Here is a 56,829-nt window from a genome sequence, read left to right on the forward strand (position 1 = left end):
ACCGAGCTTACATGGACGTACTTGCAGCGGCCCCCGCAACCGGACCCACCCCGCCTACCCACAGGAAGCCAGCTTTTGATGTTGCTTCGGCTCTTGCCGTGGACGTGGCCTCTGCGGGTGCAGGGCGCAGCCCTGCCGAAAAACCCCTCCTGCGACGGTTCGTCGCACGGGCAACCCTGGACCCGGCTCTACACTAGCGGGGTGACCCGCCTGTCCCGCCCGCAGCGCCTCCTGCTCCAGCTCGCCGTCCTGGCGACGCTGCTGATGGTGCTTGCGCCGCTGGTCAGCCGCGCGCTGCAGGCGCAGCCGATGGAGCATGCCGCGATGGCAGGCATGGACCACGCCGCCATCGGCCATGACATGCACGACATGGCCATGGCCGGGCACGATCAGCACGGCGCCGCGCCGGCCGCGCCCAGCCGCCCGCCCGACCCCCACGCCATGCACGGCGAAGCCTGCGAATACTGCGTGCTGGCCATGCGCCTGCTGCCGTGGCTGGCGGTGCTGGTGCTGCTGTTGCCGCTGCTGTGGCGGCCGCGCCTGGTGTTCCCATGGTCGCAACAGGTGCTGCCGGCACTGCGTTGGCCGGCGCACGCCGCGCGCGGGCCACCGCGCTTCTCCTTCGTCCGCTGATATCCCTATCGAATCTGCCGCACGACGCCTGACCGGGCGCCGTGCGCGCGTGCGTACTTTGGAGCTGTTCCGATGAAAATGACTTCCCGCCCCGCGGGTGCCTGCGCGCGCCTGCCGGTTGCCCTTGGCCTGGCCGTGGCCGCGTCACTGGCCCACGCTGCGCCTGCCGAAGAGGCACGTACCCTCGACACGATGGTGGTCACCGCCGCCGCACCGTCGTCCCCGTTGCACTGGGTGACCGATCCGCGCCTGCCGCGGCAGCCGGTGCCGGCCAGCGACGGTGCCGATTACCTGAAGACCGTTCCCGGTTTTTCCGCCATCCGCAACGGCGGCACCAACGGCGACCCGGTGCTGCGCGGCATGTTCGGTTCGCGCCTGAACATCCTCAGCAACGATGGCAACCTGATCGGTGCCTGCCCGTCGCGCATGGACAATCCGCTGTCCTACATCGCGCCGGAAAGCTTCGACCGGCTGACCATCATCAAGGGCCCGCAGAGCGTGCGCTGGGGGGCGGGCGCGTCGGCCGGCACCGTGCGCTTCGAGCGCGATACACCGCGCTTCGAGGAACCGGGCCTGCGTGCCGATGCCAGTGCGCTGGTCGGTTCGCGCAACCGCAACGACCAGGTGCTGGACCTGACCCTGGGCAACCCGACCGGTTACGTGCGCGCCAGTGGCAACCGTTCCGAAGCCGATGACTACAAGGACGGCCACGGCGATGTGGTGCCATCGAAGTGGCGCAAGTGGAACGGTGACGTGGCCATCGGCTGGACGCCGGATGCCGACACGCTGCTGGAAATTTCCGCCGGTGCCGGCGACGCCATCGCACGCTACGCGGGCCGTGGCATGGACGGTGCCGCGTTCGAACGTACCAGCTACGCGGCGCGTTTCGAGAAGCGCAACCTGCCGGGGGCATGGGACACGCTGCAGGCCAACGTGTACTACAACAACGCCGACCATGTGATGGACAACTACACGCTGCGCACGCCGAACCCGAACAGCATGATGCCGATGCCGATGGCATCGAACGTGGATCGACGAACCCAGGGCGGTCGGGTCAGTTCCGAGTGGCGCTGGCAGGACGTGCAGCTGGTGGCGGGTGTGGATGGCGAAGACAGCCGCCATCGTGGGCGCATGGGCATGGGCCGCGACACCTACCGCCAGGCCGCCTGGGAAACCGATGCCAACTTCCGCCGCTATGGCGTGTTCACCGAGTTGACCCTCGGCGCCGGCACCGACCAGCGCTGGATCAGCGGCCTGCGCATCGACCGCGCCAGCGTCCGCGATGAGCGGCAGTCGGTGCGCGGGATGATGGGCAGCCGGCCGAACCCGACCGCTGGCCTGCAGCGCAAGGAATGGCTTGGCAGCGGCTTCCTGCGCTACGAGCAGGACCTGGCCGATGGCCTGACCTGGTACGCCGGCCTCGGCCACAGTGAACGCATGCCCGACTACTGGGAGCTGTTCTCGCCCAACCACGGCCCGGCCGGTGCGGTGAACGCGTTCACCGGCGTGCAGCCCGAGCGCACCACCCAGCTTGATGTGGGCATGCAATACAAGGGGCCCCGTGTGCAGGCGTGGGTGTCGGCGTACGCCGGGCAGATCCAGGACTACATCCTGTTCACCTACCACGGCAGCGGCATGATGGGCATGAGCCAGGCCCGCAACGTTGATGCACGTATCGCTGGTGCCGAGGCGGGCCTGGAAGTAAGCGTCGCCGAGCAGTGGAAGCTGGGCGGCACGCTGGCCTATGCCTGGGGCGAGAACCGCGACCAGCATCGCCCGTTGCCGCAGATGCCACCACTGGAAGCACGCCTGAGCGCGAACTGGGAAGGCCAGCGCTGGAGTGCCGGTGCGCTGCTGCGCGCGGTGACCCACCAGCATCGTGTCGCAAATGGCCAAGGCAATGTGGTCGCGCAGGACCTGGGGCCGAGTGCCGGCTTCGCCACCTTCGCGCTCAACGCTGCTTACCGCTTCAGTTCGCAGCTGCAGCTCAGCGCGGGCGTCGACAACCTGTTCGACCGTGCCTACAGCGAGCACCTGAACCTGGCCGGCAGCGCCGACTTCGGTTTTCCGGCTGACCCGGTGCGCATCAACGAGCCGGGCCGCAGCCTGTGGATGAAGGTGAACTACCGGTACTGATCCGCCGGGTGTAAAAAAACCGGGGCCGGATCCCCGCCAGGATCCGCCCCCGCCCGACGCCCTCTGCCGGGCAGCTTCGACTCTACGATGGCAACGCCTGCGGCGCACGGCTGGATACACCTCGACACATGCCGACACCGCTGCGGTCAGCCTTGCACGGAACGGGCTCACGGCGCTATCGCGACGCCGGTTCCACGCCAGTAAACGCTTGGCACATATCGCTTCTGTGGGCGCTTGCCTACACTCGGCGGCCGTGGATCACTCAGGACCGTTCATGTTGGCTCGCATCGCTTCGACCCTGGCCCTTGGCCTCAGCCTGGCCGTGCTGGCCGGGTGCGCGGGCAAACAGGAGGCCGCCGCCCGTCGGCAGGGAGAAGCGGTGCCGGTCACCGCGCAGGTCGTGCAGTCCACGCAGTGGAACGACACGCTGCAGGCACTGGGTACGGCCAAGGCGCGCGAATCGATCAGCGTCACGGCCAAGGTCAGCGAGATCGTCGAGAAGGTGCACTTCGAAAGCGGCCAGCATGTTGCCGCTGGTGCGCCGATCGTGACCCTGCGCGGGCAGGCCCAGGAGGCCGCGCTGGTGCAGGCGCAGGCCACCTTCCATGAGGCCGACCAGCTGTACAGGCGCCAGCGCGAGCTGGCCACGCAGCGGCTGGTGTCCAGCGCCACGCTGGATACGCAGAAATCGATCCGCGATGCCGCCGAGGCGCGTGTGGCGCAGATGCAGTCGGACATCGGTGACCGCCGCGTGCGTGCACCGTTCGCCGGTGTGCTCGGCATCCGCCAGGTCAGCCCGGGCACGTTGCTGACGCCGACCACGGTGATCGCCACGCTCGACGACATCGAACACATGCACATCGATTTCCAGGTGCCGGAAGTGGAACTGGCCGCGCTCGGCGTCGGTGACAAGGTCAGTGCCACCAGCGTGGCGTGGCCGGGCCGTACCTTCGAGGGCGTGGTCAGCACCATCGACGCACGCATCGATCCGGCCACCCGTGCGGTGACCGTACGTGCCGACTTCGCCAATGGTGACCATGCCCTGCGCCCGGGCATGCTGCTGGACGTGCGCCTGTTCCACCCTGAGCGCCCGGCGCTGGTGATTCCGGAAATCGCCGTGGTCCAGGTCGGTCGCGATACCTTCGTGTACCGCATCACCGCCGACGACAGCGTCGAGCGCGTGGATGTGGTCACCGGTGCGCGCCGTGCCGGCGTGGTCGAGATCAGGCAGGGGCTGGAAGCGGGCCAGCGCATCGTGGTCGATGGCACCGGCAAGCTGCGCCCGGGCCTGAAGGTCGCAGCCAAGGACGCGGCACCGGCCACGGGTGCCAAGCCGGCTGATGCACCGGCGCCGGTCGCGGCCGAGGGCCACGGCGGATGAAGCTGTCCGACATCTCCATCCAGCGGCCGGTGTTCGCCGTGGTGATGAGCCTGTTGCTGCTGGTGCTGGGCGTGATGTCCTTCACCCGCCTGACCCTGCGCGAACTGCCCGCCATCGATCCGCCGATCGTTTCGGTATCGGTGGATTACACCGGCGCTTCGGCCGCGGTCATCGAAAGCCGCATTACCCAGGTGCTGGAAGATGCGCTGGCCGGCATCGAAGGCATCGATACGATCAACGCGCGCAGCACCAACGGCCGCTCGCAGGTCAGCATCGAATTCACCTCCAACCGCGATATCGAAGCGGCGGCCAACGATGTGCGCGATGCGGTCAGCCGCGTCGCCGACCGCATGCCGGAAGAGGCGCGTCCGCCGGAGATCGCCAAGGTCGAGAGCGATGCCGACCCGATCATCTGGTTCAACATGGTCTCCTCGACCATGGACACGTTGGAGCTGAGCGACTACGCCGACCGCTACGTGGTCGATCGTTTCTCCAGCCTCGATGGCGTGGCCCAGGTCCGCATCGGCGGCCGCCAGCGCTATGCGATGCGGATCTGGCTGGACCGCGACCAGCTGGCGGCGCGCGGGCTGACCACCGGCGATGTGGAAACCGCGCTGCGCAACGAGAACGTGGAACTGCCGGCCGGCCGCATCGAGTCGACCGACCGCGATTTCACACTGCGCGTGGAGCGCAACTACATCAAGCCCGAAGACTTCGCGACCATCCCGCTGGGCAAGGGTCGCGATGGTTACGTGGTGCGCATGGGCGATGTGGCGAAGATCGAGCTGGCCTCGGCCGAGCGCCGCGCGTACTACCGCAGCAACGGCGAGCCGGGCATCGGCCTGGGCATCGTCAAGACCTCCACCGCCAACTCGCTGGACGTGGCGCGTACTGCGCGCGCTGAAGCCGAACGGGTCGCGCTGACCCTGCCCAAGGGCACGCAGATCTTCGTTGCCTTCGACAACACCACCTTCATCGAAGCCGCGGTGGACCGCGTCTACGCCACGCTGGTGGAGGCGATGATTCTGGTGCTGGCAGTGATCTGGCTGTTCCTCGGCAGCTTCCGCGCTGCGCTGATTCCGGCGGTGACGGTGCCGGTCTGCCTGGTCGCGGCATTCATCGCGCTGTATGCGTTCGACTTCTCGATCAACCTGCTGACCCTGCTTGCCCTGGTGCTGTGCATCGGCCTGGTGGTGGACGATGCGATCGTGGTGGTGGAAAACGTGCAGCGCCGCATCGACCTGGGCGAACCCCCGCTGGTCGCCTCCAAACGCGGTACCACGCAGGTCGCCTTTGCGGTGATCGCCACCACCGCGGTGCTGGTGGCGGTGTTCCTGCCGGTCGGGTTCCTGGAAGGCAATACCGGGCGCCTGTTCCGCGAACTGGCAGTGGCGCTGGCGGCGGCGGTGGCGTTGTCCGCCTTTGTGGCGCTGACGCTGACGCCGATGATGGCCTCCAAATTGCTCAAGCCGCATACCGGGCAGGCACCGCGTGGCCTGCATGGCTTCATCAACCGCAACCTGGAACGCCTGGCCGGGGCCTATGGGCGGGTGCTCGACCACCACGTGGACCGCACCTGGATCTACCTGCTGGTGATGGTGGCCGCACTGGCCGCCAGCTGGGGCCTGCTCAAGCTGCTGCCGTCGGAACTGGCGCCGGCCGAAGACCGCGGTTCGTTCCAGATCATGATCGACGGCCCGGAAGGCGCCGGCTACGACTACACCGTGCAGCAGGTGCAGCAGGTGGAATCGATGCTGGCACCGCATGTTGGCCCGGACAAACCGATCGTGCGCGCCAATCCACGCGTGCCCGGTGGTTGGGGTGCCAGCGAGGAAATGCACACCGGCCGCGTCAGCATCTTCCTGCAGCCGTGGCGCCAGCGCAGCGAAGGCACGCCGGAAGTGGCCAACGAACTGCAGAAGGAACTGGACACCATCCGCGGCGTGCGCGTGCGTACGCAGGTCGGCGGTGGCCTGGTGCGCAGCGGCGGGCAGCCGTTCCAGATCGTGCTGGGCGGCCCGGAATATGCCGAGATCGCGCAGTGGCGCGACCGTATCCTGCTGCGCATGGCCGACAACCCCGGCCTGGTCGGCCCGGACTCGGATTACAAGGAAACGCGGCCGCAGATGCGGGTCAACATCGACCGCCAGCGTGCGGCCGACCTCGGCGTGCCGGTCAACGCGATCGGTTCGGCACTGGAAACCATGATGGGCTCGCGCCGCGTCACCACCTTCGTCGACAACGGCGAAGAGTACGACGTGCTGGTGCAGGCCGGTCGCGATGGCCGTGCCAGCCCGGCCGACCTGGCCGCCATCCGCGTGCGCGCGACGTCCGGCGAACTGGTGCCGCTGTCCAACCTGGTCACGCTGAGTGAGGTGGCCGAGGCCGGCACCCTGAACCGCTTCAACCGCCTGCGCTCGATCACCATCAACGCGGGCCTGGCGCCGGGCTATCCGCTGGGTGAAGCCATTGCCTGGGCGCAGCAGGTCACGCGCGAGGAGCTGCCGCAGTACGCACAGGTGAACTGGAAGGGCGAATCGCGCGAATACCAGAGTGCCGGTGGCGCGGTGCTGCTGACCTTCGCCATGGCGCTGCTGGTGGTCTACCTGGTGCTGGCCGCGCAGTTCGAGAGCTTCATCCACCCGCTCACCATCATGCTGACCGTGCCGCTGGGCGTGCTCGGTGCGCTGGTCGGGTTGTGGATGAGTGGCGGTACCGTGAACCTGTTCAGCCAGATCGGCATCGTCATGCTGGTCGGCCTGGCCGCGAAGAACGGCATCCTCATTGTTGAATTCGCAAACCAGCTGCGTGACGACGGAAGAACCGTGCGCGAGGCGATCATCGAATCGGCGATGGTGCGCCTGCGCCCGATCCTGATGACCTCGATCGCCACCGTGGTCGGTGCGATTCCGCTGGTGGTGGCCGGTGGCCCCGGTTCGGCCAGCCGTGGCACCATCGGCATCGTGATCATCTTCGGTGTGACCCTCTCGACGTTCCTGTCGCTGTTCGTGGTGCCGGCGTTCTACGCGCGGCTGGCGCCCTACACCCGCTCGCCGGAAGCGGTGAAGCGCGAGTTGGAGAAGCAGGAGGCGGAGTCGCCCTCGGTGGGTGGTCATGCCTGATCCGACCACCGTGCTGCGAGGCGACGGCTTCCAACTGCGCCCCTGGCGCCCGGATGATCTGGAATCGCTGCTGCGCCATGCCAACGACGCCGAGGTATCGCGGGGCCTGCGCGATCGCTTCCCGTACCCGTACACGCGCGAGGATGGCGAGGCCTTCCTCGCCGGTCGCGTGCTGGCCCCTGGCACCCTGAACCTGGCCATCGAGATCGACGGCCAGGCCTGCGGCAGCGTCGGGGCCCAGCAGGGCAGTGCCGAGCGCGGGCACATGGCTGAACTGGGCTACTGGCTGGGCCAGGCCTACTGGGGCCAGGGCCTGATGACCCGGGTGGTCGGCCTGTTCGCACCCTGGGTGATGGACGAGCTGCGCCTGTTCAGGCTGCAGGCCGGGGTGGTCGATTTCAACCTCGGCTCGGCCCGGGTGCTGGAAAAGAACGGCTTCCAGGAAGAAGGCGTGGACCGCTGCGCGGTCTACAAGCGCGGGGTGCTGCACGACCTGCGCCGCTTCGCCCGGGTGCGCACGCAGCTGCCCTGAACACGCGGGCCAGCCGCAGTAGAGCCGAGGCCGTGCTCGGCCGCCGTCATCACCACGCCGAGCATGGGCTCGGCTCTACAACACAGCGCTACCGCAGCGGCCTTCGATCAGGGAGAATCGACCGGTCCCCTCCAGCCGACGGGACGTCCTCACAACCCGCCGACTGGAGAGAGCGCGCGTGGAAGCTACCGTACATTTCATCAACAGCATCATCTGGAGCAAGGCACTGATCTTCGTGTGCCTGGGCGCCGGCCTGTTCTTCAGCCTGCGCACGCGCTTCATGCAGATCCGCGGCTTCCTCGAGATGTGCCGCCTCACCGTCAAGGGTGAGAAATCCGACGCCGGTGTGTCGTCCTTCCAGGCCCTGGCCATGTCGATGGCCGGGCGCATGGGTATCGGCAACATCGCCGGCGTGGCCACCGCCATCGCCTTCGGCGGCCCCGGTGCGATCTTCTGGATGTGGGTGATGGGCTTCCTCGGCGCCTCCACCTCGTACGTGGAATGTACGCTGGCACAGATCTACAAGACCAAGGACGCCGAAGGCCGCTACCGTGGTGGCCCGGCGTACTACATCGAAAAGGCCATGGGCCTGAAGTGGTACGCGCTGGTCTTCGCTATTGCCACGATCATTGCCGCCGGTTTCCTGATGCCCGGCGTGCAGGCCAACGCCATCGCCGACAGCATCATCAACGCCTGCCGTGGCACCGCGCTGTGTGGTCCGCTGGATGGCCAGACGATGGGCATGGAGTCGGTGCAGGCGCTGAAGCTGGGCATCGGCATCGTGGTGGCGCTGCTGCTGGGCGTGGTGATCTTCGGCGGCGTCAAGCGCATCGCCAACTTCGCCGAAGTGGTGGTGCCGTTCATGGCGGCAGCCTTCATCCTGACCGCCATCGTCATCATGATCATCAACTACGACCGCGTGCCGGAAATGTTCGGCATCATCTTCAAGAGCGCTTTCGGTACCCATGCGGCATTCGGCGCGATGATGGGCCTGGCGGTGGAGTGGGGCATCAAGCGCGGCATCTACGCCAACGAAGCCGGCCAGGGCTCGGGCCCGCACGCGGCAGCCGCCTCGGAAGTCTCGCACCCGGCCAAGCAGGGCTACGTGCAGGCCTTCGCCATCTACTTCGACACCATGATGGTGTGCACCGCCACCGCGTTCCTGATCCTGGCCAGCGGCACCTACAACGTGTACTCGCCGGCAGGTGCTGGCGCCCCGCCGATCTTCCAGGGCCTGGCCGGCATTCCGGAAGGCGCGGGCTACGCCCAGGCGGGTGTGGAAGCCGTGCTGCCGGGCTGGGGCTCGGCGTTCGTGTCGATCGCGATCTTCTTCTTCGCCTTCACCACGATCATGGCCTATTACTACATGGCCGAAACCAACCTGACCTACGTCAACCACAACAAGAAGCGCCCGCTGACCGTGCTGGTGCTGCGCCTGGGCATCATCGGCATGGTGGTGTTCGGCGCGTTCCATAATGCAACCCTGGCCTGGGCGCTGGGTGACATCGGCGTGGGCCTGATGGCCTGGCTGAACATCATTGCCATCCTCATCATCCAGAAGCCGGCCATGCTGGCCCTGCGCGATTACGAGCGGCAGAAGAAGCTGGGCCTGGATCCGATTTTCGACCCCGATGCCCTGGGCATCAAGAACGCCGATTTCTGGCGTCAACGCAAGCTGGAGTTGTCCCGTAGTGAATGATCCCTGGAAGAATGCCCGCCGTCCGTCGTCGCGACCGCCACGGGCCACCCCGCTGCCGCCGCGTGAGGGCGGCACCCCGCCACCGCCGGGGCGGGGCAACGACGAACTGCGCCTGTACGGCTGGAACGCCGTGCAGGCCCTGTTCGCCAAGCGCCCGCAGGCACTGCGCAAGCTGTACCTGGTGGATGCGCTGATTCCGCGCATGCAGCCGGTGTTGAAGTGGTGCGTGGCCAACCGTGTGGGCTACCGCGTGGTGGAGGAGGGCGACCTCAACAAGCTGGCCGCTACCACGCACCACGAAGGCCTGGTGGCCGACGTGCTGCGCGCGCCCGTCGTGCCGCTGGCGCAGTGGCTGGCGGATCTGGGCGAAGGCCCGGCATTGGCGCTGTGGCTGGACGGTGTCGGCAATCCGCACAACTTCGGTGCGATCCTGCGCTCGGCCGCGCACTTCGGCGTCAAGGCGCTGCTGCTGCCGTCCGGCAGCACGCTGGCGTTGTCCGGTGCCGCCGCACGCGTGGCCGAGGGTGGTGCGGAGTCGGTGCCGCTGGTGCAGTTGCCGGAGACCGCCCAGGCGATGGCGCAGCTGCGCGCAGCCGGCTTCGGGCTGGCTGCGACCCTCGTTGATGGTGGCGACGACGTGTTCCGTGCGTCGCTGCCGTCGCGCCTGGTGTACGTGATGGGCGCTGAAGGCGAGGGCATGGACCGCGGGCTTGCCAGCGAATGCGACCTGCAGGTCTCGATTCCCGGCAGCGGCGCGGTGGAAAGCCTGAACGTGGCCTCGGCCACGGCCGTACTGCTGGCGCAGTGGGCGAGCCGCCGCCACGGATGATCCCGTCGTGCTGATGCTGTGTTTATCTCCTGACCCGGCCCTTGCGGCCGGGTTTTCTTTTGCGCGGCGCAAGAGCGCAAACGATGCACGCGCAGCAAATTGGGTCATCTGCGTCAGCTTGCGTTGCATCAAACACGTTTGATGGGTACGCAAGCAATTTTAGTATTTGTCTCATTGCTGAGCTGTTTCCTGCATCGCACGGTGGAGTTCCTTCCAACGTCGTACAGGAGTGGTTCCATGCATCGAATCCAACGCCGCACACGTCGCACTTGCCTGGTGCTGGCACTCGCTGCGCTTGCTGCACCATCGCTACAGGCCGCGGAACGCAGTCTGGATGGCGTCAATTTCACCGGACCGCTGATCACTCCCAATCCCGCCGGCCTGCCGCAGGGCAACTGGTACATCGAGCCCTATCTGGTGCGGGTCGACAGCCGCGACCACTACGACAACAACGGTGATCGTCGCCGCAGTGCCGGGCACAGTGGCGCCTGGGCCACGGTGGTGCCGATCATCTATGGCTTCAGTGACCGGGTGATGGGCCAGGTCAATCTCAGCGCCTCGCGCTCCGAATCCGGCAGTGCGCGCAGCAGCGGCTTCCGCGCCGGTGACACCACCGCACGCCTGCAGTACCTGCTGCAGGCGCCGAATGCCGATGGCACCCGTCCGGCCATCTCGGTCGCGCTGGTGCAGCGTTTCAGCACCGGCAGCCACGACCGTATCACCGGCAATCCGCTGGATGCACAGGGCGACGGCGTTCAGCGCACCACCGCGGCGCTGGGCGTGCAGCAGGTGGTGTGGCTGGGCAATGACCGCCCCGTGCGCTGGCGCGCCCAGCTCAGCGCCGGGCCGGCACCGTCGCGCACTGCCATTTCCGGCACCAGCGTGTACGGCACCGATGACAGCTTCCAGGGGCACATTTCGCGCGGCTCGGTACTGGGCCTGTCGGTAGGCGCCGAGTACAGCTTCAATTCGCGCTGGGTGGGGGTGATGGAAGTGGCCGCCAGCCGCGAGACCGGCCAGCGTCTGAGCGGCTTCGCACGCAACGGCAGTGGTGCGATCGAGCGGATTGAAGAGCACCGTCCGGCCAGCCGCAACGTCAGCCTGGCGCCGGCGGTGGAGTATCACTTCAGCCCGTCGCTGGGCCTGATCGCCGGCGTCGAATTCACCGTGGCCGGGCGCAATATCGGCCGCATCATCAGCCCCCAGGTCGCCCTGGGCATGTTCTTCTGAGGGGCTGCCGATGAACATCGAATCCATCGTCAACACCATCCTCGGCATCGTCTGGAGCCCGTACCTGGTGGTGCTGTGCCTGCTCGCTGGCCTGTACTTCAGCGTGCGTACCCGCTTCATCCAGCTGCGCGCGCTGCCAGAGATGCTGCGCCTGATGTTCCGGCACGAGCGCTCCGAAGCCGGTGTGTCACCGTTCCAGGCCCTGTCGCTGTCGTTGTCCAGCCGCGTCGGCGTCGGCAACATCGCCGGCGTTGCCATGGCCATCGCCTTTGGTGGCCCGGGCGCGATCTTCTGGATGTGGATCGTCGCCTTCCTTGGCGCGTCCAGCGCCTTCATCGAATCCACGCTGGCGCAGATCTACAAGGACCGCGATGCCAAGGGCCAGTATCGCGGTGGCCCGGCCTACTACATCGAAAAAGGCCTGGGCCAGCGCTGGTACGCGGTGCTGTTCGCACTGGTCACCGTGCTGGCCGGCGCGATGCTGGCCGGCACGCAGTCCAATGCGATCACCAGTGCGGTGAACGAAGCCTGGAACGTGCCGGTGATGACCACCACGGCGGTTCTGCTGGTGGTGCTGGGCGCGATCCTGATCGGCGGTGTGCGCCGCATCGCGCGGGTTGCCGAGTGGGTGGTGCCGTTGATGGCGGTGGCGTATCTGCTGGTGGCCGCGCTGGTGATGGTGCTCAACGCCGAGAAGGTGCCGGAGGTGATCATGCTGGTGCTGCGCAGCGCATTCGGTGTGGATGCAGCGTTCGGTGCAATGATCGGCACCGCCATCCAGTGGGGCGTGCGCCGTGGTGTGCTGTCCAACGAGGCCGGCATGGGCAGTGGTGCGCATCCGGCCGCTGCCGCCGAAGTCACTCATCCGGTCAAGCAGGGCCTGGTGCAGTCGTTCTCGGTCTACATCGACACGATGGTGGTGTGCAGCGCCACCGCGTTCCTGATCCTCTCCACCGGCCTGTACAACGTCTACGACCCGGCTGTGAACGGCATTCCGGATGAGGCGCGCCTGCTGCTGGGCAACCTGCCGGGCGTCGAGGCCGGGCCACGCTTCGTGCAGCACGCGGTGGAATCCGCGCTGCCTGGCTTCGGCCGTTCGTTCGTGGCGCTGGCGATCCTGCCGTTCGCGTTCACCACCATCCTGGCGCTGTACTACATGGCCGAGACCAATATCAGCTACCTGTGCCGTGATCGTCCCGCGCCGTGGGTGATGGGCGGGTTCCAGCTGCTGTTCCTGGCCGCGACCGGCTACTCAGCGGTGAACAGTGCAACGATCGCGTGGTCGCTGGGCGACATCGGCGTCGGCCTGATGAGCTGGTTGAACATCATCGCCATCCTGCTGCTGCAGAAGCCAGCGCTGGCGGCGCTGCGCGACTACGAACAGCATCGCCAGGCGGGCAAGGATCCGCTGTTCAACCCGAAGCTGCTGGGTGTGCGCAACACCAGCGTGTGGGAGGGCTGACAGAATCGCGGTCAGATCCCTCGCCAACGCGAGGGCTCTGACCGCACGCCATTACCCGGTGGGAGCGCCATTACCCGGTGGGTGCGAACCTTGGTTCGCACCGCCCTTCCCGCTGCTTTCGCCGAGCATGGCCCGGCGCTACCACATCACTCGTTCGGCGGCGTGGTCGCCTTGGCCTCGCTGCCGAAGCTGCCATCGGCTTCCGCGGCCAGGTACGCGAACACGGTGTACGCGGCCACGTTCTGCGCCAGCGCCTTCGGGTCGATCTTGTCCAGCGTGTCGTCGGCGGTGTGGTGCAGGTGGAAGTAGTCCGAGCCGTCCTGCGCCAGCCATGCCCACGCGCCACCCTTGGCGGCCAACGGGCCGACGTCCGGGCCCGGACCACCCTTGTCGTCCTGGTACTCGATGCCCAGCGGCTTCATCACCTCGGCAATCTGCTTCGTCGCTTCGCGCGAGCCTTCCGGGTTCGGCGAACCGGTATTGAAGGCATAGATGCGGCCGGCACCGAAGTCACTCTCGGCCGCCAGCTGGTGCAGGGCCACGTCCTTGGCATGCGCCTCGGCGTAGGCCTTGCCGCCGTAGAGACCCTGCTCCTCGTTGGCGAACGCGATCACACGGATGGTGCGCTTCGGCGCCTGCTTGAGCTGGCCGATCAGATGGCCCGCAGCCATGGTGATGCCCACGCCTGCGCCGTCATCCACCGCGCCGGTGCCCAGGTCCCATGAATCCAGGTGACCGCCGATCACCACCACTTCCTTCGGCAGGCTGCGGCCGGTGATCTCACCGATCACGTTGTACGAGGTGGCGGTGCCATCCCAACCGCAGTCCAGCGCCACCTTCACCGTGGTGCTGCCACGTGCCAGCAGGCGGGCCAGCTGATCGGCGTCGGGCACCGACAGCGCCGCCGACGGCACCGGGGTCAGGCCGTCGTCGAAACGGGTGATGCCGGTGTGCGGCACGCGGTGCGAGTCGGTACCGGCCGAGCGCATCAGGAAACCGACCGCGCCCTTGCGGATTGCTTCGGACGGGCCCTTGCTGCGGATCGCGCCACCACGGCCATAGTCGCGGCCATCACGGAACGGCAGCATCTGGTAATCGACGAAGGCGATCTTGCCCTTCAGCGAACCGGCCGGTGCGGCCTGCAGTGCGGCCAGGTCGGCGAAGCGGACCACTTCGGCTTCAACGGTGCCGCCCGGGCTGCCACCCAGCGCCGTGATCTGCAGCGGCTGCGGGTTCCTGCCGGTCACCGCGGCGTGTTCACTGCGGCGCTCCCACTTCGGGAACGTCACCGGTTCCTTCCATACCTTGTCGAAGCCGAGGGCCTTGAACTTGGCTTCGGCCCAGGCCACGGCGCGGGCGTCGGCCTCGCTGCCGGCGATGCGCGGGCCGATTTCGGTGGTGAGCGATTCAACCACTTTCCAGCCGGTGTCATCGGCCAGCGCCTGGTCGCGCAGCTGCGCAGCGGTGGACAGCGACGCCGGGGGCAGGGTGGTGGTGTGCGGCGCTGCGAAGGCCGGGGTGGCCAGCAGGGCGAGGGAGGATGCGATGGCAAGGACGCGGCGACGCATGGACAGCTCCGGGAAGGGACCAAGCCTTGGAGCTTAACAGTCGTTCAGCCCGGCGCATGGGCGGGAGGTCATGGCTGGCGCGAACGCTGTTTTCCGCCATGACCGGCAAAGCGAAAGCCCCGCCAGGGCGGGGCTTTCACATGCTTATGTAGAGTCGAGCCATGCTCGACTGCTTCATTTCGCCCAGTCGAGCATGGCTCGACTCTACAGATGGGTGGGGCGCCAGTCGGCGCCCAGCACCCTTATTTCTTCAGGCTGTCGCGGATCTCGCGCAGCAGCACCACTTCCTCGGCCGGTGCGGCCGGGGCGGCTTCCTGCTTGCGCGACAGGCGGTTGATCGTCTTGACCACCAGGAAGATGGCGAAGGCCACGATCACGAACTGGATCAGCGTATTGATGAAGTCGCCATAGCCGATCACCACGGCCGGGATTTCCTTGCCGTCGGCACCGATGCTGGCCGGTGACAACGTCCAGGCCAGCTGCGAGAAATCCACCTTGCCGATCAGCATGCCCAGCGGCGGCATGATGATCTTCTCGACCAGTGCGGTCACGATCTTGCCGAAGGCCGCGCCGATCACCACACCGACGGCGAGGTCGATGACGTTGCCGCGCATCGCGAATTCCTTGAACTCGGTGAGCATTCCCATTGTTGTTTTTCTCCGGTGGGGGAAGTGGACAGCGCGCAGGGTAGCGCAGGTGATGTCAGCCGGCGATCACGCCGTGGCGCTCGGCCACGTTTTCCAGGCGGGCACTGAAGCGGTCGCCGGGCTTCAGCGCAGCCACCCCGGACGGGGTGCCCATGAACACCAGGTCGCCGGCGCGCAGCTGCCACAGCTTGGACAGCTCGTGCAGGATCTCGGGCACATTCCAGATCATCTGGTCCAGCAGCGCCTGTTGGCGCACTTCGCCGTTGACCTCCAGCGACAGGTTCAGCGCGGCCAGGTCGCCGACTTCCTCGGCGTGGACGATTTCACTGATCGGCGCGGAAGCATCGAAGCCCTTGGCCGCATCCCACGGGTGGCCCTTGTCCTTGGCGGCGGCCTGCAGGTCGCGGCGGGTCAGGTCCAGTCCAACGGCATAGCCGTAGACCAGCGCCTCGGCGTCGGCCATGGCCAGCTCGCCCACGGGCGCGTCACGGCCGATCGCCACCACCAGCTCCACTTCGTGGTGCAGGTTGGCGGTTGCCGGGGGATAGGGAATGGCATCGTCGTGGCCGACCACGATCGCATCGGCCGGCTTGCTGAAGAACATCGGACGGCCGCGATCGTCGGCCGCCGGCACTGCTGCGCCCATTTCGCGGGCATGGTCGGCGAAGTTGCGGCCGACGCAGTAGATACGGTGCACGGGGAAGCTGCCGCCACCGGCTACCGGCACACGCGGCAGGGCTACGGCAGGGATCACATCGGAGACATCGGACATGCGGGCATCCAGGAAGGGCGTGCCCGCAGTCTAGAACGCATGGCGCCCGCCGTCAGCGGGCGCGGAGGCCGTGGATCAACGCGAGGCCGGCAGCACCGGCTTGCGCACCACGCGGTACTCGCCTTCGACCACGGTCGGATCGACCGGACGGGCAACGCCCGGCTTGCGCGAGGCCAGCAGCTTCCACGCCAGGCCGACCAGGATCATCGCCGCACCGACGAACACGCCGATGAACACCATCGCCGCCAGGATCGCCAGGCCGAGCAGGCCCACGGCAACGCGCACCAGCGGGTGACGCGGCTTGCGCGGCGCGAACAGGGTGCGGAACTGGTTGAAGGCGGATGCGCGATTGAACATGGCGGCTCGATAGGCTGGGATCAGCGAAACCAGAGTATCGGGACGTGCCACTGTCATTGAGTGAAAAACTCGTTAAATATAGCCTGTGCTTATTACGAATCAATGACTTGTGTTCATGTTGCAGCCAGTCACCTGAGTGGGCGTGCGACAATGCGCGTTTACTGTCCGAGCCTTCGCCATGACTGTCGCTGCTGCCCTGATCGCCCTTGATGCCATTGCCGATGGCGCGTTTGCCGAGGTCGAAGCGGTGGTTGATGGCGATGCCGAATCGCTGGTGCTGTACCGCGACGGCGCGCAGGTGCGCGCGTTCCTGAACATCTGCCCGCACGCCGGCCGTCGCCTGGACTGGGCCCCTGGCCAGTTCCTGAAGAGCCGCGAAGGCCACCTGGTGTGCGCCGCCCACGGCGCCTCGTTCGCGCTGGACAGCGGCGACTGCATCGCCGGCCCCTGCAAGGGCGACCGCCTGCGCGCCGTGCCGGTGGATGTGCGCGACGGGCAGGTTTATCTGGCTTGAGGCCGGGCCAGGGGGCGGATCCGTTTTCCGCAGGAAAGCGGCTCTGACCCCATCAGGCCAGAAGCAGTCGAGCATGGCTCGACTCTACAAAGGCATCCACGAGCATCCACGCATGGCGTGGATCTACTGTGTCGACCAAGGTCGACACCTACCAAAGCGGTGCACGACGCCAGCGGTGCACGACGCCGTTCCGACAGATCGCGGAAATCTGTCTAAGGCGGGGTGGGTCCGGTTGCGGGGGCGTGAGCCGCATGGGCCCGAGGCATGCCTCGGGCGGGTTGGGCAGGACGCCCAACCCCGGTCTTGCCGTGTGCGCAGGAAAGCGCACACGAACAAGCGGCGACCGAGCTTACATGGGTGAGGGCGCTTTGCTTGCGAAGCACTGCTTCGCAAGCGCCCGAACGCACAGCCGCCAGCGGCTGGGCCGGGCCCCGGAGGTGGACTTGCAGCGTCCCCCGCAACCGGACCCACCCCGCCATCCCACGGATAGCCCGCTGTTGCTGTTGCTTCGGCCGTTGCCGTTGCCTCTGCGGGTGCAGGGCGCAGCCCTGCCAACAAACCCAACCCTCAGAACATCAGGTTGATCATCAGCACCACCACGCAGGTGTAGATCAGCGACAGCGGGCCGCCGACCCGCCACATCTCGCGCGGGGTGTAGTTGGCCGGGCCGGTGATCATCGAAATCACCGGGTTGGAGGCCGTCATCAGATTGTTGGACGCCGACAGCGCCACGATCAGCGCGAACGCCGTCGGGTTGCCGCCCGCCGCCAGCGCAAGGTTCACCGCAATGGGCACCATCACGATGGTGGCGCCCACATGGCTGATCACCAGCGAGAACGCCGTGGTCAGCAGCGCCAGCGCCACCTCCAGTACCCATACCGGAATACCGGTGGGTAGCTTGTCGATGGTATGGCCGGCCACCCATGCCGCCGCGCCACTGGAATCCATCGCCCAGCCGAGTGGGATCAGCCCGGCCATCATGAACACCGTCTTCCAGTTGATCGAGGCATACGCCTCGTCCATGCGCAGCACGCCGGTCAGCAGCATGCCGGCCACGCCGGTCATCAGCGTCAGCGCCACCGGCAGCTTGCTGGTCAGCGCGATCAGGATGGTCAAGGCGAAGATCGCCATCGCGATCTTGAACTTGTGCGGGCGCTGCTCGCCGGTCGGGTAGTCGGTCACCACCACGAAGTCACGGCTGCGGGCGGCCTGCGCCAGGTCGGTCCAGATGCTGTGGAAGACCAGCATGTCGCCGGCGCGCAGCTGCACGTCGCGCACGTCCTCGCGGATCACCTGTTTGTCGCGGTTGATCGCCAGCAGGCTGATGCCGCGCTCCTTGCGCAGGCGCAGATCGGCCGCGCTCTTGCCGATCACGTTCGAGGTAGGCGGCACCACCGCTTCGGAAATACCGGCACGGCTGGGGTTGAACAGGTCGCCCAGGTGCTTCAGTCGCGAAGACATGCGCAGGAACTGGTTCTGCGCGAAATCGTTGATCTGCTCGCGCGGGCCCATCGCGCCGAGCACGCTGCCGACCCAGATGCGCATCTCCGCCGGTGGCGCCAGGCGGGTGTCATTGCCGGTTTTCAGGGCCAGCAGCAGCGGGGCATCGTGCAGGTTCTCGGCCTCGCCCAGCGTCATGCCCACCAGCGGGCTTTCGGCACTGACCACCAGCTCGAACACATCGCCTCCGATGCCATAGGTCTTGGCGAAGTAGCTCTCGGTGCGCGCGGGCGTGACCCCGTCGTTGACCAGGTTCTCTTCTTCGATCAGCTTGCGGTCGCCGTAGTAGCGGAAATACAGCAGCGAAGCGATCAGCAGCGCCACGCCGATCGGCAGCGGCGCGAACATGCGCAGCGGCTCGATGGTGGCCAGGCCGGAAGGCAGGTTGTTGTTGGCCGAGGCCAGCAGATCGTTCAGCAGGATCAGCGGTGAATTGCCGACCATGGTCAGCGCACCACCCATCACGATTGCTGCCGAAATGGGCAGTAGCAGGCGCTGCAGGGTCAACCCGGTGCGCGCGGCCAGTCGCGAGGCGACCGGCAGGTACAGCGCCATCACCGACGGGTTCTGCATGAAAGAGGAATTCAGGCCGGCAATGGCCGTGGTCATCATCAGCAGCCGCTGCTCGACACCATGGCCGCGCCGCAACAGCCAGGCGGCAAGCCGGTTCAGCGCCCCGGTGCGGTCCAGGCCCGCACCGAGGATGGTGGTGGCGATGATGCTCATCACCGCGTTACCGGAGAAGCCGCCGAAGATTTCCTCCGGCGCGATCAGCCCGGTGACACCGAGCACCACCAGGACCACCAGCGCGACCACGTCGGCGCGGATGCGCTCGAACAGGAACATCGCCATCGTGAAGCCGACCAGCCCGAGCACGAGCTTCATGTCGTTGGTCAGCGTCAGCGCGGTATCCATGTGGGGCGCGGTGTCCTCAGGCGATCGTCAGGTGCGGTCGTACAGCAGGTCCCAGACGCCGTGACCGAGCTTCTGGCCGCGGGTCTCGAAGTGGGTCTGCGGCCGCCAGTCCGGGCGCGGCACGCTGCCACGCGGGCCGGCGCGGTTGACCAGGCCAGCGGTGGCGTCGAGCACGTCCCACATCTGCTCGGCGTAGTCTTCCCAGTCGGTGGCGCAGTGCAGGCGGCCGCCCGGGCGCAGCTTGCGCACCAGCAGCTCGGCAAATGCAGGCTGCAGCAGGCGGCGCTTGTTGTGGCGCTTTTTGTGCCACGGGTCCGGGAAGTAGATGCGCACTTCATCCAGCGCGCCATCGGCGATCTCGTTCTGCAGCACTTCCACGGCATCGTGGTGGTACAGGCGCACGTGGTTGGCGTTGTCGTCGGCCAGCGCGTTCAGCAGGCGACCCACGCCGGGTGCGTGCACCTCGATGCCGATGTAGTCGCGCGACGGGTCGTGCTGGGCAGCGAAGCGCAGCGCGGCACCGTTGCCGAAGCCGATCTCCAGCACCTTGTACGCCGGGCGGCCGAAGGTGGCGTCCAGATCACGCGGCTGGCCGTTGTAGTCGATGCCGAAGCGCGGCCAGCGTTCGTCGAACGCGCGCTGCTGGGCAGGCGTGAAGCGGCCCTGGCGCAACACGAAGCTGCGCACCTCGCGGCGGCCCTCGCTCACGGTGAAGGGCTTGGGCGGAGCCTTGGAGCCGGCGCTGTCGAAGGGATTGGTCATCAGCCGATCAACCCATCCACCGGGGAGGAGGCGCTGGCGTAGCGCTTACGCGGGATGCGCCCGGCCAGGAAGGCCTCGCGGCCGGCCTCGACCGCCTTGCGCATGGCGCTGGCCATCAGCACCGGGCTGCGTGCACCGGCAATGGCGGTGTTCATCAGCACGCCGTCGCAGCCCAGCTCCATCGCGATCGCCGCATCCGACGCGGTGCCCACGCCGGCGTCGACGATGATCGGCACCTTGGCGTCTTCGATGATCTGCAGCAGGTTGTATTTGTTCTGGATACCCAGGCCCGAACCGATCGGTGCAGCCAGCGGCATCACCGCAGCGCAGCCGATCTCTTCCAGGCGCTTGGCCAGGATCGGGTCGTCGGAGGTGTAGACCATCACCTCGAAGCCGTCCTTGACCAGTTGTTCGGCGGCCTTGAGAGTCTGCACCACGTCCGGGTACAGCGACTTCTGGTCGCCCAGCACTTCCAGCTTGGTCAGGTTGTGGCCGTCCAGCAGTTCGCGCGCCAGCCGGCAGGTGCGCACCGCGTCTTCGGCGGTGTAGCAGCCGGCGGTGTTGGGCAGGATGGTGTAGCGCTCCGGCGGCAGCACGTCGAGCAGGTTCGGCTCGCCCGGGTTCTGCCCGATGTTGGTGCGGCGGATGGCCACGGTGACGATCTGGGCGCCTGCAGCCTCGGTGGCCAGGCGGGTTTCTTCCAGATCCTTGAACTTGCCGGTGCCGGTGAGCAGCCGCGAGCCATAGGTCTTGCCGGCGATCACCAGCGAATCGGGGGAGACATGAACGTTCATGGCGCGATTATCGCTTATCCGCCTGAAGATGGGATCACGCAATGGCGTGCTGGCCGTGGATGGGTAGGGGTAGTGCCGGCCGCTGGCCGGCAGATGTGAGGCGTCAGGCAGCGTCGGATTGCCGGCCAGTGGCCGGCACTACCCGGGATGGCCTCAGCCCCCGCCCAGCGCGTGCACGATCTCCACCACGTCGCCTTCGGCCAGGACATGCTCGCCATGGCGGCTGCGGCTGACGATCTCGCCGTTGACCTCCACCGCCACCCGGCGCTGCAGCAGCTGCTCGGCCTCAAGCAGGTCGTGGAGGGTCGCCGAGGCGGGCAGGGTGCGGGGTTCGCCGTTGAGCTGGATGTTCATCCCTGCATTGTCGCTGATAGCCCGTCGGGATCGGAACGTTTGCAAATTGAACCGGGCGCCAGCTCCGGCACAGCAGGTTTCGGCGTGATCAGGCGACAATCCATGCGGCGGCGCAGCGTGAGCAAACGGCGGCGCGGTGAAACCATTCACCGTGCGCCGGCGTACGTGCGCCGGATTCCTACCTATCTTCCCCACAGGAGTTTCTACATGCAGCTCAGCAAACACCCGATCCGCTCCCTGATGGCGGCTGCGATCGCGCTGGCCGCGCTTCCGGCCATGGCAGGCGAAAACCCGTACTCGAAGGCCGTGTTCTTCGGTGACAGCCTGACCGACGCCGGTTACTTCCGCCCGTTGCTGCCGCCGGCCACCCAGGGGGCCACCGGTCAGTTCACCACCAACCCGGGCTGGGTGTGGTCACAACAGGTGGCCAACTACTACGGCCTCAACAACGGCGCCAACGGCAATGGCCAGAACGGTGACAATTACGCCGCCGGCGGTGCCCGTGTCAGCGTGGACGTACCGAGCGCGCTGGGCGTCATCCCGTCGCTGAAGACGCAGGCTAACCGTTACCTGGCCGCGAACGGCGGCAAGGCCGATCGCAATGCCCTGTATACCGTATGGGGTGGCGCCAACGACCTGTTCGCCGCAGCTGGCGCTCCGGCGCAGGCCCAGGCCATCATCGGCGCAGCCGTTACCGATCAGATCGCCCTGGTCGGCGCGCTGAAGCAGGCGGGTGCACAGTACGTGCTGGTGCCGAACCTGCCGAACGTCGGCCTGACTCCGGCATTCCGTGGCCCGAATGCCGCCACCGCCACTGCGCTGTCCGCTGGTTACAACAAGGCCCTGTACGGTGGCCTGAAGCAGGCCGGCATCGAGTTCATTCCGCTGGATACCTTCACCGTGCTGAGTGAAGTGGCTGCCAACCCGGCCATGTACGGTTTCACCAACGTCACCAGCACCGCCTGCAAGATCGATCCGAACAACTCGACGGTCAGCATTCTTACCTGCAACCCGACCAGCTATGTCAGCCCGGATGCGTACCAGACCTATCTGTTCGCCGATGGCGTGCATCCGACCGTCGCCGGCCACCAGTTGTTGGGTCAGTACGCCGTTTCCGTGCTGGAGGCTCCGCGCCTGCAGCAGGTGCTGAGCCACTCGGCACAGACCGTCGGCCGTTCGCGTGCCGACCAGGTCAGCAACCACCTGGGCGCCCGTCCGGCCGATGGCCTGTCGTGGTGGGGTGGCGTGCGCGGTGACCTGCAGCGCTATGACCACGCCGACCTGTACGACGGCGTGGCGCCGGCCGGCCTGTTCGGTGTCGACTGGGCACGCAACGGCGTGGTGGTCGGCGGCTTCGCCGGCTTCGGTCGCATGAGTGCCGACTTCGGCAACAGCCGTGGCGACTTCACCCAGAAGGACACCACCGCCGGCCTGTTCGCTGCCTGGTATGGCGACCGCGTCTGGGTCAACGGCCAGGTCAGCTACACCTGGTTGTCGTATGACGTGAACCGCAAGGTCCAGCTGGGCCCGGCTACCCGCGAACACGGTGGCTCGCCGGACGGCAGCAACCTGACCGCCGCACTGAATGCCGGTTACGAGTTCGGCACCGAAGGCGGCTTCCGCCACGGCCCGATCGCTGCGGTGATCTGGCAGAAGGTGAAGATCGATGGTTACAACGAAAGCGCTGCTGCGGGCACGCTGGCCACCGCGCTGGGCTACGACCGCCAGAACGTCGACTCGACCGTCGGCCGCATCGGCTGGCAGGCCCGCTTCGATGGCGGCACCGTCAAGCCGTACGTGCAGGTGACCTACGACCACGAGTTCGAGGACACCAAGCAGGCCAGCGCGTGGCTGCAGACCCTGCCGGAACTGGGCAGCTACCGCGTGCCGGGCCTGGACTTCGACAAGAACTACGCCACTGCCGTACTGGGTGCGCGCATGGACCTGTTCGGCCTGCAGGGCAACGTTGGCCTGAGCACCACGGCCGCGCAGAAGCGCGCCCGTGACGCGACGATCTTCGCCACCGTGGGTGGCAGCTTCTGATGAATGCAACATCCCGGGCACCGCAAGGTGCCTGGGATGCCTGCACGGCAGCGCCGGGCCATGCCCGGCGGGTGCGGCGGCCACCATTGCGCAACACCGGCCGCTCCGCATAGACTTTCACCCGCAATGCGGGCGTAGCTCAATGGTAGAGCTGTAGCTTCCCAAGCTACTGACGTGGGTTCGATTCCCATCGCCCGCTCCATGTCTCCAGGGTGTTCACCCCAGGCAGACGCGGCGCAATCGTTGAACCACACCGAAGTCCAGCGTGTGGCGGCAGCGCCCTGATTTCTCTCTTCAATGCGTTGGACTGTGGCTTCTCCGAACCGCAGCTCAAGTGACTTGTTTACAAGGCGCATTGCAATCGCGTTCGAATCGTCGACGCTGGCTCCTGCAACCTCCGCTGTCTGCCGGGTCCGCCGGGCCGCAGGGTTCAGTTGGTGCTGGGCTTGGGGATGCTAAAAGATCGTTAACCCTTGCCTCCCATCGTCCGCTGCCCGGAGCGCGAATGATCCCCGCACTTTTGCCCCTCAGGCGTTGCTTTGATTTTTCAGGGCGATCCAACCGGAAGGAGTTCTGGTCGTACTCCCTGTCTGCTGCCCTTGTGGTGGCAGTGGGCTACACCTTGATGGACGGCGGATACTGGCTGACGGGCACCGTGCTGCTCGACGGGGAGGCCTTCGAGCCGTTCCGGACGCTGGGGTGGGTCATGACGGTCTGCGCGGTCATCGTCCTCCTTCCGCCCATGCTGGCCCTGGCCGTTCGACGACTGCACGACATCGACGAGTCTGGCTGGTACGTCGTGATTGCCTTCATCCCGTTGGGCGTATTCGTCCTCTTTCCTGTCATGCTCCTGCCGGGCAACGAGGAAGAGAATCGATTCGGCGGTGTTTCCGGCCTGCCAGGTGCCTGACTCAACGCCGGGCGAAGTCCACCAGGTCGGAAGGGTAGTGCGGGCAGGTGCGCAGCGTGGCGTCGTCACCGCCATACAGCACCACCAGCGCAGCCACTTCAAATGCCCAGTAGCCCCACGCGTTCGGCCCGATCAGGCGCCGGGTCCGCTTTTGAGCCTTTGGCGGCAGCAGGAAGAAGTCGCGGTACTGCACCTGCAGGTAGCCGGCGAGCAGTGAAGGGTCGAACGCTTCACCGTCGCGCAGCGGCGCGAACAGCTCGGCGAACGGTCGCGGATGAAAGACCTCATCACTGGCTTCCACCAGGCCCAGCGCCGGCGCGCTGAGGTAGTCCAGCACACGGTCGGTGTCGAAACAGAGCACCTTCTCCACCAGCGCCGGCAGGCGTTCCTGCGCATCCAGCAGCACGCCCAGTGACAACAACTGCAGTGCGTATTCGTAGTGCTGCGTTGTACGCGATTGCAACGACGCAGCCAGCGCGATGTCGTGGCCTTGCTGTTGCAGGCTGTCCCGGGCAAGGGCCAGCAAACGCGCATGCTCGAGCCAGAGATCTGCTACGTCGGCATGCATCTGCTGCAACGCCGTGGGGGCGAAGCCGCGGTCAACGCTTTTCAGCAGCAGGTTGCTGCCGGTCTGTGCAACCGTCTCCCAGCCGTAGGCATGCTCCAGGGCCGCATGTCCCTGCAGCGGTTCCTCCACAGATTCACCGCCATTGCGCGCATGGCGTGCAAGCAAGGCCATGCCTGCGTTCCAGTCCGCCTGCCAATCCGGCAGGCGAAGCGTGCGGCGCGGCTGGCCCGGGGCCTTGGCCAGTGCTCTCCATCGCGGCAGCATGTCCTGCAGCAGATTCCGGTGATTCACGGCAGTCATCGGTTCCATCATCAGCGAGAGTCTAGCGGCATTGCCGGCTCGAACCCCATTGCCTGGCACAGCGTCGAAGGTTTGAATGGTGCACAGTCGCCGCCACCAAGCCTGCATGACCGTTGATCGAATCGCCCTCCGCCGCTTCACCCAATGGCTACCGTTCCTGATATGGGTAGCGATCTGCGTGGTGTGGTGGTCGCCTTGGGGTGTGGTCGTTGGCCTGGCCGCATGCCTTGCCCTGGGCGGCGTGCTGCAGCACTTCGATCTGGTCGGCGATGCCGTAGGGGGCGCACTGCTGCGCTCGCGGGCGAAGCTGCCCTTCGCCACCCAGCCGCCCACGCATGATGTGCTGTTGGATTGGGGCGAGCTGGGCATGGGCGGGCCGGCCTACGGCACCCTGATGCTGCGCGATGGCGCCATTGTCGAGGGCGTATCCACCGCAGGCAGCCACGATGCCAGCGGCGAGTGGCTGGCGCTGGCGGGCAGCGCGCTGCGTGTGGCCAGTGGCTACAGTGATCGCAGCGAAGCGGTGATCGTCTACGACGAAGCGGACAAGAGGGTGATGCACCTGCTGGCGATTGTTCCCAGCCTGTTCTGGCAGGAGCTGCACGAGCGCCGGCAGCTTGGCGGGGATGCCGAAGCCGCGATGTGGTTGCGGGATATTCCCAGTCGATCGACCACGCTGCGCCCCTGTCGGGGTCTATGGCTGGAACAGGAGCATCCGGCGCTGGCCGCCGGGGTGCCGCAGGTGTTGCGGCATGTCCTGCCTGATGCCCGGGTGCTGCAGGCCATCCCGCTGCTTCCCGACGACCTGCGCCTGACTGCGCATCCGACCTTGTTCGCACGCATCTGCCCGTACGCGCTCTGTCTTGATGGCGAGCCCAGTGACCGTCACGCCTGCGATCTGGAGACGGTCATTGCCAGCCCGTCCGGACGATGCGTGGTGGTGGCGGGCAGCGTGCTTGATGGGGATCTGCGTCCCATCGAGGGCGTATGGCTCGTCCACTGGCAGGGGCGTTGGCAGGCCATTGGCCGCCGTGCGATGGGCGGCAGCGGCAAGACCCGGAGTGGGGCCTGGATCGATGTCATCGCGGTCGGCGATGACGGAACGCTTCGCTGCGAAGCCTATGAGGAACGCTGGACGTTCGAGGCGATCACACGCATCCCCACGCCACATACGGCATTGGCGCTGCCTGTGGAATGGCGGGAAACCGCATTGGCCGTGCGTGTCCGCGATGGGGGCTTCTCGCTGCGCCTGCCCCGCGCGGATCAGCGGCCCTCAGTCACAGGTTAGACTGCGTCGAATCAAAAAAGGAGGTTCCGGCATGCGTCGTCGATGCAGGCCGGGAAAGCGCTGGAAAAGCTGAAGAAATGGGCTGCGGGCAGTACCGGGTGCGGATGACCGGACTTCCGTATGGCTCATGTGCCTGCCGCCTGCACCTGTTGCGCATACTCCTCGGTAAACAGCCCTGACAACGCCCGGCGCTGCTCTGCATCGATGGCGCGCGAGGCGTTGGTTGTGTAGTCGAAATGCACCATCACGCAGCGCCCGCTGGCCACCAGGGCCTCGAACTGGAACGCCTGCTGCACGATCGACAGCGAGGAGCGGCCGATGTTTTCGATGCGGGTCTCGATGCGCACTTCGTGTCCCGGCTGTATCTGCTGCAGGAAGTCGATTTCGTAGCGGCGCAGGATCAGCGTCAGGTCGCGCATGCTGGCCTCGCGACTGAAATGGCGGAAGATCTCCTGGCGACCTTCCTCGAACCAGACGGGCAGGGCGGTGTTGGTGACGTGGCCGAGTACATCCACTTCGGAGAAACGCGGAAGGATCGTCAACGGCATGAAGTCTCCGGGGGGTAGTGGGTGGGGTCTCCGGCGACGATGCTGCCATCGCCGGAGACAGTGCGGCGACTACCGGCTTTCAGTCTGAGTAGAAGCCGTTGCCGAGGGTGCCGGGCAGGCCGGGTTCCGGCCACGGCATCAGTGACGTGCAGGCGTCGTACAGCGTGCAGAAGTCCTGCCGCAGTTGTGCAGGCACCCAGCTGCCATAGGAAACGTCGGTCGAGTCGCCCTGGCAGGCGTAGGAAACATCGATCCAGCGGGTATTGGCGTGTGAGGCAACGCCCTGGTGCTGTGTCTTGCCCGTGCAGTAGCGCAGGCCCTGGCCGATCAGGGTGTTGTTGGCATCGAAGTAGAGCCGGGAGACTGCATGGGTTGGCGCAGCCTGTACGTGTGCGGCGCTCCCCATCAGGCCAAACAGCAACAACAGCGGAATTCCCATTCGCATCTGTGGTTCTCCTTGGGTTGTGTAAGCCGGCCGTGTCCTGTCCTGTAGCCGGCAACAGCCATCTTCGCACAGCCCCGGCAGGCACGCAGATACGGCGTCCTGCAGGGCATCATCCGCCCGCCACACGCCCGCGCTATGCTGCGCGCCTGCCGTCCGATCCTGCCGCGATGAAGCTCGCCATCCTGTCCCGCAACAGCTCCCTGTACTCCACCCGCCGGCTGGTCGAGGCGGCCCGCGCGCGCGGCCACACCGTTCGCATCCTCGACCCGCTGCGCTGCTACATGCGCATCGCCGCCGATGGTTTTTCGATGCACTACAAGGGCCGGCCGATGACCGGCGTGGACATGGTCATCCCGCGCATCGGCGCCTCGATCACCCGCTATGGCACCGCCGTGCTGCGCCAGTTCGAGCTGATGGGCGCGCGCACTCCCAACCCGTCCGATGCGATCCTGCGTTCGCGCGACAAGCTGCGCGCGCACCAGTTGCTGGCAGCCAAGGGCATCGACATGCCGGTTACCGTGTTCGGCGACAACCCCGATGACACCGTCGACCTGCTGTCGATGCTCGGTCCGCCGCCGCACGTGGTGAAGCTCAACGAGGGCACCCAGGGACGGGGCGTGATCCTCACCGAGAAGGCCAGCGCTTCGCGTGGCATCGTCGAGGCCCTGCGGGGCCTGTACGCCAACTTCCTGATGCAGGAGTTCATCGGCGAAGCCAAGGGCGCCGACCTGCGCTGCTTCGTGGTCGGTGACCAGGTGGTGGCGTCGATGCAGCGGCAGGCGCCGGAAGGTGACTTCCGCTCCAACCTGCATGCCGGCGGCACCGCGGTGGCGGCCAAGGCCAGCCGCGCCGAACAGCAGGTGGCGGTGCGTTCGGCCAAGGCGCTGGGCTTGTCGGTCTGTGGCGTGGACCTGATCCGCTCCGCGCGTGGCCCGCTGGTGCTGGAGGTCAACTCCACGCCAGGGCTGGAGGGCATCGAAGCCGCCTGCGGGGTGGATGTGGCCACGCGTATCATCGAGCACGTCGAGAAGATAAAAAAGCCGTGATTAATCAATGGCTTGAAATTCTCATAGGCAAATGAGGCCGGCTTTAACACGCCTTTAATCGGCGCCGGCGTAGCCTTCAGCGAACCGCAGCTCTGCCTCTCAGCAGGATCGGTATCGGGATACGACTTCAGACCCAGGCGGGGCACCGCCTGGGTCTTTTTTATGCCGCCGGAAGTCCCTTGTGGAGGCAGCGTGACGGCCGTAGAGTGGCGCCCATCGTTCCTGGATGGATCCGGAGGCTGGCGATGTACCGCATCACGATGATCGCGTTGTTGCTGGGGCTGTCTGGTGCTGTCTCCGCCAAGCCGGAGAAGACCGCCATACAGATGGACGGGCAGGCACCGGTGGCCGAGCAGGTCCGGCGGGTTGAGAAGGCCCTCGATGACGGCGAGTACAGCGAGATTTCCGCTGATGACCGCGCCCAGGTGCAGCAGGCACTGGCGCGCATCACCCAGCGCATGGGCGACCACCGCACGCTTCAGGAGCTCCCGCCGCAGGTCCAGGCGGAGGTCTTCAACGACCAGGAGCGTATCAATACCGTTCTTGTCCGCGCCCACGAGGACAGCCGCCAGATCTGCCAGCACACCCGCACCACCGGCAGCAACATGCCTAAAAGCCGCTGCCTGACCGTGGCCGAGCGCCGCCGGATCGAGGAAAAGGGCAAGGCCCTGCTCAACGACCAGCGCACCTTCAACAACTTCAACCCCGCCACCAACCACTAGGCTGTCCGATGCCCCTGCGCATGGCACTTGCTGGCGTGAAGGTGGTGCGAATACAGTCAACACTCAACTCAAACAAGGATTCGTTTGTCATGAAGTCCCTCCTGTTGTCGGCGGTCCTGATCTCGGGCCTGACCCTGGCCACCGCCGCCTCTGCATCGAACCAGTCCGGTGAGGTCTTTGTCCCCGGCAAGCCGCTGCAGCAGCAGATCGAGCGCATCGAAATCGAACTCAACGATGGCGAGACCTACAGCGAACTGAAGCAGACCGACCGCAGCCGCGTACGCGAGGCGCTGGTGCGCATGCGTACGGCCGTCGAGCAGCATCCTGACCGCGATTCCATGCCTGAACAGGTACGAACCGATGTCTTCAACGACCAGCAGATCGTGAACACGGTTTTGACACAGGCACGTGAAGATAGTCGTCTAATATGCCAACGTGAAAAGGCCACGGGTTCGAACCGGTCCACGACGCAGTGCACTACCGTTGCCGAGCGCGCCCGGCGGAAGGACAAGGCACAGCGTGATATGGGCCAGGCCCAGCGCATCGGCAAATTCGTAAATTAGAGGTGACAGTGAGAATCCTGGTAATCGAAGACAACAGCGACATTGCGGCCAACCTGGGCGACTACCTGGAGGACCGGGGCCACACCGTGGACTTCGCGGCTGACGGGGTTACCGGTCTGCACCTGGCCGTGGTGCACGAGTTCGACGCGATCGTGCTGGATCTCAATCTGCCAGGCATGGACGGCATCGAGGTCTGCCGCAAGTTGCGCAATGAAGCGCGCAAGCAGACCCCGGTACTGATGCTCACCGCCCGCGATTCGCTGGACAACAAGCTGGCCGGCTTCGATTCCGGCGCGGACGACTACCTGATCAAGCCGTTCGCGCTGCAGGAAGTGGAAGTGCGTCTGAACGCCCTGTCGCGACGCGGCAAGGGCGTGCAGACCCGCGTGCTGGAAACAGGCGATCTGGAATACAACCTGGATACGCTGGAAGTGCGCCGCCAGGGCAAGCTGCTGCAGCTCAACCCGACCGCGCTGAAGATCCTGCAGGCGCTGATGGAAGCGGCCCCGGCCGTGGTGACCCGCCAGGAGCTGGAAACCCGTGTGTGGGGTGAAGAACTGCCCGATTCGGATTCCCTGCGCGTGCACATCCATGGCCTGCGCGCGGTGGTCGACAAGCCGTTTGAAGTGCCGCTGATCCAGACCCGCCATGGCATCGGATACCGCATCGCCACCCCGGAAGCCTGATTCGGTGGCAACCAAGGGGGAGCGCCGGCGCACGCCTTATCGGCGGCGCCTGCGCAGCCGCATCATCGTTTCGTTCGTGTTGTTGGGCTTCTGCCTGACGACACTGTTTGCGTTCGCCACCAACTGGGCCCGCCTGCGCGTGGAAAACCAGCTGGTGGAAGAGCTGATGAACCGCAATATCGACGAGTATGCGCGCCGCTATTACGAGCACCCCGGGCATAACCCGGACGCACCGGTACTGCAGATCAAGGCCTATGCCTATTCGAAGGACAAGTTCGACCGGGTGCGCGAAGAGCGCGCGCAGTGGGCGGGCTTCTCCGATGGCATCCACAGCGTCAGCGGCGATGAGCACGGCGAGCCGTACTCCTACAAGCTGGCCGTACGCAAGACGCCCGACGCCTGGTTCTTCCTCGCCTATGACATGACCGACAGCGTGCGCGGCGGCAAGCAGCTCAACCGCGCGCTGGTGCTGTCGGTGCTGGTGTTCAGCGTGCTGTCGCTGGTGCTGGGCTGGTGGTCGGCCTCGAAGGTGATGAAGCCGGTGTCGGATCTGGCCGCGCGGCTGCGTGCCTATCGCGGCGGCACCAGTGATCCCGAGCCGTTGGCGCCACGCTTTCCCGACGACGAAGTGGGGCAGCTGGCCCAGGCACTGGACGACTATTCCTCGCGGCTGACCGAAGTGGTGCAGCGCGACCGTGAATTCAATGCAGACGTCAGCCATGAGCTGCGTACGCCGCTGGCAGTGATCCGTGGCGCCACCGAGCTGCTGCTGACCCGGCCCGGCCTGGACGAGAAGGTGCTGCAGCGCCTGCAGCGCATCCAGCGCGCCGAACAGCAGTGCAGCGATCTGATCGGCGCGCTGCTGTTGCTGTCGCGCAACGAGCGCGGGCAGGGCACCAGCAACGTCGCCCGCGTGGCCGAGCAGCTGCTGGACGCACACCGTGCGCAGCTGGGGGGCAAGCCGCTGGAGCTGCTGCTGGAAGGTGAGCGCAATCTGGTGATCGACGCGCCCGAGGCGGCGTTGTCGGTGGCACTGGGCAACCTGATCGGCAACGCCGTGAAGTACTCGCAGGACGGCGAGGTGCGCGTGTTCGTCGGCACCAACTCGGTGTCGGTAACCGACAGTGGCCCGGGCCTGAGCGAGGAAGACGCGGCCAAGCTGTTCCAGCGTGGCTACCGCGGCACGCATGCCGGCCACTCGCAGGGCGGCGGTATCGGCCTGTCGATCGTCAGCCGCCTGTGCGACCTGTACGGCTGGCAGGTAAGCGTGCGCCCCGGCGGCCAGCGTGGCGTGATCGCCACCCTGACGTTCTCGCCGAAGCCGTTGTAAGGGCTCCTGCTTTGGTGGGTGCCGACCTTGGTCGGCACGAACCCCGCCGACCCTGCATCGCGCCCTGTTCCGCTTGTGCCACCACCGTGATCGCTGCCGCGCCCCGCGCGTGTAGATCCACGCCATGCGTGGATGCACTTCGGTAGTGCCGGCCGTTGGCCGGCAACCAGGCCTCAACCCCCGGCCAACCCCAGATACCGCGCATGCAGCTGTTCCACCTGCACCTGCAGGTCCTCCGGCTGCCCATCATTGACCACCACGTCATCGGCCAGCGCCAACCGCTGTGCGCGGCTGGCCTGCGCAGCAATCATCCGGTCGGCCAGCGCGGCATCAATGCCATCGCGCTGCATCAGCCGCGCATGCTGCACGGCTTCGGGCGCATCCACCAGCAACACCCGGTCCAGCCAGGGGTAGGCTTTCCGCCCACCCACCTCGGTCAGCAGCGGAATCGCGGCAATCGCATAGGGGCTCTCAGCCTGCTCGCACTGCTGCTGCATCAGCAGGCGGATGGCCGGGTGGGTGATGGCTTCCAGCGCCGTCCGCTCGGCGGGGTCGGCAAATACGTGGGCGCGCAGGCGCCCCCGGTCCAGGCCGCCATCGGCCAGCAGCATGTCGGCGCCGAAGCGCTCGGCAATGCGGCCCAGCGCCGGGCTGCCGGCAGCCACCACGGCACGTGCGGCCAGATCAGCGTCGGCCACCACGATCCCCAGCGCCTCGAAGCGCCGGGTGACTTCACTCTTGCCGGAGGCGATGCCACCGGTCAGGCCAACCACATAGCGGCTCATGGGGACTCCCCTCAGCGCAGCCCGCTCATCGCCAGGTACTGTTCCACCAACGGCGCACCCCACATGAAGTAGAGCCAGCCGGCGATGGCCAGATAGGGGCCGAACGGGATGGGCGTGGCGCGGTCACGGCCCCGGCTGTACAGCCAGATCGAGCCGATGATGGCGCCCAGCACCGACGACAGCAGGATGATCGGCAGGATGCCCTTCAGCCCGCACCAGGCGCCCAGTGCCGCCAGCAGCTTGAAGTCGCCGTGGCCCATGCCTTCCTTGCCGGTCAGCTGCTTGAACAGCCACCAGACCGTCCACAGCGACAGGTAACCCACCGCCGCGCCCACCAGGGCGGGCTTGGCCGGCATGTACAGGTTGTCGATGCTGCCTATCAACCCCAGCCACATCAGTGGCAGGGTCAACTGGTCGGGCAGCAGCTGCGTTCGCAGGTCGATGCCGGACAGGGCGATCAGGAAGCAGGTCAGCACGATGGCGCCGAAGCCCTGCCAGCCGAAGCCGAACTGCCAGACGCAGGCCAGCACCAGCACCGAGGTCAGCGCCTCCACCAGCGGGTACTGCAGCGAGATCGGCGCCTTGCAGTGGCGACACTTGCCGCCCTGGATGATCCAGCTGAACAGCGGGATGTTCTCGTACCAGCTCAGCTTGTGCTTGCAGTGCGGGCAGTGCGATGGCTCCACCACGATCCCCGGTGGAGGTGGTTCATAGAAGTCCGGTTCCTCCAGGACTTCGCGCGCATCGCGCTTCCACTGCCACTCCAGCCGCTTGGGCAGGCGCAGGATGACAACGTTCAGGAAACTGCCCAGCAGCAGTCCCAGGGCGGCCGCGGCGGGGTAGCCGAGGCCGGGGTGCTGGTCGAGAAATGCCATTGATACCTTTAGCCGACGACGGCGCCGAGTTTGAAGATGGGCAGGTACATCGCGATCACCATGCCGCCCACAATGGTACCAATGAACACCATGATCATCGGCTCCAGCAGGCTGCTCAGGGCATCCACCGAGTTGTTGACCTCTTGCTCATAGTACTCGGCCACCTTGAACAGCATGGCGTCCAGGGCGCCGGCCTCTTCGCCGATGCCGGTCATCTGGATGACCATGTGCGGGAACAGGTTGGTCTGCTTCATCGACATGTTCACCGGGTAGCCCACCGAGACGTCGTCGCGCATGCGCAGCACCGCCTCTTCGTACACGGTGTTGCCGGTGGCGCCAGCCACGATGCCCAGGGCCTCCACCAGCGGCACGCCGGCCTTGAAGGTCACCGCCGTGGTACGCGAGAAGCGGGCGATGGCGCTGTTGTGCATGATCTGCCCGATCACCGGAACCTTCAGCACGAAGCGATCCATCGCGTGCTGCATCTTCGGCGAGCGCTTGTAGGCCATGATCGCACCGACTGCGGCACCGATCGCGATGAGCAGCATCAGCCACCACCACGACACCATGAACCGTGACAGGTTCACCACCATCTGGGTAAAGGCGGGCAGCTCGGCCCCGAAGCTCTTGAACACGTCTTCGAACTGCGGCACCACGAACACCAGCATGATGCCGCTGACCAGCATGGCCACCACCACCACCATGATCGGGTAGAACAGCGCCTTCTTGATCTTGCCCTTCAGCGCTTCGATGTTTTCCTTGTAGGTGGCCACCGTGTCCAGCACGGTTTCCAGCACGCCGGCGCCTTCGCCGGCCCGCACCAGGTTGCGGTACAGCTCGTCGAACTGCACCGGGTGCTTGCTGACCGCCTCGTACATCGAGGAGCCGCCCTCAATGTCGGTGCGGATGGTGTCGACCAGCTTCTTCATCCGCGGGTTCTTGTGCCCGCTGGCGATGATGTCCAGCGCCGACACGATCGGCACGCCGGATTTCATCATCGTGGCCATCTGCCGGCTGAAGAAAGCGATGTCCTTCGGCTTGACAGGGCTGCCGGCGGCACCGAACAGCGGTTTCGGTTTGGGCTTGACCTGGCCCGGATTGATCCCTTGGCGGCGCAGCTCGGCACGCAGCAGGTTGGCGTTCTTGGCCAACTGCTCGCCCTTCATCTTCACGCCCCGCTTGTCGGTCCCCTCCCAGACAAACGGCTGCAGCTCCATCGTGGCGCGGGCCACGGGCTCCTTCTTGATCGCACTGCGACTCACAGACATGTTGGCTCCCCAAGACCCGCCATCCCCAGGCGGGTAACTAGCCATTGATGGTAGCGGGTTCAAGGCCGTATGGGCAGTTGGTGGGGCGCCCGGAATGCGATTTCGTGCCGGGTGCCGGCCAAAGGTGACGTACTGCGTCACATTGCCGCGTCCATCGCAGATTCGCGTGCCGGGGGTTCCCATCCACGAAATTGCTGCCATCATGGGCGCGGGGAAATCCAGGGGGAGGCGTGCCGGGGTTGGCACGCAACCTGCGTTGATCCACCCGCAGGGCGCGGGGCCCGCTCAACCGGCGCTGTCCGGTCCGATCCCGTGCACTGAACTCAACCACCACTATCTTGGGGATGTACCAATGAAGAACCAGAAGGGCTTCACCCTTATCGAACTGATGATCGTCGTCGCGATCATCGCCATCCTGGCCGCCATCGCGCTGCCGGCTTACCAGGACTACACCTCGAAGTCGAAGGTCACCGCTGCACTGGCCGACTTGGCCTCGCACAAGACCCAGTTCGAGATGGTCATCAGTGACGGCGGCACCCCGACCGTGACGAATTCGGGCTTCCAGTCCGCCAGCACTGGCGCGTGCTCCGCGATCGAGGTTGATGAGGGCGGCATGACCTGCACCATTCGTGATCCGGGCCGCATCGGTGGCACCTCCACCATTGCGCTGAACTACGCTGAGGCCTCTGGTTCGGGTGCTACGGCCACCGCTGGCGGTTTCAGCTGCGTCACCACGGACGTGCTGGAAAAGTTCCGTCCGAAGGGCTGCACTCAGTAAGAGCCCGTTCCGAAGGGGGCAAGGAGCCTTGGCTCTGCTTGCCTTCGAGAACCAGACACAAGGCCCGCTTCGGCGGGCCTTGTGCTGACTGGAGCACGAGGTCCAGTCATGACGCAGCAATGGGGATTGCTGGATCAAACAGGGGGAGTCATGAACACACAGAAGGGCTTCACGCTCATCGAGCTGATGATCGTGGTGGCCATCATTGCCATACTTGCCGCGATCGCGATGGTGGCATTTCAGCCTTATATCGTTCGCACCCAGTTGACGGCCGCGCTGGCCGACATCAGCCCTGGCAAGACGCTGGTGGAGATCGTTGTCTATCAGGGGCGTCCTGTCAGTGAGGTTACGCCTCAACTTATCGGCGGCGCCCGGAACGCCCACTGCTCCATCGTTGAAGCCGAACTCAGCGACTCCGGTGTCGGCCACATCAGCTGCACCCTGAAGGGACACAGCGCGCTGGAAGGCAAGGACCTGATCCTGCGCCGCTCGGCCGAGGGCATCTGGAGCTGCGACGGCAGCGCCTTCGAAGCGCGCTATCGCCCGACCGGCTGCTGATCACACTTCCGCTCTCTGATGGGATGCTGGTCGACCCTTGACGGAGCTATCATCCCCGGGGGAGTCAGGATCGTGTCTGCCAGGCTGGGAGTGCCGGGCAAGGCAGTGTTGCTCATGGATTGGCGATGCCGTCGGCCTTTGGGTCGTGGCAGGTTCTGCTACCCGGTGCCGTGCCCTTGGAAGGTGCCCGGCACTGCCAGACCATGAGCCAAGGATTTCTATGAATGCCGTAACCACCGCCAACCTTGTCGGCATCACCGGCCTGGCCCGTCGCCTGGTCCAGGACGGCGCCCTGGATGAGGCCAGCGCCCGCGACGCCATGGCCAAGGCCGCCGCGGCCCGTCAGCCGTTGCCCACGTGGTTCGCGCAGAACAAGCTGGTCAATGCCTCGCAGCTGGCCGCCGCCAACGCGGTCGAGTTCGGCATGCCGCTGTTTGACGTGTCCACCTTCGATGCCAGCCAGAACGCGATGAGCCTGGTCAGCGAGGAGCTGCTGCGCAAGCACAACGTGCTGCCGCTGTTCAAGCGCGGTGGCAAGCTGTTCGTCGGCACCAGCAACCCGACCCACTCGCTGGATGAGATCAAGTTCCACACCAACCTGGTGGTCGAGCCGATCCTGGTCGACGAGGACCAGATCCGCCGCACGCTGGAACAGTGGCACGCCAGCCATGACACCCTCGGCGACGCCCTGGGCGGCGATGACGATGGCATGGGCAACCTGGACGTGGCGGCCGGCGACGAGGATCTCGGCGCCTCCGGCAGCGATTCCGGCATCGACGCCAAGGGTGACGACACCCCGGTGGTGAAGTTCGTCAACAAGGTGCTGGTCGATGCCATCCGCAAGGGCGCCTCGGACATCCACTTCGAGCCTTACGAAGACGACTACCGCGTGCGCTTGCGCATCGACGGCCTGCTGAAGATGGTGGCGCGTGCGCCGGTGAAGTTGAACCAGCGCATCGCCGCGCGCCTGAAGGTGATGGCGCAGCTGGATATCGCCGAGAAGCGCGTGCCGCAGGACGGCCGCATCAAGCTCAACCTGTCCAAGAGCAAGCAGATCGACTTCCGCGTGAGCACGCTACCGACCCTGTTCGGCGAGAAGGTGGTGCTGCGTATCCTCGATGGCAGCGCGGCCAAGCTGGGCATCGACAAGCTGGGTTACGAGCCGGACCAGCAGAAGCTGTTCCACGACGCCATCCACAAGCCGTACGGCATGGTGCTGGTGACCGGCCCAACCGGTTCGGGCAAGACGGTGTCGCTGTATACCGCGCTGGGCATCCTCAACGATGAGACGCGCAACATCTCCACCGCCGAAGACCCGGTGGAAATCCGCTTGCCCGGCGTCAACCAGGTGCAGCAGAACAACAAGCGCGGCATGACCTTCGCTGCCGCGCTGCGCTCGTTCCTGCGCCAGGATCCGGACATCATCATGGTCGGCGAAATCCGCGACCTGGAGACGGCCGAGATTGCGATCAAGGCGGCGCAGACCGGCCACATGGTGCTGTCCACACTGCATACCAACGATGCGCCGCAGACCATCGCGCGTCTGATGAACATGGGCATCGCGCCATACAACATCACCAGCTCGGTGACGCTGGTGATCGCCCAGCGCCTGGCACGCCGGTTGTGCGGCAACTGCAAGCGACCGGCCAACCTGCCGGAGCACGCGTTGCTGGCCGAGGGCTTCACCCAGGCGCAGCTGGATGCGGGCATCCAGTTGTACGAGGCGGTGGGCTGCGATGAGTGCACCGAGGGTTACAAGGGCCGAACCGGTATCTACCAGGTGATGCCGATGACCGATGAGATCGCCACCATCGTGCTGGCCGGAGGCAACGCGCTGCAGATTGCCGAGGCGGCGCAGCAGATCGGGGTGAATGACCTGCGGCAGTCGGCGTTGAAGAAGGCGGCAGCGGGTGTGACCAGCCTGGCCGAGATCAATCGCGTTACCAAGGATTGAGGTAGATCCACGCCATGCGTGGATGACGCGATGCATGGGGGTTGCCGGCCAGCGGCCGGCGCTACCGCGTCGGTGGGTAGATCCACGCCATGCGTGGATGGCGCGGCGGCGCACGCCAACCAAGGTTGGCACCTACCAGGGCCGTTCGGCCCTTACTCCATCCCCAGCTTCTTCAGCTTGTAGCGCAGCGCGCGGAAGGTAATCCCCAGCTGCGCAGCCGTGCGGGTCTTGTTCCAGCGGTTCTCTTCCAGTGCACGCTGGATGGCGCTGCGCTCCAGCTGCTCGATGTACGAGGGCAGGGCGGCACCGCCCGGCTGCAGGTCTGCCACGGCTTCTGCGGGTGCTGCGCCGCCGGGCGCTCGCGGAGCGTGCTGCGGCAGGCGCAGGTCGTCGGCACCGATGCGGTCTTCTTCGGCCAGTGCCAGCGCGCGCTCCAGAATGTTCTCCAGCTCGCGCACATTGCCCGGGAACGCGTAGTGGGCCAGCGCTTCCAGCGCCGATGGCGCCAGCAGCGGTGTGGCACGGCCGTGGCTGCGGGCCAGCCGCGCCAGCACGGCGGCAGCCAGTTCCGGCAGGTCCTGGCGGCGCTCGCGCAGCGGCGGCACCTTCAGTTCAATCACGTTGATGCGGTAGTACAGGTCGTGGCGGAAGCGCCCGTCCTCGACCAGTTCGGCCAGGTCACGGTGCGTGGCAGAGAGAATGCGCACGTCCACCGGTTCTTCGTTGGCCGCACCCACCGCACGCACCGACTTTTCCTGGATGGCGCGCAGCAGCTTCACCTGCATCTGCAGGGGCAGCTCGGCCACTTCGTCCAGGAACAGGGTGCCGCCATGTGCAGCCTGGAACAGGCCCGGCTTGTCGGCATGGGCGCCGCTGAAGCTGCCTTTGCGGTGGCCGAAGAACTCGCTCTCCATCAGCTCGCCGGGAATGGCACCGCAGTTGACCGGCACGAACGGACCAGCCGCACGCGCGCCCTGGGCGTGGATGGTGCGCGCGACCAGTTCCTTGCCTACGCCCGATTCACCGAGGATGTAGACCGGCGCCTGGCTGCGCGCGACCTTGCCGATGGTGGTGCGCAGAACGTCCATGGCCGGCGAAGCGCCGAGCAGGCGTGCAGCCTGTTCGGTGGCGGGGCCGGGCGCAGGGCGCTCGGTGTTGTTGAGTTCCAGCGCGTGCTTGACCAGGCCGCGCAGCACCGAGATGTCCACCGGCTTGCTGACGAAGTCGAAGGCGCCGGCCTTCAGCGCTTCCACGGCCAGGTCCATGCTGCCGAACGCAGTGATCATCGCCACCGGTGTGCGCGGGTAGTGCTGGGCGATCTCGCTGACGAGCTCGATGCCGTTGCCATCCGGAAGGCGCATGTCGGTGATGCACAGGTCGTACGGGTTGCTGGCCAGCAGCTCGCGCGCTTCGGCCAGGTTGGCGGCGGTACTGATGCGCAGCCCCATGCGGCCGAGGGTCAGTACTAGCAGTTCGCGGATGTCGCGTTCATCGTCAACGACGAGGGCGCTGCGGGTTTCGTTCATGGGCGTGAAAGATAAACGAGGGGGCTGGAAGCGACAAATGTTTGACGCACAGAATTGGAATCAGGTGGGCAACAGCGTGTGCGGGCCGGGCAGCACCAGGCGGAAGCAGGAGCCGCCGGCGGGCACCGGGATGTAGTCGAGCCGTGCCTGGTTGGCGCGGCACAACTCGCGGGCGATATACAGGCCCAGCCCGGTGCCGTGCTCGGAGGTGGTGAAGAACGGACGGAACAGCTGTGCGGCCACGCTCTCGGGAATGCCGGGGCCACGGTCCATCACGTCGATCACCGCGCTGCGCTCGTGCTGCGCCACGCGCAGGCGCACGCGCGCCGGTTGCTGGCCGATACGGCCGTATTTCAGTGCGTTGTGCACCAGCACGGTGAGCACCTGGTACAGGTGTTTGCTGTCGACCTGCGCCATCACCGACGTGTCGCTGATGATCGGTTCGATGCTGTCGGTTTCCAGCGTTTGGCCCTGCTTGTACTCCAGCACGAAGCGGCGCACGAAGGCGACCAGGTCGACGTTCTCGGGTGTGGCGCGCTCGCGCCGTGCCAGCCCCAGCACGCTCTCGACGATGCCGTTGGTGCGCTGGCACTGCTGGCGGATGATCTGCAGCAGGCGGCGGTCGCTTTCGTTGAAACCGGTGCCTTCCTCCAGCAGCTGCACGGCGTAGTTGATCGCCGCCAGCGGATTGCGGATCTCGTGGGCGAGGCTGGCCGAGAAGCGGCCCATCGCCGACAGGGTGAGCGATTCGGCGCGCCGCGAGACCACGCTGGAGTCGTCCAGGAATACCAGCGCCAGTTCGCTGCCGGCCAGCAGGCGGGCGAAGCGCGGTTGCACTTCCGGCTGGTCGGGGTTGAGCTGCAGCGGCAGTTCGTCCTGCGCCCAGCCGTTGCGCCAGCGCTGCAGGCGGCGCGCCAGTTCCGGCGCAGCACTGGCCAGATCCAGCCGTCCCGTCTCACCGATGCCGTCGTTGTCGCCGAGCAGCATCGAGGCCGCTTCATTGGCCAGGGTGATGCGGTTGTCGGCGTCCACCACCAGCACGCCGGTGCGCATGCGGCGGATGATCAGTTCGTTGATCTGGAACAGGTTGGCCACTTCGTCGCCGCGCTGGTTGGCCAGCTGCTGGTTGCGGCGCGCGCGGTTGCCCACCTGGTAGCTGATGAAGGCCAGCGCCAGGTAGCTGGTGGCGAACATGGCCAGCTCGGCCAGCGTGCGGGTGGGGTCACCGCCTTCGAGCACCTTCCAGAGGTATTCGATGCCGGTGGCCAGGCTGGCAGCAACCGCCAGGCCCAGGCCCCAGCTCAGCGGCAGCAGGGTGGCGGCAGCGGCGATGTTGAACAGCAGCGACATCGAAATGCCGGCGCTGGCACCGGGCAGGGCATGCGCCAGAAGGGTGGCGGCGATGATGTCCACCAGCACGCTGCTGACCACGATCGGGCGCAGCCAGCGTTCGTTGCGGCCGATCGCCAGGGCCAGCAGCGACAGCAGCAGATAGATCGCCGCGACGGTATCGGCCAGACGCGGGTGATGGGCCTCGCCGACCATGCCGGACAGGGGGCTGTAGAGCAGGCCGGCGATGACCGCGGCGATCAGCACCCGGTACAGCGCGAAGAAGTACAGCTCACGCCGCGGAATCGATTCGATGCGGTCGATCAATGAAGCACTGGGTGACACGCCGGAACTCCCCTTCTGGCTGCCTGGGTCTGGAATCTGCGGCGGCCCTGCCTGGCATCCCCTGAAGCCGGGCGGGTTCGTCGCTTCTATGTGGCCCGCGGTGGAAGCTGCCGGGCAAGCCCAACACTACACACCTTGGTTGACCAGTATAGGGCCCCCGGCAGGACGCCGCCGGAGCCGCCCGGATCGCGCATTTGGCCTGCCGTGGATACCGGTGGTCAGCGCCGGCCCGGGCGCAACTGCCTGAATGGCGGTGGAAATCTGGCCGGGTGTGGCGTTTTGTACAGACTTCTTTGCGCCCCGGCGCTGGCTCGGCCACAATAGTGGGCCCGCCGCGGTCCATGCCGGCGCCCCGCCGGGGCCCTGAGGAATTGCGTGCGGTCGTTCCTATTCCCACGGTGACGCATGAATTTCCACGAATACCAGTCAAAACAACTGCTTGCCGAGTACGGCATCCCGGTCCCGGCCGGCAAGGTCGCTGCGACCCCGGACGAAGCGGTTGCCGCTGCCAACTCCCTGGGCCAGGGCCCCTGGATGGTCAAGGCGCAGATCCACGCTGGCGGCCGCGGCAAGGCTGGCGGCGTCAAGTTCTGCAAGACCACCGACGACGTGAAGGCCGCTGCGGCCAAGATGCTCGGCACCAAGATGGCCACCTACCAGACCGCTGGCGTTGAACTGCCGGTCAACCTGGTGCTGGTGACCACCGCCGGCGAGATCGTCAAGGAACTGTACCTGTCGGTGCTGGTCGACCGTGGCACCAAGACCATCACCTACATCGCCTCTTCGGAAGGCGGCGTGGAGATCGAGCAGGTCGCCGCTGAAACCCCGGAGCTGATCCACTCGCTGAACGTCGACTTCGTCGAAGGCGTGCAGGGTTACCACGGCCGTGATTTCGGCTTCAAGCTGGGCCTGACCGCCAAGCAGGCCGGCCAGTTCGCCAGCATCATGGTGAACCTGTACCGCCTGTTCAACGAAAAGGACCTGGCTCTGGTTGAAATCAACCCGCTGGCCATCCTGGACGACGGCAACCTGTACGCGCTGGACGGCAAGTTCGACAGCGACGACAACGCCGCGTTCCGCCAGAAGGCCCTGGTCGCCATGCGCGACAAGACCCAGGAAGATCCGACCGAAGTGATCGCTTCGGAGCTGGACATCAACTACGTCACCATGGACGGCAACATCGGCTGCATGGTGAACGGCGCAGGCCTGGCCATGGCCACCATGGACGTCATCAAGCTCAACGGCGGCGAGCCGGCGAACTTCCTGGACGTGGGCGGCGGTGCCAACAAGCAGCGCGTCATCGAAGCGTTCAAGCTGATCCTGTCCTCGGACAAGGTTGAAGGCATCTTCGTCAACATCTTCGGCGGCATCGTCCGCTGCGACATGATTGCCGAAGGCATCATCGCCGCCGTGAAGGAAGTGGGCGTCAAGGTTCCGGTCGTGGTGCGCCTGGAAGGCACCAACGTGGAAGAAGGCAAGCAGCTGCTGCGCGACAGCGGCATGGCCATCATCCCGGCTGACAACATCAACGATGGCGCCAAGAAGATCGTTGAAGCTGTCAAGAACGCTGCCTGATTCGACACCAAGGAATTCCCATGTCTGTTTTGATTAACAAGAACACCAAGGTGATCGTGCAGGGCTTCACCGGCCAGCAGGGCACCTTCCACGCCACTCAGATGATCGAGTACGGCACCCAGGTTGTTGGCGGCGTGACCCCGGGCAAGGGTGGCACCACCCACATCGACCTGCCGGTCTTCAACACCGTTGCCGACGCCGTGCAGAGCACCGGCGCCAACGCTTCGGTCATCTACGTGCCGCCGCCGTACGCGGCCGACGCGATCCTGGAAGCCGCTGCTGCCGGCATCAAGGTCATCGTCTGCATCACCGAAGGCATCCCGGTGCTGGACATGCTGCGCGTCAAGAACGTGCTGACCCGTTCGCATCCGGACACCGTGCTGATCGGGCCGAACTGCCCGGGCGTCATCACCCCGGGTGAGTGCAAGATCGGCATCATGCCGGGCCACATCCACCAGCCGGGCAAGATCGGCATCGTGTCGCGTTCGGGCACCCTGACCTATGAAGCGGTCAAGCAGACCACCGAAGTCGGCCTGGGCCAGTCCACCTGCATCGGCATCGGTGGTGACCCGATCAACGGCCTGAACTTCGTCGACTGCCTGAAGCTGTTCAACGAAGACCCGCAGACCGAAGGCATCATCATGGTTGGCGAAATCGGCGGTGACGCTGAAGAAGCCGGCGCCGAGTACATCAAGAACCACGTGAAGAAGCCGGTCGTCGGTTTCATCGCCGGTGCGTCGGCTCCGGCCGGCAAGCGCATGGGCCACGCCGGTGCGATCGCCTCGGGCGGCAAGGGCACTGCCGAAGGCAAGTTCGCCGCCATGGAAGCTGCCGGTGTTGTCACCGTCCGCTCGCCGGGCGACCTGGGCGCTGCCATCGCCAAGCTGGTCAAATAAGACCGCTTGTGTAGAGTCGAGCCATGCTCGACTGACGCTCTTGCTTCAAACAGAAAGGCCGCCTCCGGGCGGCCTTTCTGCGTCTGGTGCCCTGACCATCCCGGTAACCCCATCCACGCATGGCGTGGATCTACTGAGCCGGGGCTGTCCACGCAGTGAGCGCGCCCGGCGCGCGCATGGCGCAGCGCTACAATGGGCACATTGCAACCACAGGCTGGATTCCCATGGCTTCGATCCGCATCGCGATGGCGCAGTTCGACTTCCCGGTCGGCGATGTCGCCGGCAACACCGAGCGCATCATCGAGATGATCGGCCAGGCGCGCGACGAGTACGGCGCCGAGCTGGTGATGTTCCCCGAGCTGGCGGTGAGTGGTTATCCGCCGGAAGACCTGCTGCTGCGCCCGGGCTTCCTGTACGAGTGCGAGCAGGCGATGGCCCGCATCGCTGCTGCCTGCCGTGGCATCACCGCCGTGGTCGGTTGGCCGCAGGCGGCCGGTGCGGTGGTCTACAACGCCGCCAGCGTGCTGCGTGACGGCCTGGTCGAGCAGACCTACCGCAAGCGCGAGCTGCCCAACTACGCGGTGTTCGACGAGCGCCGCTACTTCGATGTCGATCCGGATGGCGGCAGCTGCGTGTTCGAGGTCAACGGCATTCCGGTAGGCCTGCTGATCTGCGAGGACCTGTGGTTCGCCGAGCCGCTGGCCGACACCGTGCGCGCCGGTGCGCAGCTGGTGGTGGTGCCGAATGCCTCGCCCTACGAGCGTGGCAAGCATGCCCAGCGCGATGCAGTGCTGGCCGCACGCACCCGTGAGAGCGGGGCGGCGATCGCCTACCTCAACGTGGTCGGTGGCCAGGACGCGCTGGTGTTCGACGGCGCCTCGGTGGTGGCCGATGGCGACGGTACCGTGCACCCGGCCGCCGCCGCCTTCGTCGACCAGTGGCTGGTGGTGGAGTACGACGGTGAAACCCGCCGCTTCATGCCGCACGTGTGGATGGACGATGGCGACGAGAGCATGGACGCGCTGGCCTGGCGCGCAGTGACCCGTGGCATCCAGGACTACTGCCGCAAGAACGGCTTCAAGAAGGTGTGGCTGGGCTTGTCCGGCGGCATCGATTCGGCGCTGGTGCTGGCCATGGCCGTGGACGCGATGGGCGCGGAAAACGTCACCGCGGTGCGGTTGCCGTCGCGCTATACCGCGGGCCTGTCCAACGACCTGGCCGCCGAACAGTGCCAGGCACTGGGCGTGAAGCTGGAGGCAGTATCGATCGAGCCGGCGTTCAAGGGCCTGATGGAATCGCTGGCGCCGATGTTCGAAGGCACTGCGCCGGACGTGACCGAAGAGAACCTGCAGTCGCGCAGCCGTGGCGTGATCCTGATGGCGCTGGCCAACAAGTTCGGTGGCCTGCTGCTGACCACCGGCAACAAAAGCGAATACGCGGTGGGTTACGCCACCATCTACGGCGACATGTGCGGTGGCTATGCGCCGCTGAAGGACCTGTACAAGACCGAAGTGTTCGGGCTGTCGAAGTGGCGCAACACCGTGGGCGGCGCGCCGGTGATCCCGCCGGCCGTGATCAGCCGCCCGCCGTCGGCCGAGTTGCGCGAGAACCAGCTGGACCAGGACTCGCTGCCGGCCTATGACGTGCTGGACGGCATCCTGTACCGCTACATCGACCAGGAGCAGTCGCGCACGGAGATCGTGGCGGCCGGCTATGACGCGGCCGTGGTCGACCGGGTGCTGCGCCTGGTGCGCATCAGCGAGTGGAAGCGGCACCAGGCCGCGCCGGGGCCGAAGGTCTCGCGCCGGGCATTTGGCCGCGAGCGTCGTTACCCGATCAGCAACGGCTACAAGGGCTGAAGCTGCGGTTGGCGGGTAGTGCCGGCCGCTGGCCGGCAACCCCGCATACTGCGTATCCACGCATGGCGTGGCTCTACTGCGTTCGGTAGTGCCGGCCGCTGGCCGGCAACCCGTATACCGCGTATCCACGCATGGCGTGGATCTACTGGGCGTCCTCAAGCAGCTGTTCGAGGCTGGCGGTTTCCGCAGCGTCGTTGAAGCGTCCGTCCCCCAGCCGTGCCCGCACAAACGCCAGGCCATCCGCCGCCGCCGCATCCAGCGTGCCGCGGTGGTCGACCGGGTAACGCCGGAACGCGACCGGCTCGCCTCGCAGGGCCAGGCCTGCGGCATATAGCAGGGTGGTCAGATAGGGCACATCGCGGTCCTCGCTGCCGTGGCCCAGCATCAGCGGTTGGCTGAAGCCGCGGCGCGGTACACCGAGATAGTCGTACAGCACCGCCCAGATGCCCGGCACGCTGGTCAGCGGTGCAGTGAACATGCTGCCGGTATCCGCACCGTCCAGCGTGGTGGCCAGTTCGCCCAGGCACTGCTCGCGTGCCACTGCCACGCGGGCGCGGCCGGTGTCGCTGAGGACGCGGTCGATCTGCGGCGCAACCTGCAACAGACCGTCGAGCAGATACGCGTGATACGCGTTGAGCGCGCCAGGATTGGCGGTGCGGTTGTCCGGCTTCATCACCAGCGCGGTCAGCTCGACGGCGGTGGGCGTGCCGGTGGTGAAGCTGCCGCGGTAGTGCAGGGAAGGGCCACCATAGGTGGGCGCCAGATGCCCGGCTGTGAGGGCTGCAGCGCCACCCTGTGAATGACCAACCGAGACCCAGCGCGGCGACAGCGTTGCGTTGCCCAGATACTGGCGGCTGGCCTTGACCAGGTCGATGGCATTGCGGGCGGCCGTGCGCACATGCAGATAGGCATGCTCGCCGGGGCTGCCGAGCCCCTGGTAGTCCGCGGCGACGACCGCATAGCCCTGGGCCAGGAACTGATCGAGGAAGCGCCCGTCGCGTTCGGGTTGGTAGGGGCCGGACACCGAGGGCGCGCAGCGATCGGCGATGCCCTGGGTGCCATGTGCCCAGGACACCACCGGCCAGCCGCCCGCTGGAGCCGCGCCGGCGGGCAGGTACAGCAGGCCGGTGCCTTCGGCCAGCTGGCCGCGAAGATCCGGGGTGCGGTAGTGGAGCTTGTAGGCCTGCGCAGCCTTGGACGGCACCCATGACGCGCGATAGGGGGCAGCAGACAGCAGATCGCCCGGTGCACCCGGTGCGGCAGCGAGGGGGCCCGAGGACAGCGCCAGCACGGCCGTGGCGAGGAGGCAGGCGAGGGGGCGGAAACGGCGGGGCGGTAGGGTCATGGGGCGCTCCTTCACGGCCGGGATGGCCGTTGCGCCGCAGTGTGGAGGGCGTCGCCGGAGCGGGATGCGACCGGCGTCGCATCCGCCGGGAATTCGTAGAATTCCTAGTGTCGTGGTCCATGGGAGTACGAACCATCCACGCATGGCGTGGATCTACCGACAAAGAAAAGGCCCCTTTCGGGGCCCTCTCTTACTTCTTTTCCAGTCGCGCGTTGCGCTGGCCGGTGCTGGCGGATTTCTCGCCGGCGAACGGGTTCAGCTTGCGGATCATCCACGGGTACTTCGGCCACTTGCCTTCCAGCCACGGGTGGTCCGGCTGGTTCAGCTGCAGGACGCGGCGGGCATCGTCGGCCAGGGTCTTGTTGCCCAGGTGGGTGTAGGAATCGGCCAGCACAGCCACGGCGTCGTACTGGAAGGCGCTCTGCGGGTAGGTTTCCAGCAGGTAGTTGGCGCGGCCGGCGGCCGAGACCCAGGCGCCGCGGCGCATGTAGTACAGGGCGTTGTCCAGCTCATGCTGGGCGAACACGTCACGCAGCTCCAGCATGCGCTGGCGCGCATCGGCGGCGTAGCGGCTGTTCGGGTAGCGGTCGACCACGATGTTGAAGTCCGAATACGCCTGGTGCGGCGTGGACAGGTCGCGGCGGCTGGCATCCAGCGACCATACGCGGCGCAGGAAAACCGTACTGCGGTTGGAGTTGGCCAGGCCGCGCAGGTAGTACAGGTACGCGATGTTGCGATGGGTCGGGTAGGTACGGATGAAGCGGTCGATGCTGGACACCGCGTCATCGTGCTTGCCGGCCTTGTACTGGGCGTAGGCGGTCTCGATCATCGCCTGCTCGGTGTACGGACCGTACGGATACTGGGCCACCAGGCGGCGGAAGCTGGCTTCGGCGCCGCTCCAGTTGCCACCCTGCATCAGCTTGTGGCTCTTCTCGTACAACTGTTCGACCGGCGTCCCTTCATCGGGGCGATCGCCCTTCTTGGCACCACGGTGGCAGCCGGTGGCGGCGATGACCAGCACCAGCAGCAGGGCGGTGAGGCGGACGGGCGCGGAGAGCATGGCGGAGCGTCGGATCATGGGGTCGAGGCGGGACGCGGCTGGAATACGAAGGGTCGATGATAGCCTAGTGTCCTGTCCAGCGACTGAAACCGGCCGCCGGGACCCCAAAATTTCAAAGAATGCCCCCTGCCATGTCTGAACAACCCTCTGAATCGGCCCGCCAGGCCATCGTCCCCGACACCGCTGCCGGCCGTCGTTTCGACGCCGTGGTGGCCGAACTGTTCCCCGAATACTCGCGTTCGCGCCTGACCGAGTGGATCAAGGCCGGTGAGGTGCTGCTGGACGGCGCCCAGGTGCGCCCGCGCGATCCGCTGCGCGGCGGCGAGCTCGTGACCCTCAATGTGGTGCTCGAGACCCAGACCGACGCCCAGCCGGAGGACATCCCGCTGGACGTGCTGTTCGAGGACGAGCACCTGCTGGTGATCAACAAGCCGGTCGGCCTGGTGGTGCACCCGGGCGCGGGCAACCACAGCGGCACCCTGGTCAACGCCCTGCTGTTCCGTGACCCCTCGGTGGCGGTGCTGCCGCGCGCCGGCATCGTGCACCGCCTGGACAAGGACACCAGCGGCGTGATGGTGGTGGCCAAGACCCTGGAAGCGCAGACCGCACTGGTCGAGCAGCTGGCCGCGCGCGACGTGCACCGCCAGTACCTGGCCATCGTGATGGGTGCGCTGGTGGCCGGCGGTACCGCCGATGCCCCGATCGACCGCCACCCACGCGACCGCCTGAAGATGGCCGTGCGCGAGGACGGCAAGGAAGCGATCACCCATTACCGCCTGCGCGAGCGCTTCCGTGCGCACACTGCGCTGGAGTGCCGCCTGGAAACCGGCCGTACCCATCAGATCCGCGTGCACATGGCGCATGTGCGCCATCCGATCATCGGTGACCCGCTGTACGGCGGTGCGCTGAAGCTGCCCAAGGGCGCCAGCGATGAGCTGGTAGCCGCGCTGCGCGGCTTCAAGCGCCAGGCCCTGCACGCCGAGACCCTGGAGTTCACGCACCCGATCACCGGTGAGCCGGTGCGCAACACCGCGCCGGTGCCGGACGACATGCTGCACCTGATGAAGGTGCTGCGCGAAGACAGCGAAGCCTTCGCCGCACGCGAGCGGGACCGCTGGTGATGGCCGCCGCGTTGCCTTTGCTGCAGGCGGACTGGCCGGCGCCTCCGGGCGTCCATGCGCTGACCACGCGTCGGCACGGTGCGGGCATTTCGCCGGCGCCGTTCGCGCAGTTCAACCTGGGCAACCGGCACGCGGCCGATGGTGATACCCCGGCCAACGTGGAGCACAACCGCCAGCTGCTGCAGCAGGGGCTGGCGCTGCCGTCGGCACCGCACTGGCTGCGCCAGGTGCACAGCAGTACCGTGCTGCGCTTCACAACGCCGCCGGTGCCTGGCGCAAGCGAACCGGTGGCCGACGCTGCGGTGACCTCGGTGCCCGGCGTGGTGCTGGCGATCCTGACCGCCGACTGCCTGCCGGTGGTGTTTGCCGCGGCCGATGGCAGCGAAGTGGGCGCGGCCCATGCCGGTTGGCGTGGGCTGGCCGACGGCATGCTGGAGGCCACGGTGGCCGCCATGCAGACCCCGCCCGCGCAGCTGCGCGCGTGGCTGGGCCCGGCGGCCGGGCCGGCCGACTACGAGATCGGCGAAGAGGTCTTCCACGCCTTCGTCGGCCATGATCCGGCGGCCGAGGCGGCGTTTGTGGCGACACGCCCGGGGCACTGGAAGGTGGACCTGTTCGCCCTGGCACGTCAGCGCCTGCAGGCGGCGGGCATGGACCCGGCGCAGGTGTATGGCGGCACGGTGTCGACGATGGCCGATCCGGACCTGTATTCGCACCGGCGCGACCGTCGCACCGGGCGCATGGCGACCCTGGCCTGGATCGCGCCCTGACCCCGCCGCTGTTCGCGCGCGTGCTGGGGCCGGCCTTCGCCACCCTGGCCGCGCCGGTGCAGGCGCTGCATGCCGCACCGTTGCCGTGCCGCTACGTGGGGCAGGCGCGTATCGTGAGAGGGCGGCACTGGCTGGTGCCGCTGCTGGCCGCGTTGGCGCGGTTGCCGAAGGACGGTGAAGCGCTGCCCACCGAAGTGGCGTTCAGCGCACACGGGCAGGGCGAGCAATGGGCAAGACGATTTGGTCGCTGGCCGATGGTGTCGCGGCTGTGGGTACACGAGGGCTGCCTGCGCGAGCAGCTGGGCGCGGTGCGCTTCGAATTTGATCTGCAGGCCCGCGAGGGTGGCATCGACTGGTCGGTGCGGCGGGTCTGGGCGTTCGGGCTGCTCCCGCTGCCGAGGCGCTGGTTTGGTGGTGTGCGTTGCCGCGAAGCCTGGCAGGGCGCCCGTTACACTTTCCTGGTCGATGTGACCTTGCCCTGGGCCGGAGCCCTGATCCGCTATGAAGGCTGGCTCGAACCGCAGTGATTCCGCCGCCGAGCCCGGCAACGCGGTGATCGTGTTCGATGGCGTGTGCGCGCTGTGCAATCGCTGGGTGCGCTTCCTGCTGCGTTTCGACCGCAAGGGCCGCTACCGCTTTGCGGCGATGCAGGGCGCGCAGGGCAGCGCGATGTTGCGCGCGCACGGGCTGGACCCGCAGGACCCGATGTCGTTCCTGCTGCTGGACGAACAGGGCGCCTGGACCGATACCGATGCGATCCTGCGCGTGCTGGCGGGGCTGGGCGGCGCCTGGCGCCTGACCGGTGCATTGCGCGTGCTGCCGCGCAGCTGGCGTGATGCCGCGTACCGCGCGCTGGCCCGCAACCGCTACCGCTGGTTCGGGCGGCATGACGCCTGTTACCTGCCCGCACCGGAGCAGGCCGCGCGGTTCCTGGATTGACCGCCGGCCTTCTGTAGAGTCGAGCCATGCTCGACTGGGGTTTTTTTCCCTGCCGATAGCAGTCGAGCATGGCTCGACTCTACAAGAGCCAGTCGAGCAGGCTCGACGCTACAGGCGCGGCCTCGTCAGCCTTCCAGCGCGTCCAGATAGCTGCGGCGCCAGTGGTTGATGTCGTAGGTGCGCAGGTGCTCCATCATCGCGTGCCAGCGTTCCTTGCGCCTGCGCAGCGACATGGTTGCCGCGGTGGCGATGGCGTCGGCCACGCCGTCCAGATCATGCGGGTTCACCAGCAGCGCCTGCTTGAGTTCGTCGGCGGCGCCGGCCAGCAGCGACAGCACCAGCACGCCGGGGTCTTCCGGGTCCTGCGAGGCCACGTACTCCTTGGCCACCAGGTTCATGCCATCGCGCAGCGGCGTGACCAGGCCCACTGCCGCCGCCCGGTAGAAGCCGGTCAGCGTGGCGTGGGTGAAGTTCTGGTTGACGTAGCGCAGCGGCGTCCAGTCCGGTTCGGCGTGCCCACCGTTGATGTGGCCGGCGATCTGTTCCAGCTGGCTGCGCAGCTGCCGGTACTCGGTGACATCGCCGCGCGAGACTGGGGCGATCTGCAGGTAGGTCAGCGAGCCGCGCTGATCCGGATGGCGCTCCAGATAGCGCTCGAAGCCGAGGAAGCGTTCGGGCAGGCCCTTGGAATAGTCCAGGCGATCCACGCCGATCGCCAGCTGGCGGTCACGCAGGCTGTTGCGCAGGTTCTTCACAGCGGCCTTGGTGGCGGCGGTGCCGGCCTGTCGCGCGATCAGCTCGGTGTCGATACCGATCGGGAACGCCGCCGCACGGAAGCGGCGCCCGCCCGGTGCTTCCAGCTCGCCGTTGTCGAGCACGCGGCCGCCGCCGAACAGGCGCAGGTAGGTCTGGAAGCGATCGGCGTCGCGCTGGGTCTGGAAGCCGACCAGATCGTAGGCGTACAGCGCGGAAAACAGCCGCAGGTGGTCGGGCATGGCCTGCAGCAGGTCGGCCGACGGCATCGGGATGTGCAGGAAGAAGCCGATGCGGCAGCCGATGCCACGCTCGCGCAGCAGCGCACCAAGCGGGATCAGGTGGTAGTCGTGGATCCAGACGATGTCGTCCTCGCGCAGCAGCGGCGCGAGCTTGTCGGCGAACAGCGCGTTGACCTTATGGTAGGTCTCGCGGGTGCCCCGGTCGTAGTCGACCAGATCCAGGCGGAAGTGCAGCAACGGCCAGAGGGTGCGATTGGCGAAACCGTTGTAGTAGCCATCGACCTCGCGCTTGCTCAGGTCGAGGGTGACGAATTCGATATCGCCATCCTTCTGCGTGTGCAGCGTGCCGCTGCCGTCGCGCACACTCTTGCCGCTCCAGCCGAACCACATGCCGCCACGTTCCTTCAGCGCGGCCAGCAGGCCCACCGCCAGGCCGCCGGCGCGGTTCTCGCCCGGTACGGCCACACGGTTTGAAACCACCACCAGACGACTCACGATGCCTCCTGCCAGGACCGCGACAGGCGCATCGCGGCGGTGATCAGGCCGACGTGCGAATAGGTCTGCGGGAAATTGCCCCAGGCCTCGCCGCTGTCGAAGGCCAGATCCTCCGACAGCAGGCCCAGGTGGTTGCGCTGTTTCAGCAGCAGCTCGAACATCCCGCGTGCTTCGTCCATGCGCCCGATTGCCGCCAGCGCATCGATGTACCAGAAGGTGCAGATGGTGAAGCTGGTTTCCGGTTCGCCGAAGTCATCCGGCGCGACATAGCGGTACAGCGAGTTGCCATGCTTGAGGTCGCGGCCGATGGCGTCGACGGTGGCGATGAAGCGCGCATCCATCGCGTCGATGAAGCCGATGTCGGCCAGCAGCAGCAACGAGGCATCCAGCCGATGGCCACCAAAGGTATCGGTGAAGTGGCCCAGCTCCTCGCTCCAGGACTCGGCCATGATGCGCGCATGGATGGTGTCGGCACGCTCGCGCCAGTAATGGGCGCGGTCATCTCGCTTCAGGCGCACGGCGATCTTGCACAGGCGGTCACACGCCGCCCAGCACATCGCGCTGGTGTAGGTGTGCACTTCGGTGCGGCCGCGAAACTCCCACAGGCCGGCATCAGGCACGTCGTGCAGGGCGAACGCCTGTTCACCCAAGGGTTCCAGGCGGGCGAAGGTGTGCGCATCGCCCGGGTCCTGCAGGCGGCGGTCGAAGAACAACTGCGTGGACGCCAGCACCACGCTGCCGTAGACATCGTGCTGGCGCTGCACCCAGGCCAGGTTGCCGCGCCGCACCGGGCCCATGCCACGGTAGCCGGACAGGCTGGGTACTTCGTCCTCGTCCAGCTTGGCCTCGAAGCCGATGCCATACAGCGGCTGCAACGTGCCATCGGTGGTGGCCAGGTTGAAGATGTAGCCGAGGAACTGTTCCATCGTGCGCGTTGCGCCGAGGCGGTTCAGTGCGCGCACCACGAACGCGGCATCGCGCAGCCAGCAGTAACGGTAGTCCCAGTTGCGCACGCTGCCGGGCGCTTCCGGAATGGAGGTGGTCATCGCCGCGATGATCGCGCCGCTGTCCTCGTACTGGCACAGCTTCAGGGTGATCGCACTGCGGATCACCGCGTCCTGCCATTCCAGTGGAATGGACAGGTAGCGCACCCATTCGCGCCAGTAGTCGCGGGTGCGCTGGAAGGCTTCCTGCACATAGCCACTGATCGAGCGGTTGAGCGATTCATCCACGCCCAGGATCAGGTGGATGGGATGGTTGAGCACGAACGGCAGGCCATCGCGGATGAAGCGCACCGGCACGTCGGTGGTCAGCCGCAGCACGTGTTCGGGCAGGATCCAGCGCACGTGGTTGCTGCCCCAGGTGGACTCGGGCACGCGTGCGCCCCAGTCGGCCAGTGGCCGTGCGTGCACGGTGATGCGTGGGCTGCCGGCCAGTGGTCGTACCTGGCGGATCAGGCTGACCGGTCGGTAGAAACGGTCGTTCTGGCGCCAGCGCGGGGCGAAATCAAGGATTTCCAGTTCACCACCGTGCGCGTCGCGCAGCACGGTGCGCAGGATCGCGGTGTTGGTCAGGTATTCCTGCTCGCTGCTCGCGAAGTCCTCCAGCTCGATGGCGAAGTCGCCACCCGTCTGCTGGTTGGGGCCGAGCAGGGCACAGAAGGTGGGGTCGCCGTCGAAGGTGGGCAGGCAGCTCCAGACAACGCGGGCACGCTTGTCGACCAGGGCGCCGAAGCTGCCGTTGCCGACCACGCCCAGATCAAGATCGGGTTGGGTCATCACGCGGTACATCTCGGTTGCGGCCGTGGGGTGGCCGGGTCAATAGGCATTCTCACGCAGCCAGGCGTGCACGCTGCGTATGTCGGGCAGCGCGAACACGGCTTTGCTGGGTTCCCGTTCGCCCACCAGTACGCTCCAGCCATGCTGGCCATTGGCGGCGTCGAAGCCGAACTCATCGGTCAGGTCATCGCCGAGGAACACCGGCAGGCGGCCGCGGAACGGCAGGTACTGCATCATCCGGCGCACGGCACGGCCCTTGTCGGTGCCGACCGGAACGAATTCGACCACATGGTCACCGGGCTGCAGGCGATAGCTGGCACGGCCACGCACATGGCGGTCGGCGAAGGCGCGCACATCACTTGCCGCGTGCGGCGCACCGCGCCAATGCAGCGCCAGGCCGACGCCCTTGTCTTCCACCAGCACGCCGGGATGGCCATGGGCGAAGCGCATCGCCTGCTGGTGCAGCGCGTGCAGCCACTCGGCGGTGTCGTCGTCGTGTTCGTCGCGCAGGACGCGACCGTCTTCGCTGCGCAGTTCGTGGCCATGCAGGCCGGCGGCGGGCAATTTCAGGGGAGCGAACAGTTGATCCAGCTGCTCAAGCGGGCGACCACTGACCAGTGCCACGGCACCTTCCAGGCGGTCGCTGATGCGGCCGATGGCTTCACGCACATCCGGCAGCAACTGCACGGCATCCGGGCGTGCAGCGAATTCGATCAGGGTGCCGTCGACATCGAGGAACAACGCGCAGGCGTCATCCAGCAATGGCGGTGGCGGACGCAGGGGGAGCGGTTCAGCCATGACGCCCACCTTGCCAGCGTGGGCGTGTACGTGGGGTCGAGGGCAGGCTACGGATCTGGTAGTGCCGGCCGCTGGCCGGCACCGTCATGGTCCCTGGATGCACCCTGAGGTTGCCGGCCAGCGGCCGGCACTACCGGACTGATGAATCAGAACGTATAGCGGACGCGGCCGTAGTAGTACGCGCCGTTGCTGCCGATCGGCGACAGCACGTCGTACGGCAGGTTGCCGAAGTAGTGGATATCGCTGTTGGATCGATCCGGGTAGTTGTCGGTCAGGTTCTGGCCGCCGATGGCCACGCTCCATTGCGGGGTGATGCGGTACTCCACTTCCGCATCCAGCTGCCATTCGGCCTGGTAGGTCTGGCGCGGGATGTAGCCATCACCGAAGTTGAACACGCGGGTGGCGCTGCCATAGCGGTTCACGCGGGTGCTAAGCGACCAGTGGTCGTTGCTCCATGCGGCCGAGAGACTGCCGCGCGTACGCGGGGTGGCATCGGTGAGGGTGTTGGTCTCTTCGATGCCGAACAGCACGTAGTCCGGATTCAGTGCACGCAGCTGCGCCGGCGTGGCCAGCACGTTCTTCAACGTGGTCTTCGTGTACGCGTAGGTCCCGGTGAGCAGCAGCTGGCCATCGCCCAGCGATTGCCGCCAGTTGCTCACCAGCTCGGCACCGCGGGTGCGGGTATCGGCGGCGTTGACGAAGAAGCTGGCGCTCTGCAGGCCGGTGACGCCGTAGTTGGCCGCCACGTAGTCGGTCAATGCATCGCCGGTGATGCTCTCCGACAGCGCGATGCGGTCGTCGATGTCGATCTGGAAGAAGTCCAGCGACAGGTCGAAGTGCTCGCCGATGCGGCTGGTGAAGCCCAGCGAGGTATTGATCGACTTTTCCGGCTTCAGGTTCTGCGCACCCAGGCCACGGGCGATCGGATTGTTGACCGACAACAGGCGGCCCTGCACCAGCTGGCCGCCAGCGTTGTAGCCGGTCGAGGTGGATTCGTAGCCGATCTGCGCCAGCGACGGTGCGCGGAAGTTGTTGGAGATCGCGCCGCGCAGCGCGAACGCCGGGGTGAATTCATAGCGCAGGCCAAGCTTGCCGGTCAGTTCACCGCCGAAATCGTCGTTGTGCTCGTAGCGTGCGGCCAGATCGGTGGAGAACTTCTCGCCGAACTGGCTGGACAGGCTGGCGTAGGCGCTGGCCACGTCGCGCGACAGCCGCGCCGCATCCTGCGGGGTCAGGCCGCCACCGGCCTGCGAGCCGGTCGGGCGATCGGTGTAAGGGCCGGCGGCGTAGCTGGCCGGGTCGCCGGGACGGGTCTGGTAGCGCTCGTGCCGTGCTTCCACCCCCAGGCCCAGCGTGTGGCTGATGCTGTCGCTCTGGGTGAACACACGACTCAGGTCGAGGTTGCCCACGGTCTGTGCGTATTCGTAGTCGGCGGTCTTGAAGCGGGTCGGGCTGGTCGGGCCCAGCGACGCGTTGAGCGAATCACGCAGGCGGTAGGTGAAGTCGTTCTGGCCGTAATCCAGGCTGCCGTCGTAGCTCCACTCACCCCACTGGCCGCGCACGCCGGCCACGGCCTGCACGTCGCGGTTCTCGCCTTCGGAGATCGGCCGGTAACCGTTCGGATAGACCTGCTTCCAGTTGGCATCGCCATCGGGGTAGCGGAAGTAGTTCGCGCCTTCGGTATCACGCTGGTTGAAGGTGCCGAACGCGTAGAACGTCGACGTCTGGCCCACCGGGATCTCAGTGTTCAGCCACAGGTTGATGTCCTTGCTCTTGCCATCGCCCAGCACGTAGTTGCGCTTGCCGTGCAGCGCCAGGTTGTCCGGCGTCTGGTCCCACGGCGGAATCTGGTCGAAGCCGGCGCGGTTGGTGCCGTTGCGGTGCTTGTACTCCAGGCCGACACGCAGGAAGCCGCCGTCCTCACCCAGCGAGGTGCCGACCTTGGCGCTGATGTTGCCGGTCTGGCCGTCGGTGAGGGTGCGGCCGATCGGCTTGAGGTCGGTGTGGTTGGCGCCGTAGCTGGCCTCGATCTCGCCACCGTCGCCGCCGTTGTCGAGGATCACGTTGATCACGCCGGCCACGGCGTCCGAGCCGTACAGCGCACCGGCGCCGTCGCGCAGCACT

The 56,829-nt window shown here is 66.6% G+C and carries 50 protein-coding genes and 1 tRNA gene (1 of these 51 only partly in view); 29 read left to right on the forward strand and 22 right to left on the reverse strand.

The window, feature by feature from the left end:
- Positions 1-201 precede the first annotated feature (201 nt).
- The 9 genes from R1L06_RS09640 to R1L06_RS09680 all read left to right on the forward strand — a co-directional run bounded on the left by R1L06_RS09640 (position 202) and on the right by R1L06_RS09680 (position 13,024).
- Entirely contained in the window at positions 202-633 is a 432-nt protein-coding gene (locus R1L06_RS09640; RefSeq protein ID WP_317217575.1) for a DUF2946 domain-containing protein, read from the forward strand.
- A gap of 72 nt (positions 634-705) precedes the next feature.
- On the forward strand, positions 706-2,769 hold the full coding sequence (locus R1L06_RS09645; RefSeq protein WP_317217576.1) for a TonB-dependent copper receptor: 2,064 nt from the start codon (positions 706-708) through the stop codon (positions 2,767-2,769).
- A 274-nt stretch (positions 2,770-3,043) separates the two neighbouring features.
- Complete coding sequence (locus tag R1L06_RS09650; protein WP_049399966.1) at positions 3,044-4,150, forward strand: efflux RND transporter periplasmic adaptor subunit; 1,107 nt, start codon at positions 3,044-3,046, stop codon at positions 4,148-4,150.
- A complete protein-coding gene (locus R1L06_RS09655) occupies positions 4,147-7,272 on the forward strand; it encodes an efflux RND transporter permease subunit (RefSeq protein WP_317217577.1) in 3,126 nt (1,041 codons plus the stop codon). Before R1L06_RS09650 ends, R1L06_RS09655 begins: the two co-directional genes overlap by 4 nt.
- Entirely contained in the window at positions 7,265-7,804 is a 540-nt protein-coding gene (locus tag R1L06_RS09660) for a GNAT family N-acetyltransferase (RefSeq protein WP_107432154.1), read from the forward strand. Before R1L06_RS09655 ends, R1L06_RS09660 begins: the two co-directional genes overlap by 8 nt.
- A gap of 178 nt (positions 7,805-7,982) precedes the next feature.
- A complete protein-coding gene (locus R1L06_RS09665; RefSeq protein ID WP_317217578.1) occupies positions 7,983-9,503 on the forward strand; it encodes an alanine/glycine:cation symporter family protein in 1,521 nt (506 codons plus the stop codon).
- Positions 9,496-10,332, forward strand: coding sequence for a TrmH family RNA methyltransferase (locus R1L06_RS09670; protein WP_317217579.1), 837 nt, complete (start codon positions 9,496-9,498; stop codon positions 10,330-10,332). Before R1L06_RS09665 ends, R1L06_RS09670 begins: the two co-directional genes overlap by 8 nt.
- A 237-nt stretch (positions 10,333-10,569) precedes the next feature.
- The gene (locus R1L06_RS09675) at positions 10,570-11,562 is read left to right on the forward strand and encodes a hypothetical protein (RefSeq protein WP_317217580.1); all 993 of its coding nucleotides are present in this window, start codon (positions 10,570-10,572) and stop codon (positions 11,560-11,562) included.
- 10 nt (positions 11,563-11,572) lie between these two features.
- Positions 11,573-13,024, forward strand: a complete 1,452-nt coding sequence (locus R1L06_RS09680; protein ID WP_317217581.1) for an alanine/glycine:cation symporter family protein — start codon at positions 11,573-11,575, stop codon at positions 13,022-13,024.
- A gap of 146 nt (positions 13,025-13,170) precedes the next feature.
- Here R1L06_RS09680 and R1L06_RS09685 read toward each other — a convergent pair whose 3' ends face one another.
- The 4 genes from R1L06_RS09685 to R1L06_RS09700 form a co-directional block, all read right to left on the reverse strand.
- Positions 13,171-14,592: a M28 family peptidase gene (locus R1L06_RS09685; RefSeq protein WP_317217582.1), complete on the reverse strand. Its 1,422-nt coding sequence runs from the start codon at positions 14,590-14,592 to the stop codon at positions 13,171-13,173.
- Between the two features lie 242 nt (positions 14,593-14,834).
- Complete coding sequence (gene mscL / locus R1L06_RS09690) at positions 14,835-15,239, reverse strand: large-conductance mechanosensitive channel protein MscL (RefSeq protein ID WP_032130206.1); 405 nt, start codon at positions 15,237-15,239, stop codon at positions 14,835-14,837.
- A 55-nt stretch (positions 15,240-15,294) separates the two neighbouring features.
- On the reverse strand, positions 15,295-16,011 hold the full coding sequence (locus R1L06_RS09695; RefSeq protein ID WP_032130205.1) for a fumarylacetoacetate hydrolase family protein: 717 nt from the start codon (positions 16,009-16,011) through the stop codon (positions 15,295-15,297).
- A 75-nt stretch (positions 16,012-16,086) separates the two neighbouring features.
- Positions 16,087-16,368 carry a hypothetical protein gene (locus R1L06_RS09700; protein WP_005410817.1) on the reverse strand — a complete coding sequence of 94 codons (282 nt, stop codon included), beginning with the start codon at positions 16,366-16,368 and terminating at the stop codon, positions 16,087-16,089.
- A 178-nt stretch (positions 16,369-16,546) separates the two neighbouring features.
- On the opposite strand from R1L06_RS09700, the gene R1L06_RS09705 reads away from it, so the two are divergent.
- Complete coding sequence (locus R1L06_RS09705; protein ID WP_317217583.1) at positions 16,547-16,882, forward strand: Rieske (2Fe-2S) protein; 336 nt, start codon at positions 16,547-16,549, stop codon at positions 16,880-16,882.
- 567 nt (positions 16,883-17,449) lie between these two features.
- Here R1L06_RS09705 and R1L06_RS09710 read toward each other — a convergent pair.
- The 4 genes from R1L06_RS09710 to thiS form a co-directional block, all read right to left on the reverse strand.
- Complete coding sequence (locus R1L06_RS09710) at positions 17,450-19,297, reverse strand: SLC13 family permease (RefSeq protein ID WP_317217584.1); 1,848 nt, start codon at positions 19,295-19,297, stop codon at positions 17,450-17,452.
- Between the two features lie 27 nt (positions 19,298-19,324).
- Positions 19,325-20,059 (reverse strand): tRNA (guanosine(46)-N7)-methyltransferase TrmB, encoded by a 735-nt coding sequence (gene trmB, locus R1L06_RS09715; protein ID WP_317217585.1) that lies wholly within the window; start codon positions 20,057-20,059, stop codon positions 19,325-19,327.
- Positions 20,059-20,853 carry a thiazole synthase gene (locus tag R1L06_RS09720; protein WP_010481470.1) on the reverse strand — a complete coding sequence of 265 codons (795 nt, stop codon included), beginning with the start codon at positions 20,851-20,853 and terminating at the stop codon, positions 20,059-20,061. Before R1L06_RS09720 ends, trmB begins: the two co-directional genes overlap by 1 nt.
- Before the next feature lie 153 nt (positions 20,854-21,006).
- Entirely contained in the window at positions 21,007-21,207 is a 201-nt protein-coding gene (gene thiS, locus R1L06_RS09725; protein ID WP_008265079.1) for a sulfur carrier protein ThiS, read from the reverse strand.
- Positions 21,208-21,414: 207 nt separating this feature from the next.
- Here thiS and R1L06_RS09730 point away from each other — a divergent pair, with 207 nt between their 5' ends.
- The 3 genes from R1L06_RS09730 (at position 21,415) to R1L06_RS09740 (ending at position 24,160) form a co-directional block, all read left to right on the forward strand.
- Positions 21,415-23,250, forward strand: a complete 1,836-nt coding sequence (locus R1L06_RS09730; protein ID WP_317217586.1) for an autotransporter outer membrane beta-barrel domain-containing protein — start codon at positions 21,415-21,417, stop codon at positions 23,248-23,250.
- Between the two features lie 128 nt (positions 23,251-23,378).
- Positions 23,379-23,452, forward strand: a tRNA-Gly gene (locus tag R1L06_RS09735).
- A gap of 303 nt (positions 23,453-23,755) precedes the next feature.
- Positions 23,756-24,160, forward strand: coding sequence for a DUF805 domain-containing protein (locus tag R1L06_RS09740; protein WP_049425112.1), 405 nt, complete (start codon positions 23,756-23,758; stop codon positions 24,158-24,160).
- A 1-nt stretch (position 24,161) separates the two neighbouring features.
- On the opposite strand, the gene R1L06_RS09745 is transcribed toward R1L06_RS09740, so the two are convergent.
- On the reverse strand, positions 24,162-25,019 hold the full coding sequence (locus R1L06_RS09745) for a PoNe immunity protein domain-containing protein (protein ID WP_317217587.1): 858 nt from the start codon (positions 25,017-25,019) through the stop codon (positions 24,162-24,164).
- A gap of 115 nt (positions 25,020-25,134) precedes the next feature.
- Here R1L06_RS09745 and R1L06_RS09750 point away from each other — a divergent pair, with 115 nt between their 5' ends.
- Positions 25,135-26,316 carry a hypothetical protein gene (locus R1L06_RS09750; protein WP_317217588.1) on the forward strand — a complete coding sequence of 394 codons (1,182 nt, stop codon included), beginning with the start codon at positions 25,135-25,137 and terminating at the stop codon, positions 26,314-26,316.
- A 125-nt stretch (positions 26,317-26,441) separates the two neighbouring features.
- On the opposite strand, the gene R1L06_RS09755 is transcribed toward R1L06_RS09750, so the two are convergent.
- Both R1L06_RS09755 and R1L06_RS09760 read right to left on the reverse strand, forming a co-directional pair.
- Positions 26,442-26,864 (reverse strand): acyl-CoA thioesterase, encoded by a 423-nt coding sequence (locus R1L06_RS09755; protein WP_317217589.1) that lies wholly within the window; start codon positions 26,862-26,864, stop codon positions 26,442-26,444.
- Positions 26,865-26,943: 79 nt separating this feature from the next.
- Positions 26,944-27,309 carry a hypothetical protein gene (locus R1L06_RS09760; RefSeq protein WP_223224661.1) on the reverse strand — a complete coding sequence of 122 codons (366 nt, stop codon included), beginning with the start codon at positions 27,307-27,309 and terminating at the stop codon, positions 26,944-26,946.
- A gap of 167 nt (positions 27,310-27,476) precedes the next feature.
- Between R1L06_RS09760 and rimK the strand changes: the two genes are divergently transcribed.
- The 5 genes from rimK to R1L06_RS09785 all read left to right on the forward strand — a co-directional run bounded on the left by rimK (position 27,477) and on the right by R1L06_RS09785 (position 31,656).
- Positions 27,477-28,355: a 30S ribosomal protein S6--L-glutamate ligase gene (gene rimK / locus R1L06_RS09765; protein WP_005418651.1), complete on the forward strand. Its 879-nt coding sequence runs from the start codon at positions 27,477-27,479 to the stop codon at positions 28,353-28,355.
- Positions 28,356-28,600: 245 nt separating this feature from the next.
- Positions 28,601-29,077, forward strand: coding sequence for a hypothetical protein (locus tag R1L06_RS09770; RefSeq protein ID WP_010481495.1), 477 nt, complete (start codon positions 28,601-28,603; stop codon positions 29,075-29,077).
- Positions 29,078-29,166: 89 nt separating this feature from the next.
- Positions 29,167-29,640, forward strand: coding sequence for a hypothetical protein (locus tag R1L06_RS09775; protein ID WP_049401611.1), 474 nt, complete (start codon positions 29,167-29,169; stop codon positions 29,638-29,640).
- Positions 29,641-29,648: 8 nt separating this feature from the next.
- Positions 29,649-30,326, forward strand: coding sequence for a response regulator transcription factor (locus tag R1L06_RS09780; RefSeq protein ID WP_005410804.1), 678 nt, complete (start codon positions 29,649-29,651; stop codon positions 30,324-30,326).
- The gene (locus R1L06_RS09785; RefSeq protein ID WP_032128829.1) at positions 30,289-31,656 is read left to right on the forward strand and encodes a sensor histidine kinase; all 1,368 of its coding nucleotides are present in this window, start codon (positions 30,289-30,291) and stop codon (positions 31,654-31,656) included. Before R1L06_RS09780 ends, R1L06_RS09785 begins: the two co-directional genes overlap by 38 nt.
- Positions 31,657-31,829: 173 nt before the next feature.
- Here R1L06_RS09785 and coaE read toward each other — a convergent pair whose 3' ends face one another.
- From coaE to R1L06_RS09800, 3 genes are read right to left on the reverse strand one after another with little or no spacing between them, the layout of a single operon-like run.
- Positions 31,830-32,441, reverse strand: coding sequence for a dephospho-CoA kinase (gene coaE, locus R1L06_RS09790; protein ID WP_317217590.1), 612 nt, complete (start codon positions 32,439-32,441; stop codon positions 31,830-31,832).
- Between the two features lie 11 nt (positions 32,442-32,452).
- Positions 32,453-33,316 carry a prepilin peptidase gene (locus R1L06_RS09795; RefSeq protein WP_043402829.1) on the reverse strand — a complete coding sequence of 288 codons (864 nt, stop codon included), beginning with the start codon at positions 33,314-33,316 and terminating at the stop codon, positions 32,453-32,455.
- 8 nt (positions 33,317-33,324) lie between these two features.
- Positions 33,325-34,584 carry a type II secretion system F family protein gene (locus R1L06_RS09800; protein WP_032128826.1) on the reverse strand — a complete coding sequence of 420 codons (1,260 nt, stop codon included), beginning with the start codon at positions 34,582-34,584 and terminating at the stop codon, positions 33,325-33,327.
- A 256-nt stretch (positions 34,585-34,840) separates the two neighbouring features.
- Between R1L06_RS09800 and R1L06_RS09805 the strand changes: the two genes are divergently transcribed.
- From R1L06_RS09805 to pilB, 3 genes are all read left to right on the forward strand, one after another.
- On the forward strand, positions 34,841-35,362 hold the full coding sequence (locus R1L06_RS09805; protein ID WP_373695421.1) for a pilin: 522 nt from the start codon (positions 34,841-34,843) through the stop codon (positions 35,360-35,362).
- A 150-nt stretch (positions 35,363-35,512) separates the two neighbouring features.
- A complete protein-coding gene (locus R1L06_RS09810; protein ID WP_317217607.1) occupies positions 35,513-35,920 on the forward strand; it encodes a pilin in 408 nt (135 codons plus the stop codon).
- 220 nt (positions 35,921-36,140) lie between these two features.
- Positions 36,141-37,874, forward strand: a complete 1,734-nt coding sequence (gene pilB, locus R1L06_RS09815) for a type IV-A pilus assembly ATPase PilB (RefSeq protein ID WP_317217591.1) — start codon at positions 36,141-36,143, stop codon at positions 37,872-37,874.
- Between the two features lie 152 nt (positions 37,875-38,026).
- On the opposite strand, the gene R1L06_RS09820 is transcribed toward pilB, so the two are convergent.
- Together R1L06_RS09820 and R1L06_RS09825 are read right to left on the reverse strand one after the other, a co-directional pair.
- Positions 38,027-39,400 carry a sigma-54-dependent transcriptional regulator gene (locus R1L06_RS09820; protein WP_032128822.1) on the reverse strand — a complete coding sequence of 458 codons (1,374 nt, stop codon included), beginning with the start codon at positions 39,398-39,400 and terminating at the stop codon, positions 38,027-38,029.
- Between the two features lie 60 nt (positions 39,401-39,460).
- Positions 39,461-41,074: a sensor histidine kinase gene (locus R1L06_RS09825; RefSeq protein ID WP_317217592.1), complete on the reverse strand. Its 1,614-nt coding sequence runs from the start codon at positions 41,072-41,074 to the stop codon at positions 39,461-39,463.
- 405 nt (positions 41,075-41,479) lie between these two features.
- Here R1L06_RS09825 and sucC point away from each other — a divergent pair, with 405 nt between their 5' ends.
- The 3 genes from sucC to R1L06_RS09840 all read left to right on the forward strand — a co-directional run bounded on the left by sucC (position 41,480) and on the right by R1L06_RS09840 (position 45,404).
- Complete coding sequence (gene sucC, locus R1L06_RS09830) at positions 41,480-42,649, forward strand: ADP-forming succinate--CoA ligase subunit beta (RefSeq protein WP_004154430.1); 1,170 nt, start codon at positions 41,480-41,482, stop codon at positions 42,647-42,649.
- A gap of 20 nt (positions 42,650-42,669) precedes the next feature.
- Positions 42,670-43,545: a succinate--CoA ligase subunit alpha gene (gene sucD, locus R1L06_RS09835; protein ID WP_005410793.1), complete on the forward strand. Its 876-nt coding sequence runs from the start codon at positions 42,670-42,672 to the stop codon at positions 43,543-43,545.
- A gap of 224 nt (positions 43,546-43,769) precedes the next feature.
- Positions 43,770-45,404: an NAD+ synthase gene (locus tag R1L06_RS09840; protein WP_100437657.1), complete on the forward strand. Its 1,635-nt coding sequence runs from the start codon at positions 43,770-43,772 to the stop codon at positions 45,402-45,404.
- Between the two features lie 142 nt (positions 45,405-45,546).
- Here R1L06_RS09840 and R1L06_RS09845 read toward each other — a convergent pair whose 3' ends face one another.
- The gene (locus tag R1L06_RS09845; RefSeq protein ID WP_317217593.1) at positions 45,547-46,749 is read right to left on the reverse strand and encodes a lipase family protein; all 1,203 of its coding nucleotides are present in this window, start codon (positions 46,747-46,749) and stop codon (positions 45,547-45,549) included.
- A gap of 190 nt (positions 46,750-46,939) precedes the next feature.
- A complete protein-coding gene (locus tag R1L06_RS09850; RefSeq protein WP_029379759.1) occupies positions 46,940-47,827 on the reverse strand; it encodes an outer membrane protein assembly factor BamD in 888 nt (295 codons plus the stop codon).
- 113 nt (positions 47,828-47,940) lie between these two features.
- On the opposite strand from R1L06_RS09850, the gene rluD reads away from it, so the two are divergent.
- The 4 genes from rluD to R1L06_RS09870 are packed head-to-tail and all read left to right on the forward strand — an operon-like array spanning position 47,941 to position 50,639.
- Positions 47,941-48,930: a 23S rRNA pseudouridine(1911/1915/1917) synthase RluD gene (rluD, locus tag R1L06_RS09855; RefSeq protein ID WP_080291790.1), complete on the forward strand. Its 990-nt coding sequence runs from the start codon at positions 47,941-47,943 to the stop codon at positions 48,928-48,930.
- Positions 48,930-49,700: a peptidoglycan editing factor PgeF gene (pgeF, locus tag R1L06_RS09860; RefSeq protein WP_049398202.1), complete on the forward strand. Its 771-nt coding sequence runs from the start codon at positions 48,930-48,932 to the stop codon at positions 49,698-49,700. The genes rluD and pgeF overlap by 1 nt, the downstream gene beginning before the upstream one ends.
- A 20-nt stretch (positions 49,701-49,720) precedes the next feature.
- Positions 49,721-50,227: a DUF4166 domain-containing protein gene (locus R1L06_RS09865; protein ID WP_317217594.1), complete on the forward strand. Its 507-nt coding sequence runs from the start codon at positions 49,721-49,723 to the stop codon at positions 50,225-50,227.
- A complete protein-coding gene (locus R1L06_RS09870; RefSeq protein WP_317217595.1) occupies positions 50,202-50,639 on the forward strand; it encodes a thiol-disulfide oxidoreductase DCC family protein in 438 nt (145 codons plus the stop codon). The genes R1L06_RS09865 and R1L06_RS09870 overlap by 26 nt, the downstream gene beginning before the upstream one ends.
- Positions 50,640-50,764: 125 nt before the next feature.
- On the opposite strand, the gene otsA is transcribed toward R1L06_RS09870, so the two are convergent.
- The 4 genes from otsA to R1L06_RS09890 all read right to left on the reverse strand — a co-directional run.
- Positions 50,765-52,129, reverse strand: a complete 1,365-nt coding sequence (gene otsA / locus R1L06_RS09875) for an alpha,alpha-trehalose-phosphate synthase (UDP-forming) (protein ID WP_032128815.1) — start codon at positions 52,127-52,129, stop codon at positions 50,765-50,767.
- Entirely contained in the window at positions 52,126-53,907 is a 1,782-nt protein-coding gene (locus R1L06_RS09880) for a glycoside hydrolase family 15 protein (protein ID WP_049398205.1), read from the reverse strand. Before R1L06_RS09880 ends, otsA begins: the two co-directional genes overlap by 4 nt.
- 39 nt (positions 53,908-53,946) lie before the next feature.
- On the reverse strand, positions 53,947-54,705 hold the full coding sequence (otsB, locus tag R1L06_RS09885; RefSeq protein ID WP_317217596.1) for a trehalose-phosphatase: 759 nt from the start codon (positions 54,703-54,705) through the stop codon (positions 53,947-53,949).
- Between the two features lie 146 nt (positions 54,706-54,851).
- A protein-coding gene (locus R1L06_RS09890) for a TonB-dependent receptor plug domain-containing protein (protein WP_317217597.1) crosses the window boundary here: on the reverse strand, positions 54,852-56,829 show its 3' portion. The gene runs 458 nt beyond the window's last position; 1,978 of the gene's 2,436 nt are visible here — the last part of the coding sequence; its start codon lies off the right edge, out of view; the stop codon is at positions 54,852-54,854.

It is taken from the genome of Stenotrophomonas mexicanensis (assembly GCF_032911605.1).
Lineage (GTDB): Bacteria > Pseudomonadota > Gammaproteobacteria > Xanthomonadales > Xanthomonadaceae > Stenotrophomonas > Stenotrophomonas maltophilia_A.

What these genes read in the sequence shown, in the direction of transcription:
- R1L06_RS09645 (WP_317217576.1), top strand. Translation starts at nt 706, where the DNA reads ATGAAAATGACTTCCCGCCCCGCGGGTGCCTGCGCGCGCCTGCCGGTT.
- R1L06_RS09650 (WP_049399966.1), top strand. Translation starts at nt 3,044, where the DNA reads ATGTTGGCTCGCATCGCTTCGACCCTGGCCCTTGGCCTCAGCCTGGCC.
- R1L06_RS09655 (WP_317217577.1), top strand. Translation starts at nt 4,147, where the DNA reads ATGAAGCTGTCCGACATCTCCATCCAGCGGCCGGTGTTCGCCGTGGTG.
- R1L06_RS09660 (WP_107432154.1), top strand. Translation starts at nt 7,265, where the DNA reads ATGCCTGATCCGACCACCGTGCTGCGAGGCGACGGCTTCCAACTGCGC.
- R1L06_RS09675 (WP_317217580.1), top strand. Translation starts at nt 10,570, where the DNA reads ATGCATCGAATCCAACGCCGCACACGTCGCACTTGCCTGGTGCTGGCA.
- R1L06_RS09680 (WP_317217581.1), top strand. Translation starts at nt 11,573, where the DNA reads ATGAACATCGAATCCATCGTCAACACCATCCTCGGCATCGTCTGGAGC.
- R1L06_RS09685 (WP_317217582.1), bottom strand. Translation starts at nt 14,592, where the DNA reads ATGCGTCGCCGCGTCCTTGCCATCGCATCCTCCCTCGCCCTGCTGGCC.
- mscL (WP_032130206.1), bottom strand. Translation starts at nt 15,239, where the DNA reads ATGGGAATGCTCACCGAGTTCAAGGAATTCGCGATGCGCGGCAACGTC.
- R1L06_RS09695 (WP_032130205.1), bottom strand. Translation starts at nt 16,011, where the DNA reads ATGTCCGATGTCTCCGATGTGATCCCTGCCGTAGCCCTGCCGCGTGTG.
- R1L06_RS09700 (WP_005410817.1), bottom strand. Translation starts at nt 16,368, where the DNA reads ATGTTCAATCGCGCATCCGCCTTCAACCAGTTCCGCACCCTGTTCGCG.
- R1L06_RS09705 (WP_317217583.1), top strand. Translation starts at nt 16,547, where the DNA reads ATGACTGTCGCTGCTGCCCTGATCGCCCTTGATGCCATTGCCGATGGC.
- R1L06_RS09710 (WP_317217584.1), bottom strand. Translation starts at nt 19,297, where the DNA reads ATGGATACCGCGCTGACGCTGACCAACGACATGAAGCTCGTGCTCGGG.
- trmB (WP_317217585.1), bottom strand. Translation starts at nt 20,059, where the DNA reads ATGACCAATCCCTTCGACAGCGCCGGCTCCAAGGCTCCGCCCAAGCCC.
- R1L06_RS09720 (WP_010481470.1), bottom strand. Translation starts at nt 20,853, where the DNA reads ATGAACGTTCATGTCTCCCCCGATTCGCTGGTGATCGCCGGCAAGACC.
- thiS (WP_008265079.1), bottom strand. Translation starts at nt 21,207, where the DNA reads ATGAACATCCAGCTCAACGGCGAACCCCGCACCCTGCCCGCCTCGGCG.
- R1L06_RS09730 (WP_317217586.1), top strand. Translation starts at nt 21,415, where the DNA reads ATGCAGCTCAGCAAACACCCGATCCGCTCCCTGATGGCGGCTGCGATC.
- R1L06_RS09740 (WP_049425112.1), top strand. Translation starts at nt 23,756, where the DNA reads ATGATCCCCGCACTTTTGCCCCTCAGGCGTTGCTTTGATTTTTCAGGG.
- R1L06_RS09750 (WP_317217588.1), top strand. Translation starts at nt 25,135, where the DNA reads ATGACCGTTGATCGAATCGCCCTCCGCCGCTTCACCCAATGGCTACCG.
- R1L06_RS09755 (WP_317217589.1), bottom strand. Translation starts at nt 26,864, where the DNA reads ATGCCGTTGACGATCCTTCCGCGTTTCTCCGAAGTGGATGTACTCGGC.
- R1L06_RS09760 (WP_223224661.1), bottom strand. Translation starts at nt 27,309, where the DNA reads ATGCGAATGGGAATTCCGCTGTTGTTGCTGTTTGGCCTGATGGGGAGC.
- rimK (WP_005418651.1), top strand. Translation starts at nt 27,477, where the DNA reads ATGAAGCTCGCCATCCTGTCCCGCAACAGCTCCCTGTACTCCACCCGC.
- R1L06_RS09770 (WP_010481495.1), top strand. Translation starts at nt 28,601, where the DNA reads ATGTACCGCATCACGATGATCGCGTTGTTGCTGGGGCTGTCTGGTGCT.
- R1L06_RS09775 (WP_049401611.1), top strand. Translation starts at nt 29,167, where the DNA reads ATGAAGTCCCTCCTGTTGTCGGCGGTCCTGATCTCGGGCCTGACCCTG.
- R1L06_RS09785 (WP_032128829.1), top strand. Translation starts at nt 30,289, where the DNA reads ATGGCATCGGATACCGCATCGCCACCCCGGAAGCCTGATTCGGTGGCA.
- coaE (WP_317217590.1), bottom strand. Translation starts at nt 32,441, where the DNA reads ATGAGCCGCTATGTGGTTGGCCTGACCGGTGGCATCGCCTCCGGCAAG.
- R1L06_RS09795 (WP_043402829.1), bottom strand. Translation starts at nt 33,316, where the DNA reads ATGGCATTTCTCGACCAGCACCCCGGCCTCGGCTACCCCGCCGCGGCC.
- R1L06_RS09800 (WP_032128826.1), bottom strand. Translation starts at nt 34,584, where the DNA reads ATGTCTGTGAGTCGCAGTGCGATCAAGAAGGAGCCCGTGGCCCGCGCC.
- R1L06_RS09810 (WP_317217607.1), top strand. Translation starts at nt 35,513, where the DNA reads ATGAACACACAGAAGGGCTTCACGCTCATCGAGCTGATGATCGTGGTG.
- pilB (WP_317217591.1), top strand. Translation starts at nt 36,141, where the DNA reads ATGAATGCCGTAACCACCGCCAACCTTGTCGGCATCACCGGCCTGGCC.
- R1L06_RS09820 (WP_032128822.1), bottom strand. Translation starts at nt 39,400, where the DNA reads ATGAACGAAACCCGCAGCGCCCTCGTCGTTGACGATGAACGCGACATC.
- sucC (WP_004154430.1), top strand. Translation starts at nt 41,480, where the DNA reads ATGAATTTCCACGAATACCAGTCAAAACAACTGCTTGCCGAGTACGGC.
- sucD (WP_005410793.1), top strand. Translation starts at nt 42,670, where the DNA reads ATGTCTGTTTTGATTAACAAGAACACCAAGGTGATCGTGCAGGGCTTC.
- R1L06_RS09840 (WP_100437657.1), top strand. Translation starts at nt 43,770, where the DNA reads ATGGCTTCGATCCGCATCGCGATGGCGCAGTTCGACTTCCCGGTCGGC.
- R1L06_RS09845 (WP_317217593.1), bottom strand. Translation starts at nt 46,749, where the DNA reads ATGACCCTACCGCCCCGCCGTTTCCGCCCCCTCGCCTGCCTCCTCGCC.
- R1L06_RS09850 (WP_029379759.1), bottom strand. Translation starts at nt 47,827, where the DNA reads ATGATCCGACGCTCCGCCATGCTCTCCGCGCCCGTCCGCCTCACCGCC.
- rluD (WP_080291790.1), top strand. Translation starts at nt 47,941, where the DNA reads ATGTCTGAACAACCCTCTGAATCGGCCCGCCAGGCCATCGTCCCCGAC.
- pgeF (WP_049398202.1), top strand. Translation starts at nt 48,930, where the DNA reads ATGGCCGCCGCGTTGCCTTTGCTGCAGGCGGACTGGCCGGCGCCTCCG.
- R1L06_RS09870 (WP_317217595.1), top strand. Translation starts at nt 50,202, where the DNA reads ATGAAGGCTGGCTCGAACCGCAGTGATTCCGCCGCCGAGCCCGGCAAC.
- R1L06_RS09880 (WP_049398205.1), bottom strand. Translation starts at nt 53,907, where the DNA reads ATGACCCAACCCGATCTTGATCTGGGCGTGGTCGGCAACGGCAGCTTC.
- otsB (WP_317217596.1), bottom strand. Translation starts at nt 54,705, where the DNA reads ATGGCTGAACCGCTCCCCCTGCGTCCGCCACCGCCATTGCTGGATGAC.